The sequence below is a fragment of the Prosthecobacter sp. genome, from assembly GCF_044226605.1.
GTDB lineage: Bacteria > Verrucomicrobiota > Verrucomicrobiia > Verrucomicrobiales > Verrucomicrobiaceae > Prosthecobacter.
The window spans coordinates 287,786-345,456 of sequence record NZ_JBGAGS010000008.1; the positions used below are offsets into that span (position 1 = coordinate 287,786).

Annotated in this window: 45 protein-coding genes and 1 tRNA gene (1 of these 46 cut by a window edge); 25 read left to right on the top strand and 21 right to left on the bottom strand. The window is 60.0% G+C overall.

Annotated features, from left to right (window positions below; genetic code table 11):
• Positions 1-391: the 5' end (the start) of a hypothetical protein gene (locus tag ACILSO_RS13160; RefSeq protein ID WP_395737878.1), read on the bottom strand. The gene continues 1,157 nt to the left of window position 1, outside the view; only the first 391 of its 1,548 coding nucleotides appear in the window; it begins with the start codon at positions 389-391; its stop codon lies beyond the left edge, outside the window.
• 328 nt (positions 392-719) lie between these two features.
• Here ACILSO_RS13160 and ACILSO_RS13165 point away from each other — a divergent pair, with 328 nt between their 5' ends.
• The 3 genes from ACILSO_RS13165 to ACILSO_RS13175 all read left to right on the top strand — a co-directional run bounded on the left by ACILSO_RS13165 (position 720) and on the right by ACILSO_RS13175 (position 4,665).
• Positions 720-1,232: a hypothetical protein gene (locus tag ACILSO_RS13165; protein WP_395737879.1), complete on the top strand. Its 513-nt coding sequence runs from the start codon at positions 720-722 to the stop codon at positions 1,230-1,232.
• Positions 1,229-2,404, top strand: a complete 1,176-nt coding sequence (locus ACILSO_RS13170; protein ID WP_395737880.1) for a hypothetical protein — start codon at positions 1,229-1,231, stop codon at positions 2,402-2,404. Before ACILSO_RS13165 ends, ACILSO_RS13170 begins: the two co-directional genes overlap by 4 nt.
• A gap of 737 nt (positions 2,405-3,141) precedes the next feature.
• Positions 3,142-4,665 (top strand): hypothetical protein, encoded by a 1,524-nt coding sequence (locus ACILSO_RS13175; protein WP_395737881.1) that lies wholly within the window; start codon positions 3,142-3,144, stop codon positions 4,663-4,665.
• A 42-nt stretch (positions 4,666-4,707) separates the two neighbouring features.
• On the opposite strand, the gene ACILSO_RS13180 is transcribed toward ACILSO_RS13175, so the two are convergent.
• Complete coding sequence (locus ACILSO_RS13180) at positions 4,708-6,066, bottom strand: DUF1552 domain-containing protein (RefSeq protein WP_395737882.1); 1,359 nt, start codon at positions 6,064-6,066, stop codon at positions 4,708-4,710.
• Positions 6,067-6,218: 152 nt separating this feature from the next.
• Here ACILSO_RS13180 and ACILSO_RS13185 point away from each other — a divergent pair, with 152 nt between their 5' ends.
• From ACILSO_RS13185 to ACILSO_RS13195, 3 genes are all read left to right on the top strand, one after another.
• A complete protein-coding gene (locus ACILSO_RS13185) occupies positions 6,219-6,686 on the top strand; it encodes a plastocyanin/azurin family copper-binding protein (RefSeq protein ID WP_395737883.1) in 468 nt (155 codons plus the stop codon).
• Between the two features lie 26 nt (positions 6,687-6,712).
• Positions 6,713-7,240 carry a hypothetical protein gene (locus ACILSO_RS13190; protein ID WP_395737884.1) on the top strand — a complete coding sequence of 176 codons (528 nt, stop codon included), beginning with the start codon at positions 6,713-6,715 and terminating at the stop codon, positions 7,238-7,240.
• Positions 7,241-7,429: 189 nt separating this feature from the next.
• Positions 7,430-9,067 (top strand): ammonium transporter, encoded by a 1,638-nt coding sequence (locus ACILSO_RS13195; RefSeq protein WP_395737885.1) that lies wholly within the window; start codon positions 7,430-7,432, stop codon positions 9,065-9,067.
• 482 nt (positions 9,068-9,549) lie between these two features.
• Here the strand turns inward: ACILSO_RS13195 and ACILSO_RS13200 are convergent, their stop codons facing one another.
• Positions 9,550-10,947 carry a lysostaphin resistance A-like protein gene (locus tag ACILSO_RS13200; protein WP_395737886.1) on the bottom strand — a complete coding sequence of 466 codons (1,398 nt, stop codon included), beginning with the start codon at positions 10,945-10,947 and terminating at the stop codon, positions 9,550-9,552.
• Positions 10,948-11,027: 80 nt separating this feature from the next.
• Between ACILSO_RS13200 and ACILSO_RS13205 the strand changes: the two genes are divergently transcribed.
• The 4 genes from ACILSO_RS13205 to ppk1 all read left to right on the top strand — a co-directional run bounded on the left by ACILSO_RS13205 (position 11,028) and on the right by ppk1 (position 17,122).
• Positions 11,028-12,278 carry an acetylxylan esterase gene (locus tag ACILSO_RS13205; protein WP_395737887.1) on the top strand — a complete coding sequence of 417 codons (1,251 nt, stop codon included), beginning with the start codon at positions 11,028-11,030 and terminating at the stop codon, positions 12,276-12,278.
• A gap of 73 nt (positions 12,279-12,351) precedes the next feature.
• On the top strand, positions 12,352-13,377 hold the full coding sequence (locus ACILSO_RS13210) for an ROK family protein (RefSeq protein WP_395737888.1): 1,026 nt from the start codon (positions 12,352-12,354) through the stop codon (positions 13,375-13,377).
• A gap of 36 nt (positions 13,378-13,413) precedes the next feature.
• Positions 13,414-14,997 (top strand): hypothetical protein, encoded by a 1,584-nt coding sequence (locus ACILSO_RS13215; RefSeq protein ID WP_395737889.1) that lies wholly within the window; start codon positions 13,414-13,416, stop codon positions 14,995-14,997.
• A complete protein-coding gene (gene ppk1 / locus ACILSO_RS13220; protein ID WP_395737890.1) occupies positions 14,972-17,122 on the top strand; it encodes a polyphosphate kinase 1 in 2,151 nt (716 codons plus the stop codon). Before ACILSO_RS13215 ends, ppk1 begins: the two co-directional genes overlap by 26 nt.
• Positions 17,123-17,304: 182 nt before the next feature.
• On the opposite strand, the gene ACILSO_RS13225 is transcribed toward ppk1, so the two are convergent.
• Both ACILSO_RS13225 and ACILSO_RS13230 read right to left on the bottom strand, forming a co-directional pair.
• Positions 17,305-18,030 (bottom strand): MIP/aquaporin family protein, encoded by a 726-nt coding sequence (locus tag ACILSO_RS13225; protein WP_395737891.1) that lies wholly within the window; start codon positions 18,028-18,030, stop codon positions 17,305-17,307.
• Between the two features lie 185 nt (positions 18,031-18,215).
• Positions 18,216-19,694: a hypothetical protein gene (locus ACILSO_RS13230; RefSeq protein WP_395737892.1), complete on the bottom strand. Its 1,479-nt coding sequence runs from the start codon at positions 19,692-19,694 to the stop codon at positions 18,216-18,218.
• Between the two features lie 88 nt (positions 19,695-19,782).
• Here ACILSO_RS13230 and ACILSO_RS13235 point away from each other — a divergent pair, with 88 nt between their 5' ends.
• From ACILSO_RS13235 to ACILSO_RS13250, 4 genes are all read left to right on the top strand, one after another.
• Positions 19,783-20,574 (top strand): TatD family hydrolase, encoded by a 792-nt coding sequence (locus ACILSO_RS13235; RefSeq protein ID WP_395737893.1) that lies wholly within the window; start codon positions 19,783-19,785, stop codon positions 20,572-20,574.
• Positions 20,575-20,621: 47 nt separating this feature from the next.
• Positions 20,622-21,593: a PmoA family protein gene (locus tag ACILSO_RS13240; RefSeq protein ID WP_395737894.1), complete on the top strand. Its 972-nt coding sequence runs from the start codon at positions 20,622-20,624 to the stop codon at positions 21,591-21,593.
• Between the two features lie 74 nt (positions 21,594-21,667).
• The gene (locus ACILSO_RS13245; RefSeq protein ID WP_395737895.1) at positions 21,668-23,701 is read left to right on the top strand and encodes an FAD-dependent oxidoreductase; all 2,034 of its coding nucleotides are present in this window, start codon (positions 21,668-21,670) and stop codon (positions 23,699-23,701) included.
• Between the two features lie 128 nt (positions 23,702-23,829).
• Positions 23,830-24,150, top strand: a complete 321-nt coding sequence (locus tag ACILSO_RS13250) for a hypothetical protein (RefSeq protein ID WP_395737896.1) — start codon at positions 23,830-23,832, stop codon at positions 24,148-24,150.
• Between the two features lie 80 nt (positions 24,151-24,230).
• Here ACILSO_RS13250 and ACILSO_RS13255 read toward each other — a convergent pair whose 3' ends face one another.
• A complete protein-coding gene (locus ACILSO_RS13255; protein ID WP_395737897.1) occupies positions 24,231-25,778 on the bottom strand; it encodes a hypothetical protein in 1,548 nt (515 codons plus the stop codon).
• Positions 25,779-25,861: 83 nt separating this feature from the next.
• On the bottom strand, positions 25,862-26,635 hold the full coding sequence (locus ACILSO_RS13260) for a polysaccharide lyase (RefSeq protein ID WP_395737898.1): 774 nt from the start codon (positions 26,633-26,635) through the stop codon (positions 25,862-25,864).
• 148 nt (positions 26,636-26,783) lie between these two features.
• Between ACILSO_RS13260 and ACILSO_RS13265 the strand changes: the two genes are divergently transcribed.
• Positions 26,784-26,859: transfer RNA gene (locus tag ACILSO_RS13265), tRNA-Lys, on the top strand.
• 17 nt (positions 26,860-26,876) lie between these two features.
• Here the strand turns inward: ACILSO_RS13265 and ACILSO_RS13270 are convergent.
• Positions 26,877-27,566 carry a PIG-L deacetylase family protein gene (locus ACILSO_RS13270; protein ID WP_395737899.1) on the bottom strand — a complete coding sequence of 230 codons (690 nt, stop codon included), beginning with the start codon at positions 27,564-27,566 and terminating at the stop codon, positions 26,877-26,879.
• A gap of 627 nt (positions 27,567-28,193) precedes the next feature.
• Between ACILSO_RS13270 and ACILSO_RS13275 the strand changes: the two genes are divergently transcribed.
• The 3 genes from ACILSO_RS13275 (at position 28,194) to ACILSO_RS13285 (ending at position 33,420) form a co-directional block, all read left to right on the top strand.
• Complete coding sequence (locus ACILSO_RS13275; RefSeq protein WP_395737900.1) at positions 28,194-30,749, top strand: hypothetical protein; 2,556 nt, start codon at positions 28,194-28,196, stop codon at positions 30,747-30,749.
• 68 nt (positions 30,750-30,817) lie between these two features.
• Positions 30,818-32,323, top strand: coding sequence for a tannase/feruloyl esterase family alpha/beta hydrolase (locus ACILSO_RS13280; protein WP_395737901.1), 1,506 nt, complete (start codon positions 30,818-30,820; stop codon positions 32,321-32,323).
• Positions 32,324-32,415: 92 nt separating this feature from the next.
• Positions 32,416-33,420 carry a hypothetical protein gene (locus ACILSO_RS13285; RefSeq protein ID WP_395737902.1) on the top strand — a complete coding sequence of 335 codons (1,005 nt, stop codon included), beginning with the start codon at positions 32,416-32,418 and terminating at the stop codon, positions 33,418-33,420.
• 88 nt (positions 33,421-33,508) lie between these two features.
• Here the strand turns inward: ACILSO_RS13285 and rimO are convergent, their stop codons facing one another.
• The 3 genes from rimO to ACILSO_RS13300 form a co-directional block, all read right to left on the bottom strand.
• Positions 33,509-34,867, bottom strand: coding sequence for a 30S ribosomal protein S12 methylthiotransferase RimO (gene rimO / locus ACILSO_RS13290; RefSeq protein WP_395737903.1), 1,359 nt, complete (start codon positions 34,865-34,867; stop codon positions 33,509-33,511).
• Positions 34,868-34,956: 89 nt separating this feature from the next.
• Positions 34,957-36,903, bottom strand: coding sequence for an ATP-binding protein (locus ACILSO_RS13295; RefSeq protein ID WP_395737904.1), 1,947 nt, complete (start codon positions 36,901-36,903; stop codon positions 34,957-34,959).
• A gap of 93 nt (positions 36,904-36,996) precedes the next feature.
• The gene (locus tag ACILSO_RS13300; protein WP_395737905.1) at positions 36,997-37,503 is read right to left on the bottom strand and encodes a hypothetical protein; all 507 of its coding nucleotides are present in this window, start codon (positions 37,501-37,503) and stop codon (positions 36,997-36,999) included.
• Positions 37,504-37,896: 393 nt separating this feature from the next.
• Here ACILSO_RS13300 and ACILSO_RS13305 point away from each other — a divergent pair, with 393 nt between their 5' ends.
• Entirely contained in the window at positions 37,897-38,376 is a 480-nt protein-coding gene (locus ACILSO_RS13305; protein ID WP_395737906.1) for a Fur family transcriptional regulator, read from the top strand.
• Positions 38,377-38,385: 9 nt separating this feature from the next.
• On the opposite strand, the gene nagB is transcribed toward ACILSO_RS13305, so the two are convergent.
• From nagB to ACILSO_RS13320, 3 genes are all read right to left on the bottom strand, one after another.
• Positions 38,386-40,272: a glucosamine-6-phosphate deaminase gene (gene nagB / locus ACILSO_RS13310; protein WP_395737907.1), complete on the bottom strand. Its 1,887-nt coding sequence runs from the start codon at positions 40,270-40,272 to the stop codon at positions 38,386-38,388.
• Between the two features lie 142 nt (positions 40,273-40,414).
• Positions 40,415-41,317 carry a lipoyl synthase gene (lipA, locus tag ACILSO_RS13315; protein ID WP_395737908.1) on the bottom strand — a complete coding sequence of 301 codons (903 nt, stop codon included), beginning with the start codon at positions 41,315-41,317 and terminating at the stop codon, positions 40,415-40,417.
• A 104-nt stretch (positions 41,318-41,421) separates the two neighbouring features.
• Positions 41,422-42,075, bottom strand: a complete 654-nt coding sequence (locus ACILSO_RS13320) for an ATP-grasp domain-containing protein (RefSeq protein ID WP_395737936.1) — start codon at positions 42,073-42,075, stop codon at positions 41,422-41,424.
• On the opposite strand from ACILSO_RS13320, the gene ACILSO_RS13325 reads away from it, so the two are divergent.
• Positions 41,989-42,414: a hypothetical protein gene (locus ACILSO_RS13325; RefSeq protein ID WP_395737938.1), complete on the top strand. Its 426-nt coding sequence runs from the start codon at positions 41,989-41,991 to the stop codon at positions 42,412-42,414. The two genes, ACILSO_RS13320 and ACILSO_RS13325, sit on opposite strands and share 87 nt — an antisense overlap.
• Positions 42,415-42,451: 37 nt before the next feature.
• Positions 42,452-42,781: a cupin domain-containing protein gene (locus tag ACILSO_RS13330; RefSeq protein ID WP_395737909.1), complete on the top strand. Its 330-nt coding sequence runs from the start codon at positions 42,452-42,454 to the stop codon at positions 42,779-42,781.
• 1 nt (position 42,782) lies between these two features.
• Here ACILSO_RS13330 and ACILSO_RS13335 read toward each other — a convergent pair whose 3' ends face one another.
• The 5 genes from ACILSO_RS13335 to ACILSO_RS13355 form a co-directional block, all read right to left on the bottom strand.
• Positions 42,783-43,133, bottom strand: coding sequence for a VOC family protein (locus tag ACILSO_RS13335; protein ID WP_395737910.1), 351 nt, complete (start codon positions 43,131-43,133; stop codon positions 42,783-42,785).
• A gap of 36 nt (positions 43,134-43,169) precedes the next feature.
• Positions 43,170-45,863: a hypothetical protein gene (locus ACILSO_RS13340; RefSeq protein WP_395737911.1), complete on the bottom strand. Its 2,694-nt coding sequence runs from the start codon at positions 45,861-45,863 to the stop codon at positions 43,170-43,172.
• Positions 45,864-45,942: 79 nt separating this feature from the next.
• Complete coding sequence (locus ACILSO_RS13345; RefSeq protein ID WP_395737912.1) at positions 45,943-46,683, bottom strand: hypothetical protein; 741 nt, start codon at positions 46,681-46,683, stop codon at positions 45,943-45,945.
• A complete protein-coding gene (locus tag ACILSO_RS13350; protein WP_395737913.1) occupies positions 46,680-47,333 on the bottom strand; it encodes a helix-turn-helix transcriptional regulator in 654 nt (217 codons plus the stop codon). Before ACILSO_RS13350 ends, ACILSO_RS13345 begins: the two co-directional genes overlap by 4 nt.
• Before the next feature lie 57 nt (positions 47,334-47,390).
• Positions 47,391-48,113, bottom strand: a complete 723-nt coding sequence (locus ACILSO_RS13355; RefSeq protein WP_395737914.1) for a hypothetical protein — start codon at positions 48,111-48,113, stop codon at positions 47,391-47,393.
• A gap of 116 nt (positions 48,114-48,229) precedes the next feature.
• Between ACILSO_RS13355 and ACILSO_RS13360 the strand changes: the two genes are divergently transcribed.
• Positions 48,230-50,938 carry a carboxypeptidase regulatory-like domain-containing protein gene (locus ACILSO_RS13360; protein ID WP_395737915.1) on the top strand — a complete coding sequence of 903 codons (2,709 nt, stop codon included), beginning with the start codon at positions 48,230-48,232 and terminating at the stop codon, positions 50,936-50,938.
• A 232-nt stretch (positions 50,939-51,170) separates the two neighbouring features.
• Here the strand turns inward: ACILSO_RS13360 and ACILSO_RS13365 are convergent, their stop codons facing one another.
• Complete coding sequence (locus ACILSO_RS13365) at positions 51,171-52,703, bottom strand: DUF4080 domain-containing protein (RefSeq protein WP_395737916.1); 1,533 nt, start codon at positions 52,701-52,703, stop codon at positions 51,171-51,173.
• Between the two features lie 445 nt (positions 52,704-53,148).
• Between ACILSO_RS13365 and ACILSO_RS13370 the strand changes: the two genes are divergently transcribed.
• From ACILSO_RS13370 to ACILSO_RS13380, 3 genes are all read left to right on the top strand, one after another.
• Positions 53,149-54,309 (top strand): KamA family radical SAM protein, encoded by a 1,161-nt coding sequence (locus tag ACILSO_RS13370; RefSeq protein WP_395737917.1) that lies wholly within the window; start codon positions 53,149-53,151, stop codon positions 54,307-54,309.
• Positions 54,310-54,381: 72 nt separating this feature from the next.
• Positions 54,382-55,611 carry an AAA family ATPase gene (locus ACILSO_RS13375; protein ID WP_395737918.1) on the top strand — a complete coding sequence of 410 codons (1,230 nt, stop codon included), beginning with the start codon at positions 54,382-54,384 and terminating at the stop codon, positions 55,609-55,611.
• Positions 55,612-55,615: 4 nt separating this feature from the next.
• On the top strand, positions 55,616-56,260 hold the full coding sequence (locus ACILSO_RS13380) for a DUF4276 family protein (protein WP_395737919.1): 645 nt from the start codon (positions 55,616-55,618) through the stop codon (positions 56,258-56,260).
• 154 nt (positions 56,261-56,414) lie between these two features.
• On the opposite strand, the gene ACILSO_RS13385 is transcribed toward ACILSO_RS13380, so the two are convergent.
• Positions 56,415-57,640, bottom strand: a protein-coding gene (locus ACILSO_RS13385; RefSeq protein ID WP_395737937.1) for an IS3 family transposase whose coding sequence is annotated in 2 segments (ribosomal slippage) — positions 56,415-57,373 and positions 57,373-57,640 — 1,227 coding nt in all. Because the reading frame shifts where the segments join, the coding sequence is not laid out codon by codon here.
• Positions 57,641-57,671 lie beyond the last annotated feature (31 nt).

Here is a 57,671-nt window from a genome sequence, read left to right on the forward strand (position 1 = left end):
CAAACTTGAAATCCACATTGCGATCAGCGGCAGAGAAGACTTTTTCCTCAAGAACCGCCCAGCCGTTTTTGTCAGCGCTGGCGGAGAGGGTGGCTTTCCCTTCGATGCCGTCGTTGACAAACGTGGAGGAGGAGATGAGCACCGGCTTCCCGAGGTTCACAAGCACGAAGCTTTTTCCAGCCGACACCGTGGATGAAGCGGTGATGTCGCTGGACAGGATGGAATCAACATGACCGAATCCGGAAGAGCTGTCGAGTGATGCATTGCTGGCAGGCCCCGTGATGGTGTTGACTGGCTTTTCCTTGATGATGGGAATGCGCGACCATTTGGCATGAATGGAACCGGCAGTCAGCAGACTGCCGAGGATGACGATGGTGGGGGCGAGCTTCATGATCAGATGTGAAAAATTGAGCGTTGATTTCGATGTTGGAAAGCCAGGTAAAATCAGCGTTCGTTTTTAATTTTGTTGAATCAACTTACAGTTACACCACAAACGGCACGCAGTGTAAACATTTTTTCTGTGTCAGGAGTGAGGAAATAGAACTTGATTTGTTGTATCTTCCATATATTCTATAACAATGAAATGTCCGCGGTGCCACACTGGCGTTGTTCCTGAGCAGGTTGCCTGCTCTGCCTGTGGCTTTTCTGCTGCTTTGCTGCATCATATCCTTGGAAATCAGTGGGTTAGATTAGAAAGGATCACTGACGTAGCGCATTGTTTGAGGCTGGAAGACACTCGCCTGGTCGAAATCGTTTTGGACGATTTCGAGCGCAGCTTACCCCAAGCGTTTTTTGCCGTTTACCTAGGCGTACTCCCCAATAACTTGAGCGTTGCGGAACTTGGTTTTTGGTTGCTGAACCAAGGAGCCTTCAACACCCACTCTGTAAGCCGACGAAATGACTACGGAATGATTCTGGTGGTGGACCCCGCCGCGAAAACGGCCTGCATCTCTTTGGGATATGCGATCGAACATTGCTTCCCGCCGAAAGTCCTGCAGCCAATGATGCAAACCATCGGCGGCCACCTGCGCAAAGGAGCTTTTGGCATGGCCATCCAGGCCACATGCAAACGTGCGGGAGAGGTTTTGAAAAAGCACGCGCGAAGCAAACAGTGGAAGCCCGAAACCACCGCCACGGCCGAGAGCGTCCCTGACATGGGACTGCAGCCTCTGCGGGGCGGCCACCGCCCGGCTTCACGCCCCCTCACCGAACCCTATTCGGCGAAAACATGAGCACAGCGTCTTCCAGCCAGGCGAGAGGTGGTCACCGCGTTGGTCCGGCCGGGATGATGATCCTCTGCCTGCTGTTGTGTGCCGCCAGCCCTGCCGAGGTGCCACAGGCGGCGGAGAAAGCGGGTGAGTCTGGGCTGCCCCTGCCTCGCTGGACAGAGCAGGAGCTTAAGACATTTCGTGAAAGCCTGCCTCAGATCAACAGTCCCGGGGTACTGCTCCCTGCCAACGGCGGCAGCACCGCCGATATTAACGAACTCATCCGCACCCCTCTGCCAAGCAGCCCGCGCCTGGACCATTTTTTCAATGGCCAGGAAGGGGAGCTTTCTGCGCGGCTGAGGGCGGAGGACATGCGGCTGTTTCTGCCGGAGTCCATTCTAGGACAACCGGTGCATCCTGAACCCAGCAATGTGCAGCTGCCCACGCCCGTGGCTTCGCTGCGGGAGGTGTCGTCTGAGTTTTTAGCCGCCTGTTACCAGAGTCTGGCAAAGGAATACCTCATCGACCCGAACCAGCTCATCCCGGAAATCCAGAATCATGACATGATGCGGCTGCTGGAGTTTCATGCGCACGACGCACGCATCAAGCTGTTCGTGCTGATCCTGGGACATGACCAGACGCTGCCTGACAATGCGCAACTGGAGAAAATAGCCTCTGGAAGCCTGATGCAGACGGATGCCTGCCTCGCGGTGTACCCGCTGGGTGAGCCCTGGCGGACGAGACTCTTTGTGAGCCGTTCCATCCACAACCAGATTTCCACCGGTTTTTTGAGTGACACCATCCAGGCCTGCCTGCGGGAGGCGCTCCAGAGCAGCAATGCGCATGACCAGCTGCGGAGCTACACGGTTCAGCTTTCCACACGCCTTTTCTGGCTGCAAAAGGCGCTTGGGCCGGAAAATTCCCACGAAGGGGGCAAGGGCGAGCCTCTTGACGAATTCAATCCCATGGCGAAAGCGCCGGTCGCCCGCAGCGGCACTTTTGCCGTTTCAGGGGTCATCTGGACCGCGGCCACTTTGCTGGCGCTCTGGGTGGCTGGCATGGTCTTCCGTCGGCTGCGCCACTCCTTGAGACTGCGGAAGCAGGGGCGGGTCTGGATGCTGCCTGAGCCCGAAACGATCCCGCGATTGGGGGGAGCTTTTACCGGCGGTGGGGGTGGAATGATCCGATATGGCTGATTTTGAGCGAAAAAACGCAAGGGAATAGGGAGACTTTTGCAACTTCAATTTGTCAAAACCATTCCTTGAATGATAATTAATAAAATTGTCCATAATTGTTTGATGAAATGAACCCGGACACGATCCAGTTCCAATGCGGTTTCTGCCGCACGACACTGACGGTGCCTGCACAAATGGCAGGTGTCACCGGTCCGTGCCCCAGTTGCGGGCAGACAGTTACCTCCCCTACCCCAGCGCCGATGGCCGCCCCGGCTCCGCAGCCGCAATGGCCCCCTGCGCCGCAGGTTGCTCAGGCACCGGCCCCGTCATGGCCCCCTGCCCCCCCCTCTCCAATGATGGGTGAGTTCCCAGGAGCTGGCGGAATGCAGATGCCACAGCAGCCAGCACCCCAGCCGAACCCGGTGCTGCAGCAGAGTACCGGCCTCACAGGCCTGCCGCCGAAGCGCGCCCCAGGGCAGCCACCACTTACCTCCACGCTCGGGGGGACGAGCGGCCAGATGCCCTGGGCTTCCGGACCGTCTTCTCCTGCAGGAATGCCTTCCTTGGGTGGAGCGGACCCGCAGGCAGGTTTTTCTGGATCTGGGATGCCCAATCAGTCTCGCCTCATTCCGGGAGGCCCCACCCTGCCAAACCTGATGCCCGGTGGAAATGCCGGCGGTGGCATGATGGGCATGCCTAACTCGCTTCCGGGAACCTCGCTGCTCGGAAGAGAAGTGTCTCCCTCCCCTATTCCGGCCATGACTCAGCCGCTGCAGGGCGGCGGCACGCCTTCCCTGAGCTTGGGAACTGCACGTGGCCAGGACCTTGGCTCGTCTTCCCATGTCGGAGCGACGCCGGGAGGCAGGAGCATTGCCAGCCTGCGCGCACCACGCGGGACAAATTTTATCAGGCTGGCCTTCGCCGCGATCTTCCTGATCGGCTTCCTGGGACTGGTGGGCTTCCTCTTGAAAGACTATCTGCCGGGCATCTTCCCCAGCCTGGCAGGACATGAGGCTGCTGAGGAGATTTCCAAAGAAGAGCCAGGAGGGAAGCCGCCGGCAGGACTTGTCTCTGGGCAGGGACCTTCGGCACCCTCCGTGCCCGGGACTGAGCCGAACACTGAAAAGCCTGCGGGCATGGTTGCCGAACCCAAGCAAGGCCCCGTTGCAGTTGGTTTTGATCCACAGGAAACGGTCGCCCCAAAAGCGAAGCCCCCGGCAGCAGCTGACTCGGGCTCTACAGGCCTTGCAAGTCTTTCCTCCCCACCCGCAGCCACCAACGGGGCTGCGACCACACCTCTACCGCCTGCGGCTCCTACTGCGGGCAATCTCCTCGAAGTGCCTGCCAAAGCACCGATGGCTGCGGAATCTGCCGGCGGTCCGACTGCTGCGCCTGCAGGCCTCAATCAGCCGCTCGTGCCTGAAGAGGATGAAATGCCCTCGGGCGCCCGGCCCGCAGTCGAGGCACTCAAGAAGTTCCTGCTTGCCAAGTCTCTCGCGGAGCGCCTGCCTTACACTCTGGGAGCAGACGTCATGAAACCGCTGATGGAACGCTACTACGGGCTTTCCCCGGACGGCCCTATTGCCGTGGATCGCATCCAGTTTGTGCGCATGGACCCCAATCCCGAACTTGGCTCCGGCAAACACTGCATCTTCAGCCTGGAAAACAAAGCCTGGGAGTTTTCCGTGCCAGTCATGCTGGAGGAAAAGGACGATGGCTTCAAGGTGGACTGGGTGGCCTTTGTGGAGTTCAAAGACCGCCTGCTGGAGAAGTTTTTCAAGAACTACCAGGAAGGCGAACCGTGCTTCTTCCACGTCGGCATCATCCGGCATCATTACTTCAAGGATGATGTGCCGAACCTTGAGCACAAAGACGTGTTCCGGGTGAGCCCAGCCCCGCCAAATTCCTTCCAGGAATGCGCTTTCCTGGATAAAAATTCCGAGCTTGCGGAAAAGCTGCGCGTGCAGCTGCCCTGGGAGACGCATGTGTGGGCGGTGGTGGGCCTGCAGTGGAAGAAGCTCGGCTCCCAGCAGTGGGTGGAACTCAGCTCCGTTCCGCAGATGCACTGGTATTCTCTGCCAACGACGACTCCCAAGGCAAAGCCGCTCTCCACGGCCCAGAACACCTCTGCGGCAGATGCAATGCCCCCGGGCATCTCCAAGAATGGTGTGAGTGCCAAGTCCGGCAGCAAGCCTAGCAACAGCATGCCGCCTCCTGGCATCCGCAAATCCACGCCGGATCTGCCGACCACCATCAAGCGCCCGCTGCCCGCAGGCCGCTGAGAAACAACGCGGCTGTGCCAGGCTGGGGCGAAACGAACCCGGCTAGCTGACTTCGAGCTTGCCGGTGCTGTCTCCCACCTTCTCCGCAGGAACGCCGAGACGATCCAGCATGGAGAGATAGAGATTGGTCATGGGGGTCTCTCCAGGCAGCACGACGCGCTTGCCAGGAGTCAAGGTACCGCCCGCACGTCCTGCCAGGAGGATCGGCAGGTTGTCATGGTTGTGGCGGTTGCCATCGCCAATGCCGCCGCCGAAGACGATCATCGAATTGTCCAGAAGGGTGCTGTCCCCTTCTTTGACCGACTTCATCTTGTCCAGGAAGTAACCGAACTGACGCAGGTAGAACTGGTCAATCTTCGCGATTTTCTCCAGCTTCTGCGGGTCGTTTTGGTGATGGGAGAGAGAATGGTGGGCATCCGGCACGCCGAGCTCAGGGAAGCTGCGGTTGCTGCCGTCGTGGGCGAGCATGAAGGTTGAGAGACGGGTCGTGTCCGTCTGGAAGGCGAGCACCATGAGGTCAAACATGGTGCGGATATGCTCCTCGTAGGAATCCGGGATGCCGTCCGGAATTTTCACATCCGGAATCTGCGCCGCAAACTTTTCAGCGCGCTCGATGCGCAGTTCGATGTCCCGCACGGAGGAGAAGTATTCGTCCAGCTTGCGGCGATCACCCGAGTTCACCTTGCCCTGCAGGCTTTTCGCCTCGTCCAGCACGGTGTCGAGAATGCTTTTCTGCATGCGCTTGGCGCGGGCTGCCTCCGGCCCTTTGCCCGCCGTGGCGCCGATGCCAAACATGCGCTCGAAGACCAGGCGCGGATCCATTTCGGGAGCCATGGGCATGGTTTCGTTTTTCCAGGCCAGATTAAACTGGTAGGCGCAGGAGTAGCCGGAGTCACACTTGCCCGAGCTGCGCTGGCCGTCGGTGCTCAGCTCCAGGGAGGGCAGCCGTGTCAGATGGCCAATCTTCTGCGCGGCGATCTGATCCACGGAAATGCCCAGGTGAATGTCCGCGCCTGCCGTTTTCTTGGGCATGCAGCCGGTCAGGAAGGTGGCCGTGGCACGGGCATGGTCACCGCCGCCATTGCCATGACTGTACGCGAAATCCTGCCTCAGGCCCGAGACCACCATGAAGTCATCGCGGTGTTTTTCGATCTGCTTCAATGAATTGGACAGCTGATAACCGGTGCCTTCGCCGGTGGACATCCACTCGTTCACGTTCACGCCGTTGGGAATGTACATCCATGCAGCACGCATGGGCTTGGGTGCGGGCTTCGTCGCTGCAAAGGCACGCACGCCGAACGATTCAAGGAAAGGCAGGGAAATGAGGGAGCCCAGCCCACGCAGGACGTGGCGGCGGCTGAGAGAATGGGCGGCGAGGGAGGTTTCGCGAAACTCGTTCATACAATGGGAATACGGGAGGACTACGCCGTGGGCGAGGAGAAACTTTCGTGCCAGGCCGCCCCGTTCCAGAACCGGGTGCCACGAAAGTAGTTGAAATTCCGGGGGGAAGCGGCCCGATTATGACTCCCCGTCAAAAAACCCTTATCACACACATGAAGCATACCCGCCTTGTTCTCACCACCCTCGCAACTTTGGCTCTCTCCGGCTTTGCCCAGGACGCCAGCGTCGCCACCATCGAACTCAAGCCCGACGCCAAGAATCCCCTGGGATATGACAAGACAGAACTGAGCGTGAAGGCAGGACAGAAGGTGAAGCTGACGCTGAGCAACACAGGCAGCATCGCCCCGCAGCCGCACAATTTCCTTCTGCTGAAGCCCGGGAAGCTGGAAGCCGTGGGCCAGCTTGCCAACGCCATGCTGGCAGATCCTCAGGGCATGGCCAAGAGCTACATTCCGGACGCAGCCAAGCCTGACATCATCGCCAACACCAAGCTGGTGATGCCAAACCAGACGGAGACCATTGAGTTCACCGCTCCCGCCGAAGCCGGTGACTACCCCTACATGTGCACCTTCCCAGGCCACTGGATTCTGATGAAGGGCATCATGCACGTGACCAAGTAATCATCCCAACTCATCCCACCCACCTCATGAAATACCTTCTCATCCCCACGTTCATCGCCCTGATCTCACTGACCTCCGTCGTTCGTGGCGAGGAAGGCAAGCTCACCGTCAACGGTCTCACCTTCAAGTTCGCTTCTCCCTGGGCCGAAGTTCAAAGCACCGGCATGTTCCGTGCCGGAACTCTGGCTGCGAAAGTGGAAGGTGCTGAAAAGCCGGTGGAAACCGTGTTTTACAGCTTTCCCGGCGCAGGTGGCGGCGGTGACACTGAAGCGAACGTGAAGCGCTGGCTGGGTCAGTTCAACGGCACGCCTGAGTCCAAGCGTGAAGAACTCGACGCTGGCGGCACCAAGATCACACTGGTGACCGCCACCGGGACTTACAACGACGGCCCTCCAATGGGAGCCAAGACACCACGTGAGAATTACACCCTCATGGCGGCCATTGTGCCTGCTGGAGAGTCGAACATCTTCGTGAAGCTCACGGGCCCCAAAGAGGCGGTTGCCAAACTGGATGCCGACTTCAGAAAGATCGTTTTGAGCGCTTTTGCCAAATAGGCAGGGTGGGAGAATAATCTGGCCAAATGCGAAGCGGGTGGTTCTCCACCCGCTTTTTTTGTATAAACCAGAACAGATCGATGCTGGGGGCTTGAGTGGCTTCAAAAAGAGGCGTCTAGAAATTCAAAAGCAGACTTGGCACGCGGCGTGCTTATGGTTGGATCGGAGTTAAATTCCACACCCTGACTTATGCTGAAACTCAACCACACACGAACCTGGCGCAGCATGGCAATTGCTGCGGTAGTTGCCCTCACCACCATCGCAATCAACCCCGGCAGCGCCCGAGGCCAGACTGCAGAACCAGCACCTGCCGCTGCTCCCGCTCCGGCCCCGGCTGCTGCGCCTGCCCCGGCTCCGGCCCCTGCTCCGACGCCCGCTCCGGAACCTGCCGCTGCTCCGGCCGCCGCAGCCCCGTCGCTCGATGCTGTGGCAGCGGATGTTGCTGATATGAAGCAATACTTTAACAATCTGGCGCCCGCAGGATCGTTGAAGGGCCTCGCGGGTCCCGGTCATAACGCCTTCCTCATGATTTGCGCCGCGCTGGTGCTGTTCATGACTCTTCCCGGCCTTGCCCTGTTTTACGGCGGTCTGGTGCGCTCCAAGAACGTCCTTTCCGTCCTGGCCCAGTGCCTTGGCTGCGCGGGCTTGGTGACGATCCTGTGGTACTTCGTCGGCTTCTCGCTGATCTTTGGTGAGCACGTTGCTCCTGAAGGCGCAAAAGACTGGGTTGCCCCGACATGGGCTCCCTACCTCGGCAGCTTCAAGTATTTCTTCCTGGAAGGTGTCGGCGGCGCGCCAAACACCAACTACACCGCCTGGCCTTCCTTCGCGGTGTTCAGCATGTATCAGCTGATGTTCGCCATCATCACCCCCGGCCTTATCGTGGGCGCCATCGCCGAGCGCATGAAGTTCTCCGCGATCATGCTGTTCATCACCCTGTGGATGTTCATCGTTTACTTCCCGCTGGCTCACATGGTGTGGGGCTTTGACGGTTACATGAACGGTGTCTGGAACGGCGGCGCCAAGATCCCTGCCATCGACTTCGCTGGCGGCACGGTGGTGCACATGTCCTCGGGCTGGTCTGCTCTGGTGCTCTGCATTCTCCTGGGCAAGCGCTCCGGTTTTGGCAAAGAAAAGATGGCTCCGCACAGCATGGTGCTTTGCATGGTGGGCACGGGAATGCTCTGGGTCGGCTGGTATGGCTTCAACGCCGGTTCCGCCCTTGCTGCTGACGGGATCGCCGCTTCGGCTTTCATGACCACCACCCTCGCTGCCGCCACCGCCAGCTTCGTGTGGGCAGTTGTGGAAAAGATCCACAAAGGCAAGCCATCCATCCTTGGCTTCTGCTCGGGCGCTGTGGCCGGTCTGGTCGTCATCACTCCTGCCGCTGGTTTCGTCACTGCGAAGGGCGCCATGATCATCGGCGTTCTCGCAGGCATCGTTCCCTACCTCGGCGTGATGGTCCTCAAGCCTCTGCTGAAGTATGACGACGCGCTGGACACCTTCGGCGTGCACGGCATCGGCGGCACCCTCGGTGCCATCGTGACCGGCATCTACTGCAACAGCTCCGTGAACGGCAACCTTACCGACGTGAACCTTTTCGCCAAGGACAACGGCCTTGCCAAGCTCGTCGCAGACGCTGGTGGCCAGGGTGGCATTCTCGCTGCCCAGCTCAAAGCTTGCGGCATCACGATCGCCCTTTCCATCGTGGCCACGGTGGTGATCACCTTGGTGGTGAAGATTCTCGTGGGTCTCCGTCCGACACCGGAAGAAGAGTCCATCGGTCTTGACCTCACCGACCACGGTGAAGCAGGCTACGAACACTAATCACATCAGGGTCTAAAACCCCCTGCAAACTCCAAGGCCGGGCTGAGCAATCAGCCCGGCTTTTTTGTGCCCGGATTTGGGGACTTCCGGTGAAAGAGCCAGGTGGATTGGCCAGACAGCGGCGGAGGGTGCGTGGAGGAGGCGGCCTGCTGTTTGAATGCGGAGCCAATGCGTGACGCACAGGTGGAAGACGCTGCTGGAAACATAAGGTGAACACGAGGGAGAGAATGCCCCGGCGGGACAACGCCGAGCCTCGAGCCTCATGGAAGCAGCAATCCGCTGCATTGACGCAGACCCGTTTTAACGACTCCTTGCAGCGTCCGTCTTCCGGGAAGCGATGGCAGTTTGCCAGCCCCGCAGGTTCATGCTGCGCCGCTTCACCCCAGGTGCTATTCCCTGCCCGGTGCACAAGCCAGCGAGCAGGGAGGCACATCCATGGAAATGCCATTCTGACCGGTGATCAAGCCTTTGACGGCTTCATCCTACCGCCACAGAAACATCATCACCAAGCACATGATGCCGTTGTTCAGCGCGTGCGCGGTCATGGGCGCGATGAGGCTCTGCCGCCACATGCGAAGGAGGGAAAAGCCCCCTGCCAACGCCATGATGGGAGGCACTCCCGCCCAGCCCTGCGGATGAATGGCCGCGAAGACAAACGCCCCGACCAGCATGCCAGCGAGCCAGCGCAGCCACGCGGACAAACCAGGGAACAACAGGCCGCGAAACATGATCTCCTCCGAGACTGGCGCCCACACCACGGCGAGGAGGAAGGCGCCCAACTTTTCCCAGCCGCCGCCTGCAAAATAATCGACGATGGGATGCGTGGGCACATCGCCTGTGAGCCTCATGATCCAGGAGGAGGCGATCATGCCCGCGACCATCAAAGGCAGAGAGGCCACCCAGCCCAGAAGGCCCGCCCGCACTTCCCGCAGCAGGCCCTTCCCCCGATGCAGGCCCAGGGCCTGACGCCAGTCCGCACGCGGAATGCCCCGCAGCAGCGGCCACAGCATGCCAAGGATCAAGATCAGCAGCGCAGGCCCGTAGGCCGCCCAGGGAGGCAGGAGCACGGACATGTGACGCAGCAGCCTGGGCACAAACATGAACAGCGCCAGATAGATGGCAAAGCCCTCCAGCAAAACGCCCGCCTGGCTGCGACTGCGCAGTGCCAGAGTCAGTTTCAGGTTCCCGCTGCGCCACTGCACAATGCCCAGAATCAAAGCCACCAGGCCGCCCACGGCCAGCAGCAGCCCCAGCATGCTGAAGCAGATCAAAACCACGGCCGTCTGCGTGCTCTGCTGCACCACCGCCTGCCTTGCAGCGTCACTTTTTGGCAGAGCCCGCGCACGGGCCAGGTCAGCGAACCAGCCGTGCCGGGCGCGCAATTTCTTCATGTCATCCTCGTTCACAGCGCCATGGTTCGCGCGCATTTGCTGCAGCGACTTCACATCGGCCTGGAGGCCTTCATTTTGAGCGGCCACAGTCTCAAGCTCTGAAACAGCAGGCCAGGAACCGCTCAGCCAGCTTTTTGCGATCAGCAGCCGCAGCTTGTCCGCCTGACTGCGAGAAACCTGGGAGAGGTTCTGCACCAGCATCTCGTCAAAGTTCACCGGAAACCCTTCGAGTCCCGCCTGGCCTCCGCCGAAGAGGGCTGTGGTCGTCATCGTCTCTTTCACTCCCACGACGTAACGTGCCATCAGTTCCATGGTGCGGTTGGGGTGCACGCCGGTTTCGTCTGCCTCGCGATGGGTCGAGTGCATGGTGGCCGCGTAGGCCACGCATGCAGCGATCACGCACAGCGCCAAAGCAGCCCCCAGGCGCGAAAAACGCGGCGGCGCAGGGTGGGAGGAGGGCAGTGGCGGAGGAACGGCGGCGTCATTCATGATTGCAGGGATCAAACATCCCCTTGCCCGCAAAGGCACGCACAATTCTGCTCCGCAGCCGCGTTCATTCAGCACCCACCATGCGTACCTCCCTCTTTCTCCTTTTTGCGGCCTCCGCCCTGGCTCAAACTCCCCGCCCGGGCGTGAACTACGACGAAACCAAGGTCGGCAATGACCCGCTGCCCGATCTGAAGCTGACCACTGCGGAAGACTGGACGAACAAACGCCGCCCGGAAATTTTCAAACTCTTCGAAGAAAACGTCTATGGCAGGACGCCCACGGACGTGGGTGCAGCCAAGTTTGAAGTGACGGCGACGAAGAAGGACGCGCTCGGCGGCCTTGCCACGCGAAAATTCATCCACATCTCGGTGCCGAGCCGCCCGGCGTGGCCCGGCATGGATGTCATGCTCTACACACCGAACGCCACCAAGAACGCGGCCTGCTTTGTGGGCCTGAGCTTTGGCGGGAATCATGCCGTCAGCACGGAAGCCGATGTGCCGCTGAGCACCCGCTGGATGCGCGAGAGCAAGGAGAAGGGCGTCGTCGATCACCATGCCACTGAGGCGACGCGTGGCACGGAGAGCAGCCGCTGGCCGCTGGAAATGATCCTCAAACGCGGGTTTGCCGTGGCCACGGCCTACTATGGCGACATTGAACCAGACCGCGCCGACGGCTGGAAGGAGGGCCTGCGCGCCGCCGTGAGTCCGGAAGGTGCGAGCACCGTCTGGAAAGACGGCGAGTGGGGAGCCATCGGCGCATGGTCCTGGGGACTCAGTCGCATCGCCGACTATCTGCAAACGGATGCGCAGGTAGACGGCAAACACCTCGCCGTCATCGGGCATTCACGCCTGGGAAAGACGTCTCTCTGGGCCGGAGCGCAGGACGCACGCTTTGGCATTGTCATTTCCAATGACTCCGGCGAAGGCGGCGCAGCGCTGATGCGGCGCGACTTTGGTGAGACCACCGCTATCATCACCAAAGCCTTTCCGCATTGGTTCACTCCAAAATACGCGAGCTATGCAGGCAAGGCCGCCGCGTGCCCGGTGGATGCGCACATGCTCATTGCCCTGATGGCGCCACGCCCCGCCTACATCGCCAGCGCGGCGGAAGACCACTGGGCCGATCAAAAAGGCGAGTTCCTCTCCGGCAAATATGCGAGCCCGGTGTATGCGCTGTTTGGCAAAAAGGGTGTTGGCGTGGAAGAACCGCCTGCAATCGACCAGCCCGTGGGGAATTTCATCGGCTACCACAACCGCACCGGGAAGCATGACGTAACGGATTTTGACTGGACGCAGTACCTGAACTTTGCCGCACGGCATTGGGCCAAGTAAGAAGGCAGCAATTCACATTGTCACTTGCCCGCATACGAAAGCCCGTGTGTCTTGCGGGAGATCTTCTCACGCCATGCCCGCAAAAAAAGCGAAAACCAAACCTGCTGCCAAGAAGCCCGCCAAAAAACTCCGCAACGTGCCCTTTTGGATAGGCTTCGACCTGGGGGGCACGAAGATGCTGGCCTCGGTGCTGGACGCGAATTACAACGTGCTCGGCTCCGCGCGTAAATCGACCAATGGCTCCGATGGCGCTGCCAAAGGCCGGAGCAAGATCATCAAAGCCATCCAGGAGGCGATCGAAGAAGCCGGCGTGGACCCCAAGGGGATTCAGGGCATCGGCATTGGCTGCCCCGGCCTGGTGAATCCTGACAAAGGCATCCTCATTTTTGCCCCGAACCTGGGCTGGACGAACATGGCGCTGCGCAAGCTGCTGCAAAACCAGTTCAAATGCCCCATCATGGTGCTGAATGACGTGGATGCGGGAACGTACGGCGAGTACGTGCTGGGTGCGGGAAAAGGCGCGAGATCGCTGCTGGGAGTGTTTCCTGGAACGGGAGTGGGCGCAGGCTTTGTCTACAACGGCCAGCTTGTCATGGGCCGCGCCATTTCCGCCATGGAACTGGGCAATCTGCTGCTGCCGGGAACGCACATTGGCAGCCCGGTGTTTGGCAGCGTGATCCTGGAAGATCTCACCAGCCGGCTGGCGCTCGCGTCCCAGGCGGGACTGGCGTGTTATCGAGGTCAGCTGCCAGAGCTCGACAAAAAAACGGAAGGTTCTCTGCGAAACATCCGCAGCAAGGCGCTGGCCAATGCCTTCCGCAGCGGTGAGGACGCCGCCATGATCATGTTCCGCAACTCCATCCGGTATCTTGGCATGGGAGTGGCCACCGTCGTCAATCTGCTGGCTCCGGACCGCATCACACTCGGCGGCGGGCTGGTCGAAGAACTTCCCGACCTCTACTTGAACCTGCTCAAGGAGGAGGTGGAACGCTATGCCATACCCGAGCTTACCCGGGGCATCCGATACTCGCTGGCCAAGCTCGGCGGCCAGGCCGTGGCTGCCGGAGCAGTGGCGTGGCTGCGGAGCGCAACGAAATGACCCATCCTGCATGTCCTCCCAGCGCGAATCCAACTCATGAGTGACGTGACCCCACCCGTCTCGTTCAAGCCTTCCGCGGAACTTGCCGCCATGAAGGCGCCGCCGGAGCATGCGGTCATCTATGTCGGTGCCGCCTCCCTTTGCCTTGTGATTGGACGCAAGGACGACAAGGGGCAGTTCAGCCGCATTGAAAGCCTGGACCGGCCCCTGCCCGTGGCGCGCGACATTTTCCGGGCCCGCAGCATCTCACGCAACACCGTGGACCAGGCCGCTGCCATCCTGCGCAATTTCCTGCAGACCATGCGGGAATACGGCATTCCTTCTTCGCAGCTGCGCCTCTTCACCTCCAACATTCTGGCGGAGGCGGTCAACCACGAAATCTTCCTGAACCGCCTTCAGGTGCACAGCGGCGTGGTGCCAAGCCTGATCGATGACGGCAACATGACACGCCTCGTCTACCAGATCGCGCAGCGCATGCTTCTGAAGAATCCGCTGCTGGCCAAGGGGAACACCATTGTCTCCCACATCGGTCCGGGGAACACGCGTGCGATCTACTTCAAGGAGGGCCGGCTGGCCGCGTATACCAACTACCGTCTGGGCATCTTCCGCGCACGTGAAGCCGTGGCCACCCAGGACGATGAGGCCCACCAGCAGATGGCGCACCTGGAGGAGCACATCCGCGGTGTGGTGGACCACCTCGCGCAAGATTACTCGGATGTGAAGATCGACCACCATGTGGCCATCGGCACAGAGATTCAAAGCGTCGCGCCGCTGCTGGGCAAGGCACGCCTGGGCGCCCACCGCGTGCTGGAGAAGGATCTCGCACGGCTGACCGACAAGCTGGCGCGACTGAGCCCGGACGATCTCGTGCGCGAGCTGCACGTGCACTACACCGGCGGCGAGGGCATTGTGCCTGCTCTGCAGACGAATCTCGCTCTCGCGCGCCGGTTTGGCGATGATTCACTCTGGGTGCCTGAAGGCGACTTCCAGCTGGAGCTGATGCTGGATTTGATGACCTCGGGATCGCGCACCGCGATCTTTCAGGAGGAGATCATGCAGACCGCGGGCGAGATCGGCCTGCGCTACAAGACGGACCGCAAGCACGCGGAGCACGTGGCCAATTTTTCCCGCCAGCTTTTCCGGGAGCTGCAGCATCTGCACGGGCTGGATGCGAAATACGAGCTCGTCCTGCGCGTGGCCGCCACCCTGCACGAGGTGGGCATGTTCATCAGTCCGCGTGAGCACCACAAGCACAGCCTGTACATCCTGATGCACACGGAGATCTTCGGACTGAGCACGAACGACCGGGTGATGGTGGCGCTGCTGGCGCGGTACCACCGCCGTTACGATCCGGAGCCAAATCATCCTTACTTTTCCGATCTCTCGCGGGAGGAGCGCATGATCGTGCTCAAGCTCGCCGCCCTGCTCCGGCTGGCTGATTCGCTGGACCGCAGCCATGCGCAGCGCATCAAATCCATTCAACTCCGCCCCGAAGGCTCGCGCCTCAATGTTCTGACGCAGGGCGCGGACGACACCACGATTGAACAGATAGCCATTGATCTGAAGTGCGGACTTTTCCGCGAAATTTACGGTTATGACATCCTCCTCGCCAAATCCTGAAGCACAAACCGCACCGCCAAAGCTGCGCCTGACGGAGGAGCATTTCATCAACCGTGAGCTGAGCTGGCTGGCCTTCAACTCGCGTGTGCTGGATGAAGCAGCCCGCCCGGACCTGCCGGTGCTCGAACGCGTGAAGTTTCTCGCCATCACCGCATCCAATCTGGACGAGTTCTTCATGGTGCGCATCGGCGGACTGCAGCTGCTGCGGGAGCAAGGGCGGCGTGTGCGCGACAATGCGGGTCTCACCCCCACGCAGCAGTGGGAGCAGGTGCACCAGCAGGCCGCCGTCTTTGTGGCACGGCAGTATGACATTCTGCAGCAGCAGCTTGTGCCGCTGATGAATGAAAAGGGCATCCGCCGCCTGCTGAACTCTGAACTCACGCCGGCGCAGCGAACACTGCTGCGCGAATATTTTGACGAGCACATCTTTCCGGTGCTTTCACCAGTGGTCGTGGATGACACAGGAGCACGCGCCGCCATACCGGCGCTGAACATCGTGCTGCTCTGCACTGTGAGCAACGACGACGAACAGACGGAGAAACGGCACGTGCTGCTGCCTCTGCCCGCCAATCTGCCGCGGCATGTGCTGGTGCCTGATCCTGACGGAGGCCAGTATCTCTATGTGAACCTTGAGGACGTGGTGGCGCTGTTCATCGGCGAATTTTTTCCTGCGGAGAAAGTCTCCGCCCCTGCGCGCTTCCGCGTCAGCCGCAACACGGACATCACCGTGGATGATGAGAGCGCCTTTGACCTGGCCAGCGAGATGGAGGAAGTGCTGGAAAAGCGCCTGCAGAGCCAGGCCATCCGCATCGAGATCGAGGCAGGTGCCTCCCGCGAGCACACCCGCATCATCCGTGAGGTCTGCGGCGCCCGCACGGCTCAGATCTACGACATCCCCGGGGAGCTCGATCTGCGCGCCTTCTTCCAGATCGCCGGCATCTCCGGATTTGACGAACTCAAGGTTGACCCCTGGGACAGCCATGCCAGCACCGCGATCACACCCGGTGAAAGCATCTTTGATGCGATCAAACGCGGCGACATTCTTTTGCATCACCCGTATGAGAGCTTCGATCCCGTTCTCGCGCTGGTGGAAGAAGCTGCCGCGGACCCGAATGTCATCGCGATCAAGCAGATCCTCTACCGCACGGCAAAGAACAGCCGCATCATCTCCGCGCTGATCCGCGCCGCGCAGGCCGGCAAGCACGTGACGGTGCTGGTCGAGCTGAAGGCCCGCTTCGATGAAGCGCGCAACCTCGAACGAGCCAACGACCTCATCAATGCAGGTGCGCAGATCATTTACGGCGTGGCCGGTTTGAAGACTCATGCCAAAGTCTGTCTGGTGATGCGCCGCGAATCCGGGCACATGACGCGCTACATGCACTTTGGCACGGGGAACTACAACGAGGCCACTTCCAAGCTCTACACTGACATCAGCGTCCTGACATGCCGCGCTGATTTCGGGGCGGATGCATCGGCGTTCTTCAACACGGTCACGGGACGTTCGCGCTTTGTTCATTTCACCAAGCTCAGCATGGCGCCCTACGGGCTGCGCGAGCGCCTGGTGTCCCTGATCCACAGTGAAACGGCGCGTGCGCGCCAGGGCGAAGCCGCGGAAATCATGCTGAAGATGAACGCCCTCGAAGACCGCCAGATGATCGAGGCGCTGTATGAAGCCTCCCAGGCTGGCGTGAAGATCCGCCTCAACGTGCGCGGCATCTGCTGCCTGCGCCCCGGCATCAAGGGCATCAGTGAAAACATCAGCGTCGTCAGCATCATCGACCGCTATCTGGAGCACGCCCGCATCTTCTGGTTCCGCCAGGGAGGCAAGCCCGCCGTCTTCATCGCCAGTGCGGACTTCATGAACCGTAATCTCTCGAAGCGCGTGGAACTCCTCACGCCGGTGGAAGACAAGGAGGCGCGCAAACGCCTGCTGCGCATCTTGGAAATTCACTTTGCCGACACCGCCCGCGGCCGCGTCCTGAAATCCGACGGCACCTGGCATCTGCCCCAGGTGACCGCAGCGAAAAAGGTCCGCTCGCAGGAGCAGTTCGCCCGAGAAATGGCCAAGCGCGCGCGTCAGGCCAATGAGTCACCAGACGTGCTGGTGCCGCATACGCCGAAGTGAGGCCAGCGCCAGTGCGCACGCCGCCTCCATGACAGTCATCAACACTAGCCCGGCCATTCATCTGAATGCCGTTCTCCCAGTCGGCAACGCCATACGGGCGCTCCAACAACGCGGGATATGGCTGGATGAGAAAGTGATTGCGACTGCATTGAGCCAGGCCGACGAGGCCCCCTAACACGGGCTTACCACACCGCCTTGTAAATCATAGCGCCGACGACAGCTCCGATGATCGGGCCGACGACGGGGATCCAGGAGTAGCCCCAGTCGGAGCCACCTTTGCCGGGAATGGGCAGGACGAAATGGGCGAGGCGCGGGCCAAGGTCGCGGGCTGGATTGAGCGAGTAGCCGGTGGGACCGCCGAGGGAGAGGCCGATGGAACCCACGAGCATGCCGACGATGGCGGGGGCAAAGCCTTTGTCCCAACCGGAGTTGGGCACCAAGTTGGCGGGAGACAGAATCGCCAGAAGGCCAAACATCAGCATGGCGGTGCCGATGATTTCGCAAATCAGGTTTCCCACGGTGTGGCGGATCGCGGGGCCGGTGCTGAATACGCCGAGTTTGGCACCTGCGTCCGTGGTCACCGACCAATGAGGGAGATAGGCCAGCCAGACCAGAATGCCGCCGAGAAATCCACCCGCCACCTGTGCGCCAATGTAGCCGGGAACGAGCGCCCAGTCGAATTTACCGATGGCCGCCAGGCCCAGGGTCACGGCGGGATTCAGATGCGCGCCGCTGATGGCATTGGTGCAATAGACCGCGATGGCCACGGCAAGCCCCCAGCCCGCAGTGATCACAATCCAGCCGGCATTGTTGCCCTTGGTTTGCTTGAGAAGCACATTGGCGACGACCCCGTCGCCGAGGAGAACCAGGATCATGGTGCCGAAGAGTTCTGCGAGAGTTGCGGACATGGCGGTGCTGAATTTTGGTTGAATTTCAGCGCAGGCTATCGGGCTGCGCGAAAAAGAGCAAGCATGTAGATCAGCCACCGGTGACACAAAATAACAGCAAAGGTCAGAAAGAAATAGGAGAGCAACTTCGTCAGCGAACACAATGTGATCAGACTCAGCGAGCAGTCCTGATGGAGCGCGTTCGATCAGTCCACACGCGCTGCCTTGAGCCGCTCGTCATCCAGATCGAGGCGGTACATGAGCTGGTTGTAATCGTAACGTGGCGTGGCGATGGGATTGCCGGAAAAGGTTTCGGTGTAGGTGCCTTGGAAATAAATCAAGCGCCCGTCCTGCTGATCAAAAAAGGCGTGATGGCTGGGATTGTAGAAACTGTACTTTGGATGAGTGGCTATCTTCACCGCCTTTCGCCACGGGCCTTCGATCTGCTTTGCCTCGGCATACCACACCTCTCCAAGATAGGAAACACCGCCGCTTTCCTGAACCGCGATCATGACCCAGCGCTCGCGATGTTTGTTCCAATGCACGCTGCCGGCATGCAGATGCACTGGCTTGCCCGTCTGAGCGTCCACCACCTGCATGCGCGCCTTCTCCTTCGGCATCTTCTTTTCCGCGATGAGTTTTTCCTCGTCCTTCTGCGTCGTGGGCCCCGTGGCATTCTGCCAGACGTAGTCGCCATGCTCCGTGGACCAGGCCAGGGCCTCGTAGGAGGAGGTGTTCTGCACGGAATCATAATCTGCTTTCACCCGTGTGCGGCAGAAGGGGGTGGAAAAGTAGATCCAGTCGCCACCTTCACCTTTGGTGCGCACGGCGTTGCCCTGCGGATGCTGCCAGGTGAATTCATCTCCGAGCACCGCGATGCGACGGAAACGCCCGGTCGATTCATCCAGCTCCGCCAGACCGTGCTCCAGGCGTGTGCCCACATCTTTCCAGCGTGAGTAGTGCGCCATGAGATGATCCTTGCTTTGCGAATCCATAACGGTGTGCATGCCGAAGATCCAGACCGCGCCGGATTCCTCGACCGGCAGCATTTTGGCCACAGCATTGTTTTCATCCGTGATGTATTCAAAGTGAATGCCGTGCTCGGGATCGAGGCCGCCTTTGTCCGGCGCGTCGCTCCAGGCGGCTGTGGAGTGGTAATTTCCCAGCGGATAATTCGGGCGATTGGTGTCGCCAAAGATCCAGAAGTAGCGTCCTTTCCACGACACCACCTGCACCGAGTCCTGGCCCATCACATCCGCAAACAAATTGGGGCTGGGCAAAGGCGGCTCATGGCCCAGCAGGGTGCTGTCCCGGTAAATCCCCTGCCCCGTGAGCCGGCACATGCGCTCGGCCACATTGGTGCGCAGCACCTTCACCTCCACCGATTTTCCCGCCACAGGCGTCAGGCGCACGCCCACAAAGCCGAAGCCATCCTTCGGCAGCGCATACCCGGGGCCTTCGATGTTGAAATACACCGGCCGGTTCATGAGACCTGGCTCGTTAAAAGCGATCCAGCCCGCGCTGTCTGACGTCAGCGCGATGTGATTCGTGGTTTTCAGCGTGATCAAAGGCACTCCGCGGCCCGTGTTTTCATCGATCACATGAATGCCAAAATAATCCTCCGGCGCAGCGGTCAAAAGCGGTGGCAGGCAGAGCAACGCCAGAAGCAATCGGGAGAAAAGCATGGCGATGTTTTAGCATGACTTCGCCGCAGGAGAAAACGACTAATTCACCGCTCTTGACACCCGGAATCCAGATGCGAAGGCGCAGGAAATGTTTTTCGACACCCACACCCATCTCGGCAGCAAGCAGTTCGACGGCGACCTGCCCGCAGTGCTGGCGCGCGCGCGCGCTGCAGGCGTCACGCGCATGGTGGCACCGGCCACCGATCTTGAAAACGCCCGCAAGCTTCTGGCCATGGCGGAGCACGAGCCGGATGTGCGTGTGGCGGTGGGCATTCACCCCACCGATGTCGACTCAGTGAGAGGAGACGCCTGGATCCAAGAACTGCGGGAACTGGCGCTGCACCCCAAGGTGTGCGCCATCGGCGAGATCGGGCTCGATTACTTCCATGCACCTGCGGAAGGCTTCACCCCTGCCGAATGGCGCTCCCACCAGGCCCGGGTGCTCGCCGCACAGCTCGACCTCGCAGTGGAGCTGAAGTTGAATGTGATCCTGCACAATCGCGAGAGCTGGGAAGACCTCACCGCCCAGGTCCTGCCTTACAGCGACCGCCTGCGCGGAGTGTTTCACTGTTTTACCGGAACGCTCGAGCAGGCACAGCCGCTGCTGGAGCGCGGACACCTCATTTCCTTCACCGGCATCGTCAGCTTTAAAAACGCCGGCCTCATCGCTGAAACCGCACGCACTGTACCTGCGGGCAGCTACATGATCGAAACAGACGCCCCTTACCTCGCCCCGGTGCCAAATCGTGGCAAGCGCTGCGAACCCGCCTACGTGGCGGACACCGCCCGTGCCATCGCCGCCCTGCGCGGGGAGACGGTGGAAAAAGTGGCGGCGGACACCACGCGCGCCGCTCTCGAATTCTTCCGCGGCTGGGATTGATCTCCGCCGAAAGCATTCCAATCTCACCCACGTTCACTGCCACCACCATGAAACTCTTCCTCGCCTCCCTCCTCCTTGCATCGCTTGCCAGCGCCGCTCAGTTCACTGTTGAAAAAACCGCCACGGGCGGCGCCATCGTGAAGGTGGACGGCCAGGTCTTTGCTGAATACGTCGTCGATCAGGCGAACAAGCCCTACCTTGCTCCCGTCTTCGGCCCCACGGGCAAGCAGATGACACGCAACTACCCGATGAAAACCGTCGAAGGCGAACAGCATGACCACCCGCACCACCGCGGCATCTGCTTCGGCCTTGAAGGCATCAACGGCGTGCAGTCATGGGCTGAGGCGAGCACCTTTGGTGACCCGGTCAAATCCGCGGCCCGCCTCGCCAGCCTGGGCAGCGAGAAACACCGTGAGTTCAAAACTTTGGAAGCCAAAGCAGACTCCGCCACTCTCGTCTCCATCATCGACTACCTCGACCACGACGGCAAAAAATACCTCGAAGAAGAGCGCACCATGATCTTCCGTGCTGGCGATGGCACCCGCAGCATCGAGCTGAAGCAGATCCTGACAGCCACCGATGGGACCGCCACCTTTGAAGACAAAAAGGACGCCGGACTCAGCATCCGCGTACCCACCGAGATGGCGGTGGAAATTGAAAAGAACAAAAAGGGCAGCGGCCACATCATCAACAGCGAAGGTCTCACCGATGCCGAGGCCTGGGGCAAACGCGCCAAGTGGTGCGACTACTACGGCACCGTGGGCGGTGAGAAGCTCGGTGTGGCCATGCTGAACCACCCCTCCAGCTTCCGCTACCCAACTCCCTGGCACGTGCGCACCTACGGCCTTTTCACCGCCAACCCCTTCGGCACCAAGGCGCTCGACAAAAACGCCCCTGACGGCACCTACGATCTGAAGAAAGGCGAGCACACCCTGCTGCGCCACCTCTTCTACTTCCACAAGGGCGATGAGAAGGAAGGCAAGGTCGCCGAAGCCTACGAGGCCTTCGCCAAAGAATAAAACACATCGTCAAAGGTTCACCCGTCGGGGCGAAAAAGGATGCAAGGCGGCACTGCCTGCTCTTTTTTCGCCCCATGTTTTTTCAGCGCTTCTTACTTCTTTTCGGCCTCTCCTCCTCCCTTGCTGCGGCTGATTTTGATCTGGTCGTCTATGGCGGCACTCCGGCCGGACTGAGCGCCGGCGTCGTGGCCGCGCGGGAAGGTGCATCCGTGGTGATCATCGAGCCCACGAAGTGGATCGGCGGCATGGTCACCGGTGGCCTCTGCCACACGGATGTGGGAAAGCAGGAGACCATTGGCGGGTTTCCGCGGGACTTTTTCTTCGCTGCCGCCCGCAAGACAATGACACCCAGCCTGTGGTACGAGGCGCCTAAAACAAACATGGCCGTCTTCAATGACATGCTCGCGAGAGCAGGCGTCAAAGTAGTGACGGCGCAGGCGCTTAAATCTGTCGCCAAAGAAGGCGTGCGCATCACCAGCCTGACCACGGACGACGGCACAACCTACGCCGGCAAGCAATTCATCGACGCCTCTTATGAAGGAGATCTCATGGCCGCAGCCAAGGTGAGCTACATCGTCGGCCGGGAGAGCACCGCGCAGTATGGCGAGCCATTGGCGGGCTACCATCCGATGCCGATCCGGCCGCGCACGGTAGAGGTGATGGAGAGCGACTGCCCCAGCCTCGGTGGCAAAGGCCCCGCGTACATCCACGGCACGCCAAGCAGCATTTCCGGACTCGATGCCCGGGGCAGCCCGATCTACGGCGTCTTTCCAGATCCCAAGCTCGCCCCTGGCAGCGCGGACAAACGTACTCAGAGCTACAACTTCCGCATCTGCGTCACGCAGCGCAAAGAAAACCAGGTCCCCTTCCCCAAGCCCGCGAACTACGACCCCACCAAATACGAACTGCTGCTGCGTCTGATCCAAGCTTTCCCCGGCCTCCGCTTTGGCCGTTTGTTTCACCTTGGCAATGTGGCCCATAACAAATACGACCTCAATGCGCAGGGGCTTTTCTCCACCGACTATCCTGGTGCCAACTTCGACTATCCCGATGGCGATGCCGCCACGCGCGCACGCATCTGGCAGGACCACACGGACTTCATCCAGGGCATGCTGTGGTTTCTAGGTCACGACGAGCGCGTGCCGCAGAGCCTGCGCGAGCAGACCAACTCATGGGGCCTGTGCAAAGACGAGTTTGCCGACAACAACCACTGGCCCTACGCGCTGTATGTGCGCGAAGGCCGCCGCATGATCGGCGAGTATGTCATGGTGCAGAAGGATCTGCAGACAGACATTTTCAAGGACGACTCCGTCGGCATGGGCAGCTTCCTCATCGACTGCCACATCGTGCAGCGCATCCTCGCGGATGACGGCACCGTGCGGGATGAAGGAAGCTTTCAGGACACGCCGGCGCTGCCCTATCAGATCCCATACCGCAGCCTGATCCCCAAACGTGCGGAATGCGAAAACCTGCTCGTTCCTGTCTGCCTCTCCGCCAGCCACATCGCCTACTGCTCTCTGCGCATGGAGCCCGTGTATATGGCACTGGGCCAGGCTTCAGGCCTCGCCGCTGTCATGTCCATGAAGGACGGCACGCCGGTGCAATCCATCGATGTAGCGGCGCTGCGCAAAAAACTGCTCGAACAAAAGGCGGTGCTCGAACTCCCCTCGCTAGCAAACATGGTCCGCTCCGCAAAGCTGCCGGGCATCGTCATGGGCGAGCAGGAAGCCGAACAGACGGGGCACTGGACCGGCAGTTCCTACGGCAACCCGGTGGATGGCACGAGCATCCACGATGCGAACTCGGAGAAGGGCTCCAAAAGCGTCACCTATCGCCTGAAAATTCCGGCAGCCGGCAGGTACGAAGTACGCATGTCGTATGCCTCCGCTCCAAACCGCGTGCGCTCTTTGCCAGTGAGCATCGAGCATGCCGATGGAACGCAAACCGTGATCGTGGATCAGCGCAAAACGCCACCCATTGACAAGCTCTTCATCAGCCTTGGCACTTACAGATTCACGCCAGAGAAGCCGGCGGTGATCGTCATCAGCAACAAGGACACGGATGGCATCGTGGGCGCCGATGCGGTGCAGTTGCTCGAAGTGAAGTGATCTTCCACGACGTCTCGGAGAGCAGAAGTCCGACCAAGCCGCCGCTCCTTTTCCGGCAGAATTTTTTGCGCACCGCACAACCGCAAAACAAAATCAAAACGAAGTGTTAGGTGAAACTAACTGATCCTATGAAAACAACACTTCAACTTCTCGGCCTTGGTTTGTTCATGATGACCCTGTCCAGCTGCGACACCTACGTCGGCGCTGGCGGTTACGCCGGAACACGCCCTGGCTATTACCGTCCGGCACCCGCCCCACGTCCCTACTATCACCCAGGTTATAACAACGGATATCACAACGGCTACTACGGGCACAACCACCCGTCTTACTACAACCGTCCGTCCTACTACTCCAGGCCCGGCTACCGTCCCGCTGGCGTCAATGCCAACGTGAACGCCCGCGTGCTGCCGCTGAATGTGAATAGCAACACACGTCTCGGCCTGTTCTAAAAATCTCCAGCGCTCCCCTTGGAGCCGTGGCGGATGAGAAATCATCCGCCACGTACTTTTTTTATACGGGCGTCTTTTTTTCAAACGCCCAGCAGTTCACGCGCTTCCGCCTGACCTGGGGCAGGCCGTCCAAACTCACTTGCGGTCACTCGCGCAAGGGACGTGAGCTGGCGCCAGCGGAATGCAGCACGGGTGCGATGAAACTCGTCCCAGGTGGTCTGGAAATATTTCTCCGCATGCAGCGCACCGTCCTCGCTGACCGCATAGCGCAGCAAGGTTTTAAACACGACCTCAGGATCGATGCCCTGCATGCCGCAGCGATGCACCACACCTGCGGCATGGCCTTGGAGGTTTTGCCGGATGTTGTCATCCAGTTCGGCAAGCAGCTTTGTCTGATCGGTGCTCTGGCTGATGTGCCGATTCAGCGGCATCGGCTCCCACTCCAGAAAATGCTGACCCGTGGCCGTGCCCCGATCGTGCGCCACCTGCCATGCTCCCAGAATGAGGCAGGCGAAAACATTTCTTCCCCGGCTGACTTGGGAGAGATTGCGCCAGGCATGCACGGAGTCACTCGCATGCACGCCCACGGAGTCTCCATGCACGCTGCCGGGTGGCTTGCCGGGAGACTCCCAGTCTGGCGGACGACCATGATCCCTCAGCACGATCTGATTGGCCGCCAGCGAGATCGCCTCGCCGATTTCATGCGGATCAAATCCCTCCGCCAGTGCCGCAGCCACCGCTCCTGCGGCGTCTTCCGGAGTGCCGCTGAAGATGGTTATGCTGAGCTTTTCGACCGAACCATCCTCCATCGAACGTGTGCCGGGATCGCGCCCCATGAGCTTGTGCTCATCCATCAGCTTTGTCAGCGCCTTGCTGTTCTCGTCCCACTCAGGGCGGCGATATTTTTCTGAGTTCAGGCAGTAGCGCAAAGACATGCGCAGCAGCGTCGTCGCATGCTCATGCCCCACGATATCGCGCAGATCCCAGGCGCGATACGGCAGCACAGTGCGGTGCACTTCTGGATTGTCCTGCACGCATTCGAGCAGCGCATTGAAGCCGTCGTCCGCGCTGTTTTGCATCATCGTGGCGAAGATGCCTTCCGCGCCTGCGGTGTCCTTGCGCTTCACGGCCTCGTGCAGCTGCTGTGAGTTCGGATGCTCCGTGCCCACAGCCACGGGATGCAGCACCTCATCCTTGCGCCCGCCATTTTGCTGCATGCGGTTGGTGTTGCGATAGAGCACTTTGAAAACCGGCAGCGCCTGCTGCTTCTCCGGCATGGAGCCAGACATCTTCAGCGAAGGCCCCAGCGCCATCAACGTGTGAAAGCCGATGTAATCCTCTCCGCCAAAGGTGCGCGCGTTTGCCAGCACGCCTGCGGCCACGAGTTTTTTCAGGGGCACTCCTTCCTTGAGCTTCGCTGCCAGCGCAGGCTGCAGCTTTGACACGGGCGTCTCCTGCATGAAGCAGACGAGAGACTCCATGTCTCCAAAGTTCAGGACGGCGGGTGTTTCCGCGGCGGAGGCGGAAGAGATGCCGAACTCAGCTGCGAGCGCGGGACCGATGGTGGCGAGAAGCGTTCCCTTGCTCACATCGGCAAGGAAAGCACGGCGGGATTGCGGTTCATTCATGATGACCTCCGGGTTGGGATTGGCCAAGAGTGTCCTGAATGCCGGGAATGGGGTCAATCCCCAATTTGGCCGCTTTTGAAAGATCAGTTACTCGTGACCTTCATCTCCGCGAACTCCGCCCAGCAGACGCGCGTGGGCGCCCATGAGGCATCTCCGCCGCCATGGAAAGTCTCAAAGTACAGGCCGTCCACGCCGAAGCTGTCCACGCTGCGCCACTCCATGTCCATGCGTTCCACCACGGCCTTTTGATCGATCCACACGCGCAGCGTGCCATCGCGTTTGCCCAGCGTATTCATCGTGACGGCGATGCGGACTTTGACCGGCGTGTCTGTGGGAAAGCGGAAGTCAGCAGGAAAGGCAAGGCTGTCGCCATAGTCCCCCTTTTGGTTCTTGTGGTACACGTAGGCCTCACCACGCCCATCTTTCCGCCACATCAGACGAGCTGAGAACCCATTCGTGCCATTGGCGCGGCGTCCCCCACTGACATTCTCCGGTCCGCCGCAGAGCCCGGGCAGCTTGCCACCTTTGACAAAGTCGAAATCTTTGCTGAAGCGCAGGGTGTAGGTCAGTTCCGCCGCCTCATGCCTGCCGAAAGGCATGCGCCACCCGGCTCCGCCCTTCTCCGGACCAATCTGCCCCACGGCAAAATTTACCCGCAGCCATTTCGACCCGGCGTCCTCCACCAAAGCGACACGGCCCTGGGCGATGCCACCTTCAAATTCACAGCCTGGCCAGTCCGTTTTCCACTGCCTAACCGTGTAAGGTCCTGCGTGGCCAGCCAGAACCACTTTCAAAGGCAGCTCTGCCGCCAAAACAGCCTGCATCGACAAAAGCACGGTAAAAGCTAGAAGGCGCATGGGGCCGTGTTACCACCAGACCCGGGAAATGGCACCCACAAAACCGCGGGCATTTCCAAAAGTTTCTCATCGAAACCAAAACTCACTTGCACAGTTCCCGGACCCGATTAAGACTCCCCTCCCTCCAACGCTGTTTGGTTTCAAACATGCCTCCGTAGCTCAGTTGGTAGAGCAGTTGACTCTTAATCAATTTGTCGTAGGTTCGAATCCTACCGGGGGTACCACTCTCAAGAGTGGTTTTTCACAACTCGGCATTGACCACCGGGCGCACGCTTTTGAGAGCTTCCGCATATCTGGCACCACAAGCCAGGCCACGATAGCGCGAGAGCACGCTTTTTGTCTCCATGGCGGCATCTGCCTTGGTGGGATCGTAGTCCTCCTTGCGTACGTAGGCCATCAGACGGCCCAGCCACTCGCTCGCAGCGGGCCACTCGGCTGAAACATCGACGTAAGTGTCCGGCTCGTAGCCGATGGTGTGGCCCGGGCCATTATCATACCAATACACCCGCGAGGGAGACTTCACCTCATCCCGGCCCAGCAGGCGTGCGGGCTGATACAACGCCGCATGACAGATGGCGCTGGCGGCCTCGTGGTCCGGATGGCGGTCCCGCGGCCAGAGCATGAAGGCGGTGTCCGGCTTTACGTCGGCCACGACTTCCGCCACGGCACGTTTGGTTTCCAGGGTGGGCTCAAATCCCAGGCTTTTGTAAGGGAGAAAGCGCATCTCGATGCCCCGCTCGGCGGCAAGTTGCTTTGAAAGATCCAGCAACCCCTGCTCCCGGCCTTTGACCGGCGGCCAGTTCGTGTAGTCACCGATCAGGCTGAGGATCACCACCCGCTGATGTTTCTGAACCGCGCGTAACAGGGTCCCAGGGATGCCAAAGGGACAGTCGTCATAGTGCGCGCCGATGGCCAGAATGGTGCGGGTCATAGGCTTAGCATGCCAAAGGGCCTTGGAGAGAGCAAGCGGCAATCCCCTACCCGGTCGCACGCTCGTTTTTAGAGGCAGCGGGCGAACAGCAAGAGCCTCTTGGCCCGAACGCTGCGCCTAGAAAAAGCCACAGGTTAATTCGAATCCAACTTTAACCATATCGAGTCAATTAGTAAAATTTACCTGAATCATACATAATTTCCATTGCATGAGTGAGTCGCAATGATCATATTCGATAAACGCGCCTAGATTCACATGGCCACTGCATTTTCCATATAGAACCATTGAGTCATGACAGAGAGTTCACAGCCTTTCGAAGCATTGGCCTTTGCGAGCCATCGCAATGGCTCCCCCATCAAATTGCCCCGCTCCAAGGGTGAAGTGGTGATGCTTGCCTTTGACCGGCGGGAAAGCCGCCTGGTGGAGCTTCACATTCTCACCGGAGAGACCGAGCCTGAGGAGGCTGCCGCACCGGCCTCGCGCATTTTCAAGGTCAAGCCTGCGAGCTTGCTTCCTCGTCGCCAATCGGGCTCCTCAAGAACCAACTCCCGGCTGAAACCAAGTCCGCACCGTCTCCGGCCCCACCGAAACGCAGCGAAAAGGAGAAACAACCTTCAGAGGTTTTATGTGGAGAAGAGTCCCCCGGTGCAGCCGGAAGTGATGACCGAGGAGGATCAGGACGCAGTGCGGGATGCGAATTGTGAACTCCTGCGAGAAGCCGCAGGCCTGCAGGGCCCGTCCCTCATGACCATCCATGAGACCGGCATTGATGATGGCATGGCTTACTACGTCACGAGCCTCAATGATGGAGAGTTCGTTCAAGATTACGTGAGCCGTCGTGGGGCCATGCCCACGGTGACAGCCCTCGCGTTGGTCAAGCAGCTGCTCCAAGACTTGGAGAAGGCCTCGGAACAGGCGCTTCTGGTTCACCACATGCGGCTCGACCGCGTGCTGGTAGCCTCCCCGGAAGAAGAACATTTGCAGCTTCGTGTGTTTGACTACGGACTCTCTCAGAGGCGGGCTGCAGCCGCCGGGCAGAACGGCGGCCGGCTCGTGGCGGAAGCCTGTCGTCTGCTGTTCCTTTTGCTGACCGGCCAGGTCTATGCAGGCGGGAATCCTGACACCTTCGGCGTCATTGCAGAGCTCCCGGCCAACCTCCGTTTCGTCATCAAAACGGTCCTTGCCGGCCCGAAAGCTCACTCCATCTCCCTCAAGACTCTGCGGGATGAAGTGCGTGAGGCCCTCTGCCTGAACGTCAATCTGGTGCAGGCACGCAATCCCAAGATGCTCCTGGGAGCGGACAGCACCACGCTGCCCATCTCCCACCTGCAAAAGCTGCTGCTGGGAGACATTCCGCTGAAGACGCTGTTTGGAGCAAGTTTCCGGATCGAAAATCCGGGGACAGCAGGCTGCCGCCCCTTTGCCATTCCTGCCGTCATTGTGTCCACGGACCAGCCGGTGACCCTGCATCTTTTGCCGCCGGAGCGCATCGTCAATCAGCCCGATTTCATGGCCCTCCCGCCCCAGGCCTGGCGCTATGATCCCACCAGACAAACCAACATTCTGAACATGCTCAGCCTGTGGAACGGGCCAGACTGGTCGTTCGTCTCCGAAGTGCGGGAACCGGGCATGACGCTCAGCGGCCTGATGGCGAGACGCGGCACGCTCAATCCAGGAGAAGTCATCACACTGCTGCGGCAGATCCAGGCTGGAGTGGAACAGGCGTTGGAAACCGGCGTGCAGCGGGCGGATCTGGACCCTGCCAGCATTCACCTGTGCGTGGGCTATGACGGCCCCGTTTTGCCGCGAGATCTGGAACGCCTGCACCAAAAGCGGCTGGATGCCTGGCCCAAGTTTGTGGTGAAGCTCCGCCTGCACAAGACGATGCGCAGCCTGTGCAAAGCCCGGCTGATCGATCTCAGCCCCTGGCAATGCCAGCCGCCGGAAGCAAGCGATGGTTTCACCGTGCGGGATGAACGCCACCGCACCTTCATCGGACTGGCGGCCTATCTGCTGACGGGAGAGGGACAAATCCAGAGAATCGAAGAATTCCCCGCCTGTGTGCCCGAAGCTGCGGCAGGCTACCTGCGTGAATGCATGCACGCGGCGCTGAGCGGCAGCCCAGTCCCTTCGCCTGCGGACTTCACCGAAAAACTCAGTCTGCTGGTGACTCCCGTAAGCGCCGACAGCGAAGAGGGTGAAGCAGCCCCCATCGACCGGAGCCAGATGGAGAGCGCCGGGTTTGTCTCTGATTTTGAAGAAGACTGGGCAACCTTGGACGCCTCCGCGGAGCGCTCCAAGGATGAGCTTCTTACTCCCGTCAGCGACGACATCAGAACACTGGATTTCAATCAGCCGCTGCCACCCAAGCCCCGCACTTCGTGGCTGGCACTCGCCGCCACGTTTGCCATCCTGGGTTTGACCGCATGGATGGTTCTGGGGGACCTGCCAGCATCCCATTCCGAGAAACTCACTGCGGTTCCGTCTCCGAGGACTCGGGATTCCACCAGCGAGCCAAAAATTGCGGAATCTGCTTCAAAGCCCGAAGCCCTGCCTGCCACTCCGCCCCAGCCCATCATCCACCAACTTCCCACCGTGTTGGCGGAAGATACTCCTGTCCCGCCCCCCGCCCCCGCTCCTGCAGCGCCAGTCCTTGATGCCACGGCACCACTTCCGGCACCTGTGATTGTCCAGGCTGCGCCACCGCCTGCCGCTCCGGCTTCGGCAGGTATTGAAAACGCGGTCTCAAAAGAAAAACGGCCTCTGGACACAGCACCACCCGTCGAAGCACCGAAACCGCGGCTTGTTGCATCTGCGAGCCCGTCCAGCAACGGTGGCCAGCAAGACACCGAGCCCGTGGTCATCCGTCGGGCTATCGCCACCACGAGTCCTGCCGCTCCGACGCCGCAAAAAACATTGTCAAAACGGCTGCCCATGCCCAAGACGTCCTCACGTCTGCATCCTGCCAATGCGCCCATCCCATTGACAGTGGAAGAACTGCATCAAAAACCACCCGTCCCGGTTTCCACAGCAGCCCCCACCTTGCAAAGCTCGCCACCAGCGGATGCGAAAGCCGCGGATTCCGTCACGATCCGCCATGCGCTCGTTCCCTCCGCTGAAGAGATCAAGCAGGCCATACGGCCGCAGGGCAAATCCCGGACCAAAAAGACCACCCGCCGGTGATCGGAGAATAAAGTCGCATCCACACACGCTGCAATTCGTGTGTGCGCAGTCCGTTTAGTGAGTGCTTTATGAAACATCACCTCACAGGAATTTCCTGGCAGCTTGGCAGGCATTTTTTACTCGCAGCAGTCGCATCGGTCACAGCACAGGCCGCCACGCCTGAGGCTCTCAAGCAACTGCCCATCGAAGCAGGGAAAGTCCTGGAGGTGAATTCCTTTTCTGCATCCGCCAAGGATGCCGCAGGCAGGAATGAAGTGCCGCGAACGGTCGTGAAGATCGTTCTCAATCCCGGCAAGGATTCCAACATCAACGTCGAAATCTCTCTGCCTGAGCCGGAAAAATGGAACAAACGTTTCATCGGTCTCGGCAATGGAGGCTCCGCAGGTCGCATCAGTTCGGGCAGCCTGGTCGGCTACACGGCTCGTGGCTATGCTGTGGCCACCACAGACATGGGCACGGCGCCAAACTCGGATTCAGGCATCGGCAAACCGGATGTCTGGAAAGACTTCGGCTACCGCGCCACCCACCTCATGACCACTGTTTCCAAGCAGGTCATTCAGGCCTGTTACGGCCAGGCCCCCGAGTACTCCTATTTCAACGGCGGATCAACTGGAGGACAGCAGGCGCTGCAGGAAGCGCAGCGCTATCCGGAAGATTACGACGGCATCATCGCCAACGTGCCCGCTCACTGCCGCACGCCGCTGCATGCTTACTTTCTTTGGAACGAGCAGATCTTTCACCACTGCCCGTTCACCCCCGAGCAGGAAGCAAACATCATCGCCGCCGGCAACGAATACATGGCCTCACGCGAAATGCCGCAGACCGCCGGCAAGCTCGTCTCGGATCCTCGCTGCAATGAAAAAGACATCGCGGCCGTGATCGCGCTGGCCCGCAAAAAAGATCCCACGCTCACGGACAAACACGCCGCAGCTCTGCAAAAACTCTTCGAAGGCCCGAAACACGCCATCACTGGCGAGCGGATTTTTGATGGCATCCCCTTTGGCAGCAGCTTCAAAATCGCCCACGGCCATCTCTATCTCTTCCAATGGGTGTTCGGCAAGGACAAGGACCTCATGAGCCTCGACTTCGGCAAGGACATCGACACCTACACCGAAAAGCTCGGCCCGTATCTCAACGCCGAAAACGCGGACCTCAGCGCTTTCGAAAAGCGCGGCGGCAGACTGATCATGGTCTCCGGCTCCGCCGACTCCTGCGTGCCTTACCACGCCACGCTCGACTACTACGAGCGCGTCATCCAGCATTTCGGCTCCTTGGAGAAAGCCGCATCGTTCTGCAAATTCTACGTCGTCCCCGGCTTGAGCCACGGCCCCGGCCCCGGCATCAACAATCTGCCCGACATGCTCGGCCTCGTGATGACCTGGCGTGAAAAAGGCGAAGCTCCCCACACCCTCAAAGCCAAACGCGTGGTGGATGGCAAAACCGAACTCGACTTCCCGCTGTATCCTTATCCAGAAAAAACGGTCTGGGAAGGCGGCGCCTTTAAGGCCGTGAATGGCCCGCGCGGTGGCGTGGACCGTGTGGCTGAGAAGTTCAGACCAAAGGCGGCGGAGTGAGGTCAACGTCCTAGTTTCGAGCCTTGATGCTCCTTTGACCATCATCCCATTTCACGCTCGACTTCAATCTCCCGATTGAATAGCCTTTGCGCATGATCGCACCAGGCATCCTTCGCGTTTCCCTGCTTGCCATAGTGTCAGGGGCATCTGTTTTATCAATGCACGCCGGTGTCCCGGAAGTGCCGCCCGCGGAAGACCCGTCGATCCGCATCATCGATGATCCGATGAATCCCGTGCTGTTCCACCACGAGCGGCAGGTGAATGGCATGCTGGGCGAAGAGGATTTTGGTCGCTTTCGAGCGATGAGATATATTCACGGTGCAATGATGATCCCAGCGGGCTTTGGAATGTCATGGACAGACGACGACGGCAAATACGAAGTTCCCTTGGTTGATCTGGTGGGCTCACTAGATGCCCCTGAAGTCCATCATCTGAGCAGCCTCGAAAGTTACGATGAAAGATACGTCTCCTACTGGCCGGCAATCCAGCGGATGAAGGCACTGGAGGCCTTCAAGCAACGTGACGAATCCTTTCTTCAGGCCGGGAAGTTGTATGTGAGCCGCCTTAGCGAATCTGAACGCAAGGAGTATGAGCCCGCACTCAAAGACGGCAGAGGTGTGATTGGCCCACGAGCTCTCAATGAATTTGAAACCGCGGCATTTCGCCTGCTGCAGGCGGGACATGCCATGGTGGTGAAACAAGAGGGCGAAGTGTTCCGCGCCTTGGGGGCCATCCGCATGCAGGAGAGTTGTCGCCGCTGCCACGACGACAAAAAGAACGGCGACCTGCTCGGAGCCTTTACCTACCTGGGTTTGCGTGAACGAGAAGCCACGGACGATGAGCGCAAACGACGTGCACAACTGCGCCTTGATGCCCAAGGCGACATCAAAGACACCAAATTTATGAGCTCCTATATGGGAGCGAAGGCGCTTAACTACGATGATGAATCGAAAGCCTTCTTGCTGGACCGCAAATTACGTGGGGAGGGAGTCATCACTCAGCACATGGTGGATCGCATGCGCGCACTGCGGGCCAAGCTGCCGGACCGTAAGAATGAGAAAGTTTCTGAGAGGATGCGAAAGTCCGACTCGAAGTAGGCATGACCGGCAGTTGGGCAAGATGGCCAGGACTCGATCCTTGACCTCTTGCCCCCTCCTTGACGATCACTTGACCGTCATCCGATTATCACGCTGCCACCAAGTCATACCCGCGCCACTCCTTCACCGTCACGTCCGCAAAGCTGCCCACGGGCAGCTTTTTGTTCACGAAGACAGTGGTGTCGATGTCTGGCGCGTCCATCTCACTGCGGGCCACGCCAGGTTCTTCCACGAGCACGCGCATCTTGCGGCCGACCTGCGTGGTGTTGAAGCCTTCGATGCTGCGCTGGATGGCGCGCATGGCCTCGTTCCAGCGGGCCTTGCGGGTCATGTGATGGATCTGGTCTTCCATCTTCGCGGCACGCGTGTCTTCCTCACGGGAGTAGTTGAAGACGCCGGCACGCTCAAACTTGGTGTCCTGGATGAACTGCAGCAGCTCGTTGAAGTCCGCTTCCGTTTCGCCAGGGAAGCCGACGATGAAGGTGGTGCGGATGGCGATGCCAGGGATGCCGGTGCGGATGCGTTTGATCAGGTCACGAATGTAGGCGCCGTCCGTCTCGCGCTTCATGAGGCCGAGCATGCGGTCGCTGATGTGCTGCAGCGGCATGTCGATGTAGCGGGCCACCTTGGGGCTTTCGGCAATGGCCTGGATGAGGTCGTCGCTCCAATGCGCGGGATGCGTGTAGAGAAGGCGGATCCAGAAGTCGCCCTCGATTTTGTTCAGCTCACGAATGAGGGAGGAAAGGGATTCGCCCTTGGTGGAGTCCACGCCGCTGCGGGGCTTCGGACGCTCTTCCGTCCACTTGTCCATGCCGAAGTAGGTCGTGTCCTGGGAGATGAGATTGATCTCCTTCACGCCGCTGGCGATGAGATCCCGCGCCTCTTTGACGATGCTCTCCTGCGTGCGGCTGCGGTGGCGGCCACGGATGCGCGGGATGATGCAGAAGGAGCAGGGATGATTGCAGCCTTCGGCGATCTTGATGTACGCCATGTGCTGCGGCGTGAGGCGGAAGCGCGGCGTGTCGTAGTCTGGAATGTACTGCGGCTGGCGCGTCACCAGATTTTCCTGCTCGTGCTCCTTGGTGCCGACGAGCTTCTGAATGATGGGAGCCACCTGCGTGATCTGGTCCAGTCCGATGAAGGCGTCCACCTCGGGCATGAGGCCGGGCAGGTCCTGGGAAAAGCGCTGAGAGAGGCAGCCCGCGACGATGATCTTCTGCTTCGCGCGCTTCTTCGATCCGGCGCGGCCGTCCACGGCGTCATGCACCGCTCCGACGCTCTCCTTTTTGGCCATGTCGATGAACGAGCAGGTGTTCACGATGAGAACATCCGCGAGCTCCGCCTCGGGCGTCATGACCATGCCAGCCTGCTGCAGGTGGCCGATCATGATTTCCGAGTCGATGAGATTCTTCGCGCAACCGAGGGAGACGAGGCCGACTTTGATCATGGGGGCGCACAGTTTAACGCCTTTACGGCCTGCGGAAAGGAGAAAGATGGGTGATGAAAGACTGCAAGAGCCTCAGATTCCACTTGCTCTCAAGAAACGAGCATCGGCGCCTGCTGGGTTGCGCGGCTGGAGGTCAGGTCAAAGCTGCGCTCTTCGCCCTTGGGCTTTTGCACGGCCTTGGCCAGCGCCTTGCTCAATCCGTCCAGGGAATAGGGCTTGAGCATGATGTCCACCGGCGGCGTGCGGCCCTGGCTGAGGATGGTAAATTCGTCCGGATCGATCACAAAGCCGCTGCAGACCACCACGGGCACGTCATTGCCCACGGCGCGCAGTTCCTTGAAGGTGTCACGACCGGAAAGCTTGGGCATGTAGATGTCCAGCAGGACGGCATCCACCTTCTCCTTGGTGCGGAGCAGGATGTCGAGCGCCTGCTGACCATCGCAGGCCTCAATCACACGATAGCCCAGGAAACCGAGCATGTTTGTGGCGATGGAGCGCACCGGTGCTTCGTCATCCACCACCAGGATGGTGGTCTGCGCTCCCACAGGCGCATTGATGGCCGGGCCGTTGTCGATCGGAGTCTCCTCTTCGATCTGCTCAGGGTTGTGCAGCCGCGGCAGGAACACACGGAACTCGCTTCCGCGTCCGACTTCGCTGTCAAACTCGATCCAGCCCCCGTGCTCACGCACGATGTCCTGCGCGGTGGAAAGGCCAAGCCCCGTGCCTTTGCTGCCCGCCTTGGTGGTGAAGAAGGGTTCAAAGATGCGGTGACGATGCTCCTCGGAAATGCCGTGACCATTGTCACGCACCACCAGCATGACGAAGTCTCCCGCGTCAGCATCGCCCGATTTCCCGGGCATGCGATGGGTGACGTTTTCGACGGCGATCTCGATCACGCCTTTGTCAGCAGGCAGCGCATCGCGGGCGTTCAGGCAGAGATTCAGCATGACCTGCTCGATCTGCGTGGCGTCTCCCGTGGCGTAGGAGGCATCCATGCCGCCGCGCATCTGAATGGTCACACGCGGGTCCACGCTGTGCTTCAGAAGGTTCTGTACATCCGCGAGGAGGCGCTTGAGATTCGTGGCCTTGCGCACGGTGATGCCGCCGCTGCGGCGTGAGTAGCCGAGGAGGGACTTGACCAGCTCCGCCGCACGCGTGGTGGCGTGGTTCGCATTCTGCAGCTTGTCGCGCACGCCCGCCTGGTTGGACGCAGGAGTCAGTTCAGCGAGGGTCAGGTTGCCGCGGATGGCCGTGAGGAGGTTGTTGAAGTCGTGGGCGATGCCCCCTGCCAGCTGGCCGATCGTGCCCATTTTCTGCGACTCGCGCAGCTGATTTTCCAGCACCCGCATTTCGGAGCGGTCTTTGACGATCCAGATGCGGCCGATCACCTCGCCGGCATCCGTGCGCATGGGGCTTGAGCGCAGGGAGAAGACGCGGTTGTCATTGGAGACCAGCGGCGGCGTCTCATTCTGACCTTCAAGGGAGGAGGCGCTCTTCTCGATCCACGCCGAAATCACGGCCTTCTCCTGGAAGCGTTCGACGAGTGCGTTCAGAATGCGGGAGGCATCGCGTCCGGCGATTTCTTCGACGGGCTTCCCGAGGAAGTCGTCCAGCTTCACGTTTGAGGCAATGATGGAGCCCTGGGCGTCCACCACCAGCACGCCTTCATCACTGGCGGCAAAGAGGCCCTGCAAAGCCGTGAAGGCCTCGCGCAGCAGGCGCTCCGCATTCAGCAGGCGCTGGGCCGTCTGGCAGGCATGCTGCTCGGCCGCATTGAGCGCCTGGCGCTGCTTGGCAAAGATCATGTTGATGTCGCAGCGCAGCTTCCAGAAGTCAGCGGGCAGCCATTCGGCGGACTGGGCATCAGGCGGCACGCCGCGCAGCACCGCCGTGGTGCCCTTCATGACCGCCGTCGTGGGCTTGAGCAGCCAGCCGGAAATCAGATAAGCAGCCAGGAAAACACCGCCGCCGAGAAGCACTCCTGTAATGCCGAAAAACCATTCCAACGGCTGCCCCATCATTCGGGTGGCTCCCATGGCTGGCAAAAAGCCAAACAACCAAAGCGGGAACAAGATGCGGAGTCTCAGTGAGTTCATGGGAGTGAGATCGAGTGGGTGGTAAAGCGAAGGTCAGTTGGCGGTTTGGGAGAGGGCGGTATTCTGGCGGCTGATGATCTGATGCATGCAGTGCTCGACAGCGGCATTGAGGTGTTTTTCCAGCCAGACTTCGATCTCGCCACGCAGTGTGGCGATACCTGCCTGCGCGGACTGTCCGGCCGGAGGAACCCGTTGTTCCAGACGGTCCAGCCGGTCGTTTAAAGCGCTCACATTCATGGCGATCCCGAAAATGTCGTTCCTCAGCTGCTCGATCTGAGCCGGCAGGTCCAGCCCCGTGGCTGCCGCTTTGGCGGCGGGTTGCAACGGAGAAGGAGCAGGGTGCAGCACCGTGGCCTGCAACTCAGCGGGGAGTGCCGCTTCCTGCTCGCTGGAGAAATACGGATTTGGCGGGGAAACCGGGGCGTGACGGGGGCTTCCAGAGATGGCACGCGGCACGATTTCCAGTGCGATCGGCGAAAACGGACTTCCCAGAGCACCGGGCAGCGGCTCCGTGCTGACTATTCCCGGAGCATGGTTCATGACCTTCTCAGAAACAGGGGGCCCTTGAGTATCTGCGGCGCTTTCGGCCTCAGAACTTTGGCGTTGTGTAGAGAATGAGAATGGTAAAGGCATGCTTGGAATCAGGCAGTCCGAGTAATTCTATCAATATTAACAATAAAATCCATAATTATTTTAAACTAAATCGAACACGGTGCTTGTTTATCTTGTAAATTTCCCCTTAGACTCGTGCCCTTCCCTTGAAATCGCGATTCCACGCAATTCATTCTTTTTCAATCATTTGCACCAAAATCCGCGATTGCTTTTTGCGACTTTATCCCAGAGTCACCTCCTAAAATGTCCAAGGATCACCTGTCTTCTTCAAAAAAAGCGCTTCCTTGCACGATGATCCGCAGTGGCTACCCTCTCTGAAACATGGACGAACGTATCACTCAACGCTTGGAAAAACATCTGGCCAGCCAGGGGCTGCGCCGCACCAAGCAGCGGGATGTCATCGTCGAGGCCGCCTTTGCCACCGATGACCACTTCAAAGCGGAGGAACTGCTGGAAAAGGCGCGCAAGCTCGACAGCACGGTGTCACGAGCCACGGTTTACCGCACCCTGACACTTCTGGTGGAATGCGGCCTGCTGCGGGAGGTGGATCTCGGCCGCGATCAGACTTACTACGATCCCAATTTCCTCGACAAGCCCCAGCACAATCATTTGATCTGCCTCGATTGTGATCGCGTGGTGGAGTTTGAGGACGACCACACCGCCCTGCTGCATGACTGCATCACGCGCCGGCTGGGTTTCCAGCCGAGCCTGAAGAGCATGCGCATCGAGGCCCACTGCGAGCAGCTCCAGCGCCTGGGCAAATGCAGCTACCGCGATGCCAAGCTCGCGGCAGCAGGCTAAAGAAGAGGATTAGACCCGGCGCCAGCGCTGGAAGGTTTCGATCGCCTCGTACTCGGCCAGACCGAGTGAGTCGTAAAGACGCGCATTTTCTCGATTCGTCTCCGGCGCCTCTTTTTCCAGGGAGGAGAGCGCTCCGTAACGGGAAATGGCATTCGCCTTGCGCTCGATCTGCAGCGGGCTCATCGGGATGGCCATGTCGATTTCATGCGGCTCCAGCGGACGTTCCTTGCCGCGATACAGCCACACGCTGCAGGAACCCGCGAACTCTTCCCCGCCGCAGGACTGCAGCGCAGCCACCAGCAGGCGGAAGCAGATGCCCGCCACGCTCGAAGGGTCGGCCGCATCGCCCGTGACGTAGATCTGGTGGGGCTTGTGCTCCTGCAGCAGGCGCACCAGCGCCTTGTGGTCGTCTTCGGTGCTCTTGAAGCGGCGGTAACGGCCATGCTCGTAGAAAGGCAGATCGAGAAAGGTCACGCGGTCATTGGCCAGGCCGACCGTGTGGGCCGCATCGCGCAGCTCTCCGCGCAGGATCAGGCCCTTGAGCTGACGCAGCAGCGGCGGGTCCTCGCCAAATTCGCCCTTGGCCTCCAGCAGGCCCAGCGCCTCCCGGGCATAAGCCACCTGCGGCGCCCATGTGCCGGGATTGGCCGCATTGGAGGCCAGCTCCAGCAAAGTTTCGGCAAACTTGTCTGCCTCGCTGTCCGGCACACGCAGGCTGCCAGAGGTCAGGGCGATCAGGCGCACGTCGTGCCCCTGCTCCACCATTCGGTCGATCGTTCCCCCCATGCCGGTGATGGCATCCTGCGGCTCCGGGCTGAAAACCAGGCAGCGCTTGGGGTAAGGCCGCGCACGTTCGGGGCGGTAGGTGTCGTCTTCATCGGGCTTGCCGCCAGGCCAGCCCGTGATGGTGTGCTGGAGCTGATTGAAAATGCGGATGTTGAGCTGGTAGGCCGGTCCCTGCTCGGAGAGCAGGTCGGATAAACCGTTCTCATTATAGTGTTCGTCCACCAGCTTCAGGATCGGGCGCTTGATCTTGAAGGCCTGCCACACCATCGCACGGCGGGTTTCACGCGGCGTCCAGGAGGCCGGGCCGACCAGCCATGGCAGCTTGATGCGGGTGAGTTCGCGGGAGGCACCAGTGTCGATGAAGAAACGCGCATCCGGGTGATCCTGCAGGAAGGAGGCTGAGATGACTTCCGTCATGGGCCCTTCCACGGCCTTGGCCACCATCACGGCCTTGTTTTCTCCCCAGGCCATCAGCACCAGTTTCTTGGCCCGAAGAATCGTGCCCACCCCCATCGTGATCGCGAAGTGCGGCACGTTCTGCTCCCCGCGGAAATCACTCGCCGCGTCCTGACGCGTCACGCGGTCCAGGGTGATGCGGCGTGTCAGCGAGTCGCGGCTGGAGCCGGGTTCGTTGAAGCCGATGTGACCGGTTCGGCCAATGCCGAGGATCTGCAGGTCAATGCCGCCCGAGGCTTCGATCTTCTCCTCATACTGCCGGCAGTGATTGAAGACCTGATCCCCCGGCACGGTGCCGCTGGGCAGATTGATGTTCGCCTTCGGGATGTCGATGTGGTCAAACAGCTGCTCCGCCATGAACATCGAGTAGCTTTCAGGATGGTCCGAGCTGAGGCCGTAGTACTCGTCGAGATTGAAGGTGATGACATTCTTGAAGCTCAACCCCTCTTCCTTGTGCAGACGAATCAGCTCACGGTAAAACGGCACCGGCGTTGAACCGGTGGCCATGCCAAGCACCGCCGGCTTTCCGGCCTTGTTCTTGGTCTCGATGAGCTGCTTCACCTCCTGCGCCAGCGTCTTGGCGGCCTTGGCGGAATCAGGGAAAATAACGGTTGGGACTTTCTCGTAAGCTTCGGCAGGAGGACGAATGGACATGGCAGTAGGTTGGGGATGCTACGAACAGAACTCGGATTGCCTCACACGCAACCCGCTTTCCGTTGTGCCCTGCCTAATGGGACGCGTGATCGTACGCGTCCCCAGCACCAAAGTACCACTTTCCTTCGATCGAGCTAACCGTCTACTCCAGATCCAGCTCCGGCTTGAAGTCGGACGCGTGATACGAACTGCGCACCAGCGGAGCACTCGCCACATGGCGGAAGCCCTTCTTCAGCGCGATCTGCTTGTAGTTTTCAAATGTGTCCGGGTGGATGTACTCGATCACCGGCAGATGCTGAGGCGAGGGGCGCAGATACTGGCCCAGCGTCAGCACGGTCACGTCGTGCTCGCGCAGATCGTCCATCGCCTGAAAAAGCTCTGTCTCCGTCTCGCCGAGGCCGAGCATGAGGCCGCTCTTGGTGGCACACTGGGTGCCAAGCTCCGCCGCCATGGATTTCGCGCGCTTCAGCACATGCAGGCTGCGGTGATACATCGCGCGACTGCGCACCAGCGGCGTCAGACGCTCCACGGTTTCCAGGTTGTGATTGAAGATGTGCGGCTTCGCCTTCATCACGACTTCGAGCGCGTCGTCTTTGCCGTTGAAATCCGGCACCAAAATCTCGATCGTGATCGTCGGCACGGCTTCGCGCACGGCCTCGATGGTGCGGGCGAAATGGTCCGCGCCGCCGTCCTTCACATCGTCACGCGCCACGGCGGTGATCACGATGTGGTTCAGCCCCATGCGCTTTGTCGCTTCGGCCACGCGCTGGGGTTCGTCTGCTTCCAAAGCGAAAGGTTTGGCCGTTTTGACCGCACAGAAGCCGCAGGCACGGGTGCAGCGGTCCCCGGCGATCATGAAGGTGGCCGAGCCCTGGCTCCAGCACTCCCAGCGGTTTGGGCACTGCGCCTCTTCACACACCGTGTGCAGCTTCAGGTCCGTGATCAGCCCCTTCGTGCTCCAGAACTTCGGGTCACGTGGCAGCGTCACACGAATCCAGTCCGGTTTCTTGTCACGGTGCAGGGCGGGGTCGATTTTTGGGGTCATTGGCGGGGGGATGCATGGCCCAAAAAAGGGGGGATTGCAACGCGTTTGGACCTCCGAGGCTCAAGTCAGTGCTCCCGGCGCCCGTTTTCGTCCCCCTGCCCTCTTCACGGCGATTTCCGGCCCTGAAGAAGCTCCTGCCAGCGGACAAAAAGCAGCCGGGTGTATATTTCTGCATCCACTGAGTAGGCTCCCAGAGCATAACCGTCATTGGCCTCCACCAGGGCGGTCTCCCCCGTTTCCAGCACGCCAAAATCGATGCCGTAGGCCGCCGGAGCTTCGCCAGACGCCGAAAAGAGGCCGATGGCGTCTGCAATCACCGTCAATGACGGCACCACCGCCGGATCTCCCCCATAGTGCCTCAGGGCCACAATCTCCGTCCCTATGACGTATGTCCGAAACTCCGACCTCCAGTTCACGATGTCGGAGCACCACACTGGCTCCTGCCGGCTCACCCCGTAGAGGAATCCCAGGTCTGCGTGCGAATCGAACACACGCCCGTTGAAGAACTTTTGACGCCCCGCCGGCTTCGCAAACATTTCCCGCCCCAATTCGACCGCCGCAGCCAGCGCTTTCACGGAGCTTTTCCAGATCTTGCGGTGGAAGAACGGTTCCAACGGCTGCGGAAAGTCATTCGGCGCAGGCACCTCGATCCCGAGCTGCTTCATGGCGCCATGCATGAGGTCGATGCTCCCGCAGATGAAACTTTCCCCGTCCAGCGGGAGCTGCCTCCTTTGCACCTGCTTGAGGAAACAAGGCACGACCTCTATTCCCAGGCGTTCGCACTCCCGGCGCACGAGTGCCTCCTCATGGCGAAATTTCCCCGGTTCCTTCTGTTCCAAATAAGCGCGTTTAAACATGATCAATCGCGCGCCTTCATACGCGTGTCCCACGAAATTTGTTTGATCAATGTGTCCACCAGCTCAGTCGCCACCGCCCCTGGAAGAAAATCCGTCTCCAAGGTCACTTCTGGTGCTAGCTCGATGGGAGGCATGATTTTATACGTGTGCTTCGAACCCTATGATTCACAAACCGTACAAGTTGTCATCCGCTTTGCACAAGCTGCGGAAACAGGAAGAACGGAAGCCGCTCAGCACTGAACTTTGACCATTTTCAAAATCACAGCACACTCCCCGCATGTTCCAATACATCGCCCAAGCCGAAGACAAGCCCTGGCAGCCCGGCCCCTATGAGGGCGTCGAGCTGAAGATCCTTCACAAAAACGAAGCCACCGGCGGAGTGGTGGTGCTGCGAAAATTTCACGCAGGCAAAACCATTCCCGCGCACACGCACCCCGTGGCGAACGAATGGGCCTGGATTCTCTCCGGCGAATGGGAGGAAAGCGGTGTGACCTACACCGCAGGCACACTGTTCCATGCTCCCAAGGGCGAGCAGCACGGTCCACACGTGGCAAAGACGGAGGTCATCAGCCTGACGATGTTCGATGGTCCGCTGACCATCGCATGAATCAATGAACGCGCTTGCGCGTCAGCATGATCTCATTGCCCTCCGTGTCCACGCACATGGCCAGGTGCGGCGGCTCGCCATTTTCAGGCTGCGGCTCCCGCGTGAGCTGCCCGCCTGCGGCCACGATTTCACGCGCGCCTTCGATGACATCGGGCACCTGAAAGCTCAGCCCCGTCCAGGTGCGTGAGCCTTCGCCTCCGCCATGGATGCCAATGATGCCGTCGCAGATGGACACTTCGCTGATGATCTCGTTCTGCTTGAGGATCTTGCCCCCAAAGACGGAGACATAGAATTGCACCGCGCGGTTCATGTCCGTCGCCCAGATGACGTATTTGAGTCGTTCCACTTTCATGTGCGCCTCCCTGCCACAGTCACGCAGCCGGTGCACTCAATTTCCAAACAAAGCCCTCTGTCTCGGCTGCGGAGCAGGAGTGGTGGCTTTCGGACTGGCGGGACTGCCCCGGATGCGCTGCGCTTCCTGCAGTTCTTTTTCAGTGGGTGGTTTTCGTTCGTCCTTGTTGCCACCGCCAAAGATGCGCGGCGACCACTTGGTGTCCCCAATGGTGCCTGATCCTTTGTAGGCCAGCAGCTGCGTTACGGGAAACAGCAGAATGCCCAGCCCGCGCAGGCGCACCTCCGCATTGAAGTCAATGTCATCGCGGATGAAGTCCACATTTCCCCGGCTGAAGATGCGGAAGGCGCTGGACTCTGCCTCGACATTTTCAGAGACGATGAAACCGTCCGCCACTTCAAAGGTGCAGTCTGCCCTCTTTGCCACATTGTAGCCCTTGATCTTGGTGGGAAGAAACGCCCCGATGATCGGGGTCAGCGGCCCGAGCACGGGCAGGGCAAGAAGGTTTCCATTCACGATGATCAGCGCACCGCCGCCCTTCAGCGCCTTCCAGTCGTTCATCCGTCCGGTGAATTTGAAATGACCGCTGATGTCTCCCACGCTCTCATTCCCCGGTGAATACACCTGTGCAAACCGCTGGAAGCTCAGCGCATTCATGCGCAGTTCGCCGTCATAGGTGCTAGGCTCACGGTTGTCATTCAGATTGCCTCTCAATGTCATGTCTCCGCCGAGCACATCCGCTGCGACGTCGATCCTCGCAATCCCCTCACGGTTTCGCACCTCCGCCCGGACATCCTCAAACGGCAGCTTGCGGCCAAACACGCTGTATGGGAAACGCCCCGCACGCACCTCCACATCGTACCCCCTCACCCCCGGCGTGAGGTTGACCGCCCCCTTTGCGTTCAAGGTGTCGCCAAACAGACGCCCGCTGAAATCAAAGTTCAGCATGCTGCCGACAATGTGAACCTCACCGTTCGGCGCGTTGATCGGATAGTCCTCGTTCCACAGCACGTAATGCGCGCCGCCCACCGGATTTTTAAAAGTGACCCTGTAATCGTTGCGCTGGGGATTGTTTTTAAAGCCGATCGTGCCATTGGCCACCACATCGGTCCCGGCGGAAAAGCGATACTGCGCGATCTGGTCCGCCACCTTCGGAGCGAAGGCCCGCACGACTCCCGATGCATCCGCGCTGGCGTGCACATTCACCAGCCGCAGCCACTTTTCGTCGTCGTCATCGTTCACAAACACCAGGTCCGCCCGCACCGGGCCATCCGGGCGCTGCACCCGCACATTGGCGTAGTTTTGGATGTCCCCAAACAGCGCCAGATCCATCTCGGCGGACTCAAACGCCACATCCTTGTAACGAAAACGACGCAGCACACCATGCCCGGAGCTGGGGCATTCACGCAGATTGGTGGACGGTCCGGCACACGCCAGATGAACGTCAATCTGTGACGTATCGTCAAAACGGAAGCGCTGGATGATCTCGCGCGTCTTCGGCCCGGCGATGAACGGCAGAAAAACATTCGGGTCCATGCGCAGCGCCAGGTTGCATTTAAAGCCCTGCGTGCGGTGCTTCATCACGTCCGCTCCCAGCGTGCCCGTCTTATGCTTCAGCAGCGCATCACGCACAAACAGGCCTTCACGCGTGGCGCCCAGGGTCAGGCTCAGCGAGTTGAAAACCTCGCCCCGGCTGCCAAACCGTCCGCAGTCCAGCCTGCCGGTCACCTCCGCAGGCAGAAAATCCTCGGCCGCCGGCTTGTTCAGAAAGATGCTGCCTTCCAGCGCCAGATGCGGCGCCTCATAAAACACCACCTCGCGCAGCTGCTCGCTGCTGAAGAACGCCCTTGCCAGCCCCGGCAGGTCTGCGCTCGAAGTCAGCCGGAAGCGCAGGTGTTCCGCGCCAAACCGCCAGGTGGCGGTCGCATCCATCGTGCCCAGATGGTCCCGCAGGTGCAGGCGCTTGAGGTCAATGAACCCGCCGTCATACTCCGCCTCTGCTACCAGCTCCTTCCACACATAGTCTTCAAACACCAGGCCGTCCGCCTGAAACAGCAGCTCCGCCTTCAGTTCATCCAGGCGTTCCAGCGCGCCGGAGACTTTCACATTCAGCGTGGGCACATGCGGCGCACGAAACCGCGCCAGCCAGTCCAGCCCCTGCTGGATCTTCACGCGGTGCTCGCGCATGGCGTTGAGACGGTCCTGGGCGCTCATGCTCTGCTGGCTTTCATCCGGCCTTGGCAGTTCCACCACGCCGCTGACGATGATTTGCAGCCCGTCGGACAGCAGTCCCTCCGCATGGCGGATGTCCAGCCGCCGCCCTTCCAGCATGGCCCTCGCGCTGAGGTCCTTCAACTTGATCACCGTCCGTTCAGGATTGTCTGGATCCACCGGCAGCGCCACGCTGGCATGCAGCAGCTCCATGCCGTCGATTTTGACTCTTCCTTCCACCAAACTGGCAAAATCCACGTCCAAGTTCAGCCGGTCCACCGCCGCCACCACATGCTGTTTCCTGGCATCGTCAAACACCTTCACGCCTTCCGCCACCAGCCCGCCAAACGGGTTGATCGTCAGGTGCTCAAAATTCAAATGCACCCCGTGCTGCGCCAGCTCTCCCGTCACAAACCCGTGCCAGCGTTCATGAAACGATGCCGTGGTCAAATAAACGCTGCCCGCCAGCAAAAAACTGGCGGCCGAAAACAGCAAAAGTCGGCGCAGAAAGCGGAGCATGAACGCGGAAACCTACCCACAGCCTCCGGATAAACAACCGTCAACCATCGTCAACAACCGTCAACCAATGTAAACTTTCCTACCGGTACTGCTCCGGCCTGCCGATCGGGAACAGTCCCAAAGGCGCGATCTGGCTGGCCCGCAGTCTTTCCGGCCCCACGCTCGGTGCATCGGCGGCCAGAAACACCGCCAGCTGGATCAGCCCCACGCGACCCTGCGGACTGCTGTCAAACAGCACCGCATCGCTTCGCACTGGCTTGAACAAGAATGGCCCCCGCGCGCCATGGTCCAGAGTCAGCGAGCCCTTCGGCTCCACCCTCAGAGTACCACGCCCAAGTGAGGCCGTTCCGCCCGTCTCCATGTTTTTGCCATCGACTCCCACGTTCAGCTCCAGGGCCATTGGCGAGCGGTTTTTCAACACAACGCGGTACGCTTGGTTCGGCAGCCCGGTGACAAAAAGAATGCCGCCGCAGAGATACGACTCGATCCATTTCCCCGTCGCCACATCCTGCACCGCGAGGTCCAGCGTGCCGTCCCCCATGCGCGCCAATCCACCCTGCCTGTCAGGCACATCCCCCTGCCGCTCGATCATGGCCGCGACCTGTTCAGGCGTGCCATACACCACCCGCGCGACCATGTGCGGGGTCGTTGTCGTCTGCGCCTCCCGGGCGGGAAATCCTTGCTGAAAGAGGTTTGAGTCCTGCTGCCAGGCCGGCCGCAGGGGGGCAATGCTGCTGCCGCAGGATGTCAGCAGGCCGGTGCCCGCCATTGCCACTGTTTTGATCCATGCCGATGTCCTGCCTGCTTTCCCTGATGTCATGCTGAATGCGCTGTTGTCTTGATTAGAAAAGTAACACGCACCAAGCCCGACACTTCTTCCACCGAACGACGCACCTCGCAGCCCAGGAGCTTCTCGATCATTTCGCATTCCAGTTCATCCACCATGTCATACCGCGCTGCCAGCTCCCGCAGCGGCCGGTGGTGCTCCACCAGTACAAGCCGGCCCTGCGCATCGGTTTCGCACGCGCTCAGGCAGCCGTCACCACTGCGCAGCCGTGCCAGCTGCCTGGCCCGCTCCTCCAGCGTGGTGGCTTTGGCCAGCTTGGCGCTCCAGGCTTCCGTCTTGGCCAGAAAATAGGAATACAGCAGCTTCGGCGGTGCGCTTTCGCCATAGACCTTCTCCGCCGTGGTCAGCAGGTCCAGAGTGAGCGTCGGCCCGCAATTCGTGAAAAGCACATCCGCCTTGGGCGTGAGGCGGTACAGCTTCTCAGGCCGCCCGGCCGCCTTCGGCCGGCGCCAGGTGTCCAGAAACCCCGCCTTCTCCAGCTCCACACAGTGCTGCTTCACTCCCATGTAGCTCATCTTCATGGCCGTGCACAGCTCCGTCACCGTCAGTCCGGTGGAATGCTTCAGCCGCTGGACGATGTCCAGCGCTGGCGAGTGCAGCATTTCTCGAAGCAGGTTCAGCATGGTTGGTTTGCCGCGAGACTAGCGCCGCTGACTGCCCCGCGCAATGCTCCGCCTCCCTCAACTGATCAACAGCATGCGTGGCGGCTCCCCGGGCAGCGTGGCGGGAGCACGGTGGACGCACGGCGGTACCGGGCTGCCCGGAAACTCCGTGGCGATGCGCCACAGCGGGCCCCGGCCAAAGGAAAACGGCTCCGCGTGCCGCAGCGGGATGTAGTGCAGGTCCAGATAATGCTCATGCAGAAACTCCCGAAAACCCTCGTCATCGCCCTCGCCGTAGATTGTCCGCAGTTCTGCACGGAACTCCGGCACATCCACCCGCCGCACCGCATCTTCATTGCGCAGTCCTTCAGAGCAGGCGCCAAAGTAAGTGCATAAATATGTGTCCGCCTCCACCGTTGCGCTGTCCACATGCCAGCTTTGCACGTCCGTGCGCAGCAGTTCAGGCTCGATCTCGTTCAGATAGCCATGGATGCAGTCCAGGCTGGGCTGAAGTTCGCGCCCACGCAGCAGTTCCTGATCCTGCAGCAAAATCTCCCGCGCCACACAGCCCTCAGCGCTCAGGTCCAGCGCACGCAGACGCGCTTCATCAATGCTCGTGATCCCCTTCCCCACCGCCAGTTTCTCCACGATCTCGCCAAAATCTCCCTCCAGCCTGCGCGGCCAGCACAAGGCATTGATGCCATCACGCATTGGCGTCTCCACCAGCTCCTCAAAGCTGCCCACGATTTTGACGCGCGGGTAGTCTTGGAGAGAGTCGAGAAGCTCAGAGAACGAAGTCATGGATGAAAACACCATGGCTCCATAGCGTCAGTTCGCCGCCCGGACCATGAATTCTTCGGCATTCTCACCACCTGCGGCATTGCATTTACCCCTAACGTCTGATCCAATTCCGCATCGTGAATAAAATAACTTTTTATGCAGGCTTCACACTTTGCCTCATCACCACGGCGCTCTTTGCCGCCACCCCACCCGCGAAGACCGTTCCCATCGACATCGAAGTGATGCGTGCGGACGGCACACCCGCAGCAGACGTGGCGGTTTATGTTAGCTGCACCAATCCCCGCGCCCTCGAAAATCCCATCCTCGCCACCGGCCACACAGATGCGAAGGGCAGATTCCTCAGCCAGTGCCAGCATCCAAACCCTTCCGGCATCTTAGGCGCTCAGGTGCTGGCAGTCGCTCCGGACGGCCAGGTCGGCACGGAACTGGTTGGCCTAGTCGGTCACTCCGGCGAACCCAACGCCGTCAAAATCACCCTTGGCCCTTCAGCCGATGCACAAGTGCAGGTGCTGCAGTCAGACGGCCAGCCCGCGGCCAACCTCGAAGTCTGGGTCACCAGTTTCACCGGCAAGCAACTGCGCACCGAACGAATTCCCAAAATGGGCAGCATTTCCAAACTCCCCGGTGATTTGTGGAAAGCCACCACCGATCAGGAAGGGCGCTGCACGATCACCCGTCTGCCAAAAGACATCGGCATCTATTTCCGCCATGCCGACAGCCGTTTTGCCCAGCCATACGGCAAATACACTTCATACACCGGGTCATCCGCAAAAAACGACGGCGCCGTGCACAAGATCACCCTGACAAAGCCGGGCGCGTTGCGCGGTCGCATCGTGGATGGCAACAACGCTCCCGCCGCGGGAGTGCTGGTCACTACCATCGAAACCATGCCCTACAAAACGGCCTATGGAGATGACGTCCGCACGCAGGAGGACGGCACCTTCACCCTGACCCAAATCCCGCCTTCGACCTACAGGCTGCGGCTCACGCTTTACCCGCCGCTGAGCGATGTGTGGGTCAGCCCGGAACTGAAGCCAAGCGCGGTGCGCGAAGGCGAGACCACGGACGTGGGAGACATCCATCTCGAACAGGCCGCTGTCGTGACCGCGGAAGTCGTGGATGAGGACACGGGCAAGAAAGTGGACGAGCCCATCACCTTCCAGCTTCCCGCAGGCAGGCACCTGCTGCGGTACCGCATGGAACGCTTCCCTCCCAAAGGCTACCACGTCAGTGGCGATCACCTGGAAGTCACCGTGAATGTGCAGAACGGCGAACGAAAGACCATCCAGTTCAAGCTGCGGCCGGTGAAGCCCTCGGACATGGTCACCGGCACCGTCCTGGGCCTGGATGGCAAGCCAGCCCCCAATGTCTCCGTCATGCTCACCACCGAGCATTCCTGGGCAGCAGCCGAGCGAGTCAAAACCAAAGACGATGGCACCTTTACCATCATGGTGCCCGCCGAGGCCAAGGGTGTCGCCGCCATCGCTTGGGATGGTGCCAGATCGATGTCGGACATCACCGCCGCCGAGCGAGGCCACTCGGTCACGGTCCAGCTTAAAAACGACGGCTTCGCTCGCGTCGAAGGCCGTGTCACCGACGACAGCGGCTTTCCCATCAAAGGCGCCAAGGTGAAGTGGTCAGCCTCCAAGCTGCGGGTCAGCCTGATGGAAAATTTCGATCACATCCCCGACCTCGTGCCGGAGACCATCGAAACCGATGCCGATGGCCGCTACGTCATTCCCCGTCTGTGGACGACCCTGGACCCGTTCATCGTTTGCAGTGCGGAAGGCTACAATCGGGAAGCGCTGCGTGAGGTCAAACTGCTGCCAAACAAGACGAAGCAGCTTTCGTTCAAGCTCACCCAGCCAGGGCACAAAGTCACAGGCATCGTGGTGGACGGCTCTGGCCATCCCATCGAGGGAGCGGAGATTCGTTTTCAGGGCGACAACCAGCCTGGTCTTTACAACAACACCAAGACCGACGCGAAGGGAGCGTTCCAAATCGGACCGCTGATTGCAGGCCAGCTCTATATCAGCGCCACGCAGATCACGCCAGACTTCAGTCGCGAAATCGACCAGTTCATCACCGTCCCCTCCAATGAAGTGCGTCTGGTGCTGCCCGATGCCGAGGGAACGGTCAGCGGCACCGTCCTGGACCACACCGGCAAGCCCGTGGCCGATGCCGATATCACCGCAGACCTGCTCTCCCGCAAAACCCACACCGATGCTCAGGGCCGTTTCCAGCTCACCGGCTTGGTCAAAGGCTGGTTTCACATCACCGCTTCCGCTCGCAATGCCCAGTCCAAAAAAATTGAGCGCGGCACACGCGTCAAAACCGGCACCACCACGCTGGAACTGCGCCTGCCAGAGCATCCTCGCGAAGCCCCTTCCCGGCCCGAGCAGCCGCTCAATATGATCGGTCAGGTCGCGCCTCCATTGGAGGTCGCCACCTGGATCAACTCGCCAGCTCTCGCGGCCAAAGCCGGCCCCAAGGTTCGCATCATCGACTTCTGGGGTCTCCAGTGCGGCCCCTGCCTGGCCAAGCTGCCCAAGGTCGCAGAATTCTGGCAGGCGCATCAGCGCGAAGATCTGGAGATCATCGCCCACTGCGGCTATCCCGCCGATGAAGTCCGCGAGTTCCTCGCCAAACATTCCGACTACACCTTTCCCATCTCCATCGGCGTCGAAGACTCTTCCACCTGGCGCGACTACGACATCCGCGGCATCCCCACCTACGTCGTGATTGACCGCACCGGAAAAATCATTTCCCACAGCCACGACTGGCAGGCCGCCACCCTCGCAGCACTGGCTGCGATGAAGAAGTGATTCATCCGGCTTTGCTGGAGCATTCTAATGATGTGCAGCCAATAGATGCAGGGGAAAACTCACAGAGTGTCGCGAGTGCGCCAGCAAAGTGGTTCGCTCAGTCCTCTGAGCGATGTCTGGGCTTTCGACCACGCTGGAAGCCGCACAGAGGACTGTGCGGACCACTATGTGCGCCAGCCTTCCACCTTCGAACTCAGCGCACTTTCATGCGAACATAAACAATTTAAACGCCCTACCCCACCCCCACATGCCGCGCCTGCCGGCTCCCCGCCGTGCTCTTCTTCGGCCCTTCACGCTCCCCTGCTTTCGTCCCGCTCAGCCGCAGCCCTTCACGCCCCGGCACACGATTCCAGTCCTGCATCATCGTTGAAGCCGCGAGTTCAACCGGCACCGCACACTCCTGCACCAGATAATCAAACAGCGACTGCGCCAGCACCGGCAGCGCGATCTGGTGCGTGCGTTTCAGCTTCTTATACAAGCTCTCCGCAAAGGCCATGAAAGCAACAAACGGCGACTCATTCTGCTGCCACAGCAGATCCAGCACAGCGGTGAAGTTGCCACTGTTCGCCACCATGTCCCAATACCTCGCAAAGCGCCGCATGCGCTGCATCTCCACGAACGGGATGTCGCGATTCTCCAGCATCTCATAGGGCGGCACCGGCGAGTACTTCATCTCATACTCCGCATCATGCCGCACGATCGGCGTGCCGCGCAGTCGTTTGAGAATGCCCACCTGAATCTCCTGCGGCCCCATCTTCACCAGCCGGTCAAAGCCACGCCCAAAGCTCGCCACATCCTCGCCCGGCAGTCCCACGATGAGATCCGCATGCACATGAATGCCCGTCTGCTCGCGCAGAAAGTGCAGGTTGTCCTCCAGCCGCGTCAGATTCTGCCGCCGGCTGATGTTCTTGGAAGTCGCTTCATCAAACGTCTGAATCCCCACCTCAAACTGCACCGCGCCTGCGGGAAACTCGCGGATGATGCCGCGTAGCTGCTCCGGCAGCCGGTCCGGCACCATCTCAAAGTGCAGGAACATTCCATCCCGCCAGCGATCCAGAAAGAAGCGCAGGATCGCCATGCTCGTCGGCAGATGCAGATTAAACGTGCGATCCACAAATTTAAACGTCAGCGCCCCGCGATCCAGAAGCCCCTGCATCGCTTGCAAAAACGCCTCCAGCGCAAACGCCCGCACCGGCACATCCAGCGAGGACAAACAGAACTCGCAGGTGAAAGGGCAGCCGCGCGAAGCCTCCACATACAGGATGCGGTTTGCCAGATCGTCTTTCGTGTAGAGCTCATACGGCAGTGCCACTTTCTCCAGCGTCGGCAGTCCGGCCGCCATCACCTTCGGCAGCGCCACCTTTGCCGCCTCATCCTCCCCAAGCAGCACGCCGCACACCTCGGCAAATTTCAGGTCCGCCTCGCCGGTGATCACATGATCCGCCAGCGCCACGATCGGCTGCCCGTCCCATTCATAGGACACCTCCGGCCCGCCGAGCACGATGCGGATCTCCGGCCTCAATTTCCGCAGCATCCCCAGCACCTCCGTCGTCTCCACCACATTCCAGATGTAAATGCCAAAGCCCACGATGCTCGGCTCCTGCGCCAGCACCGCCTCCACGATCTCCAGCGGTGCCTGATTGATCTGAAACTCCATCATGCACGCCCGCTCCCGCAGCGGTCCCAAATTCGCCATCAGGTAGCGCAGCCCGAAGGAGCTGTGGATGTATTTGGCGTTGAGCGTGGCGAGGACGATTTCGGGCATCTCCCCCAGTGTGGCGGATGTGTGCCCGCGCGGCAAACGCCTTTGCAGCACCCCGCCAAGTAGCCTGCAGCCCCTATTTCCGCAGTCCCGGGCACTGGATTACCCCCCGAAAATGGCACACCCCCTGCTGGATGAATCTCGTCATTCATGAAACAACTGCATCCCAGTCACTTCTTTCTCTTCACCGCCCTGCTCCTGTGCATCTACATCGTGGCCGCTCACCTCGATTAGGACATGGCTAGGAGATCAAATACCAAGGCCACAGACGAAGGCCTTTCCACTTCCCGTTAGGATTGGCCGATTTCTGGCACGAGGCCTCTTTCAGGCTGCCCCCCTCGTCCACGGTCGCGCCGGGCGATCAGGAATGCACCCAAACGACCGCAGGGGACGTTTGACATTGCAACACTCCCGCGCCTAACCTCCGCGCCCACCGATCCCGCAGTACATGCAAGACACCCTCCCGCAGCCTGAGAAGGAGTTCCGCTCCTTCGGTCATGGCTTTTGGTCCGACAAAAACGTCGCCCCTTCCGACTGGAACAGCGCCACCTGGCAGCTCAAAAACCGGATCACCACGCTCAAGCAGCTCGAAGAGCACCTGACGCTCACTGAGGAGGAACGCGCAGGCGTCATCCTCTCCGGCAACAAGCTGGCCATGGCCATCACGCCGCATTACTTCAATCTCATCGATCCCGAAGACCCCGGCTGCCCCATCCGCCGCCAGGTCATCCCCCGCATCGAAGAGACCTGGGAAGACCCGGATGAAATGTCCGATCCCTGTGGCGAAGACAGCCACATGCCCGTCCCCGGCCTCGTCCACCGCTACCCGGACCGCGTGCTCTTCCTCGTCACCGACCGCTGCGCCAGCTACTGCCGCTACTGCACCCGCAGCCGCGTCGTGTCCGGCGTGGGCGAGCAGGAACTGCACACCGAATTTGAAGCCGCCTTCCGCTACCTCGAGCGCCACACCGAAGTCCGCGACGTCCTCCTCTCCGGCGGCGATCCCCTGCTCTTCTCCGACGCCAAGCTCGACGCCCTGCTCACCCGCCTGCGCTCCATCAAGCACATCGAGTTCGTCCGCATCGGCAGCCGCGTGCCCATCTTCGTGCCGCAGCGCATCACGCCGGAGCTTTGCAAAATGCTGCAAAAGCACCACCCGCTCTGGCTCAGCATCCACACCAATCACCCCCGCGAACTCACCACCGAAGTCCGCGACGCCCTCGCCCTGCTGGCCAACCACGGCGTGCCCCTCGGCAATCAAAGCGTCCTCCTCCGCGGCGTGAACGACAACGCCGAAGTCATGAAGAGCCTCGTGCAAAAGCTCCTCATGTGCCGCGTCCGCCCCTACTACCTCTATCAGTGCGATCTGATCCAGGGCAGTTCCCACCTGCGCACCAGCGTCGCTGACGGCATCGACATCATCGAGCAGCTCCGCGGCCACACCACCGGCTACGCCGTCCCCCAGTTCGTCATCGACGCCCCCGGCGGCGGCGGCAAAGTCCCCCTCAACCCCGACTACGTCCTCGTCCGCGACGAACAACGCGTCGTCATCCGCAACTACGAAGGCAAAACCTTTGAGTATCCGGAGCCTGCGTTGGTGCGGAGGTAAGGAGCTTTAAGTCTGGCTAAACTTGAATACGTCGGTTCATCGTCTATAGCCCCTGTTTGAAGGAGAAAAACCATGGCACTTATTGAAGGATTCCGGGTCCAAAACTATCGATCATTGAGGGATGTGACGCTTGGCAAGCTCTCCGCGCAGCAAAAAGGTGATCCTCTAACCCCCCTCACAGTTGTCATCGGCAAGAATGGTGTTGGCAAGAGCACGCTGTTTGATGCTTTCGGTTTTGTGGCCGATTGCCTTTCTTCCGACGTAGAGATCGCGTGTGATATGAAACAGAGAGGAGGCTTCGAACGAATGCTCTCACGAGGAAGTTCAGAATCAATACGTTTTGAGATTTACTATAGAGAAGAGAAGCAGGAGCGACCGATTACATATGAGCTTTCAATCGCTAGAGACGAGTCGGGGCGTCCATTCGTTGAATACGAAACCTTGAAGCAACGCCGCAAAGGCCAGAAGCATGGCCGGCCATTTCCTTTTCTACGATTGAGTCATGGCAAGGGAACAGTATGGGCTGGGGAGGAAGCAGTTGAGCTCGAAGGGGAAGAAGATCGGACACAACAAAATGTGGAGTTGACTGATCTACGGCAACTGGGCATTGCGACCTTGGGAACTCTCAAAGAGCACCCGCGCATCAAAAGATTTCGAGACTTCCTAAAAGGATGGTATCTCTCGTATTTCCATCCGGATGCGGCACGCAGTTTGCCAAGTGCAGGCCCGCAAAAGCACCTGAATATTCACGGCGATAACATTGGCAACGTGGTCCAGTTCCTCGAGCGTGAATACAAAGACCGCTTCAAGGCAATCCTGAACCGAATTGCTGCAAAGATTCCAGGAGTTCAAAAGATCGACACTAAAATAACAGACGATAAACGGGTGTTGTTGAGGTTTAATGACGGATCGTTCGGCGATCCTTTCTTCGCGCAGCAGATGTCAGATGGGACGCTGAAGGTGTTCGCTTATTTGCTAATGATGGAAGACCCTGATCCCCCGCCTTTTATCTGCATTGAAGAGCCTGAAAATGGTCTTTATCATAAGTTACTTGATGCCCTTGCAAGGGAGTTTCGTTCCCATGCAACGGGCAAAAAAGGAGCACCTCAGATCTTTGTGACTACCCACCAGCCTTATTTCGTAGATGCACTGACACCGAAGGAAGTTTGGATACTTGAGAAAGGCAGCGATGGATTCTCGTCACTGCGCCGGGCGGCAGATATCCAAATCGTTCAGAACCTCGTGAATGAGGGCCTTCCTTTAGGCGGCTTGTGGTACAGTGACTATCTTGATGCTCGATAAGACCATGCACCTTGAATTTCTTATCGAGGATAGCTCTGGAGAAAAACTGCTCCAGACGTTGTTGCCTAAGCTGCTGGGCAGCCAGGGTGATCCACATTCTTGGAGAATTCATGGTTACAAGGGTATTGGCCGTGTGCCCAAGGGCCTAAAAACAACAGGAGATCCATCAAAAAGGATATTGCTTGATCAGCTTCCTCGACTGTTGCGTGGATATGGGCAAACGGCAGGTATCGATGCAGTGGTCGTCATCCTTGATTCGGATCAGCGCAACTGCCGGACATTTCTCTCTGAGTTGCAAGCTCTGTGTAGTGAATGCGATCCCGCACCCAACACCTTGTTTCGTATTGCCATTGAAGAAATGGAAGCGTGGTACTTTGGGGATCGAACGGCACTTCTACAAGCATATCCACGCGCTAAGAGAGACATTTTGGACCGCTACCAACAGGACAGTGTGTGTGGCACTTGGGAAATGTTGGCGGATGCACTGTACCCCGGTGGAGCCGAAGCTATCAAGAAAACTGGATGGCCCCTCCCAGGGCAGATAAAGAGCGAATGGGCGGAAAAAATTGGGCCGCTGATGGATCCGCATCGAAATCTCTCTCCGAGCTTCGGGAAATTGTGCGATGGCGTGCATCGCTTGATCTCCTAACCACAATATAAAATGCCATTCATGCGGCCGTTCATGCCGGGCATATTTGGAATCATTGGCAGACTATTTTCTGATATTTAACGCCTTCTCACTGCTTTCTTAAACCTCTCTGCTGTGCACGATCTTGATCTGCCCCCGGAGCTTGAGCCAGTTTCTATGAGAGTCTGACGGTGGCTAACGGCTTGGTTTGGGTGTTGTCTTTGTTCTTGGTTGTTGCGGGAACTGCGTTGCCTTTCGGTTGACGCAGCGTAGCGGTGTGGGCCGAACGCCAACGCAGCGCGAACTCCGCCGGGGGCTCATACCCCAGAGCTGAATGCAGCCGCTGTTCATTGTAGCTGCGCCGATATTCTTTGCCCAGCACTTTTGCTTCTGCCAATGTGGCAAAGACCTCGCGGTTGAGCAGTTCATCTCTGAGGCGGCTGTTGAAGCTCTCGCTGTAAGCGTTCTGCCATGGGCTGCCCGGCTCGATGTAGAGCGTCTGGAAGCCCTGCTGCGCTATCCACTCCCTCACGGCTTTGGCGATGAACTCCGGACCGTTGTCGCTGCGGATGAACTGCGGCGCACGGCCGCGCTGGGCGATGGCGGCTTCCAGCACCCGCACCACATCTCTGGCATCCATCCGCCGCTCCACTTCCAACGCCACGCTCTCTCGCGTGAACTCGTCGCAGATCGGCAGCCATTTGAGCCTTTTGCCATCCACGGTCTGGTCAAACACGAAGTCATAACTCCACACTTCGTTGATGCGCGTGGCGCTGCGTCGTTGCGTGCTGTTGCCGCCGTGGCCCAGCCTGCGGCGCTTGTGCTGGCGTTGCGGCACTCGCAGCCCCTCCTGCCTCCAGAGGCGGGCCACGCGCTTACCGTTGACCTTCATGCCCTGCCTGCGCAGGTGTGCTGCGGCCATGCGATAACCACGTCGCGGATGCGCCGTGGCATAGCGGCGCAGCTCCGCCACGAGCTTCGCATCCCTCGCCGGGCGCGTGCATGCGTAACGCTGGGTCGAACGTGGCTGGCCAATGACCTGGCAGGCCCGGCGCTGCGACACCTGGAGCTTGCGCTCCAGGTGCGCGACTGCCTCGCGTTTGCGCGCCGGGCTCACCACTTTCCCTCCACCAGTTCCTTGAGCATCGCGTTGTCCAGCGCCTGGTCGGCCACAAGCTTCTTGAGCCTGCTGTTCTCCTGCTCAAGTTCCTTGAGCCGTTTGACGGTGCTTCGATCAGCGCCTCCATACTGCTCCTTCCACCGGTGGTAGGTCGGCACGCTCACTCCAATCTGCCGCGCCGCCTCCTCGGCGGTCTTGCCTCCGGCGATAAGCCCTGCGGCATCGCGCAGCTTCTTGATGATTTCCTCTGCTGTTGTCTCTTGCGTTTCATGTCGTCTGATGATGCGCTTCGCGCACCTCAGACTCTCATAA

What these genes read in the sequence shown, in the direction of transcription:
- ACILSO_RS13170 (WP_395737880.1), top strand. Translation starts at nt 1,229, where the DNA reads ATGAGCACAGCGTCTTCCAGCCAGGCGAGAGGTGGTCACCGCGTTGGT.
- ACILSO_RS13175 (WP_395737881.1), top strand. Translation starts at nt 3,142, where the DNA reads ATGACTCAGCCGCTGCAGGGCGGCGGCACGCCTTCCCTGAGCTTGGGA.
- ACILSO_RS13180 (WP_395737882.1), bottom strand. Translation starts at nt 6,066, where the DNA reads ATGAACGAGTTTCGCGAAACCTCCCTCGCCGCCCATTCTCTCAGCCGC.
- ACILSO_RS13185 (WP_395737883.1), top strand. Translation starts at nt 6,219, where the DNA reads ATGAAGCATACCCGCCTTGTTCTCACCACCCTCGCAACTTTGGCTCTC.
- ACILSO_RS13190 (WP_395737884.1), top strand. Translation starts at nt 6,713, where the DNA reads ATGAAATACCTTCTCATCCCCACGTTCATCGCCCTGATCTCACTGACC.
- ACILSO_RS13195 (WP_395737885.1), top strand. Translation starts at nt 7,430, where the DNA reads ATGCTGAAACTCAACCACACACGAACCTGGCGCAGCATGGCAATTGCT.
- ACILSO_RS13200 (WP_395737886.1), bottom strand. Translation starts at nt 10,947, where the DNA reads ATGAATGACGCCGCCGTTCCTCCGCCACTGCCCTCCTCCCACCCTGCG.
- ACILSO_RS13205 (WP_395737887.1), top strand. Translation starts at nt 11,028, where the DNA reads ATGCGTACCTCCCTCTTTCTCCTTTTTGCGGCCTCCGCCCTGGCTCAA.
- ACILSO_RS13210 (WP_395737888.1), top strand. Translation starts at nt 12,352, where the DNA reads ATGCCCGCAAAAAAAGCGAAAACCAAACCTGCTGCCAAGAAGCCCGCC.
- ACILSO_RS13215 (WP_395737889.1), top strand. Translation starts at nt 13,414, where the DNA reads ATGAGTGACGTGACCCCACCCGTCTCGTTCAAGCCTTCCGCGGAACTT.
- ppk1 (WP_395737890.1), top strand. Translation starts at nt 14,972, where the DNA reads ATGACATCCTCCTCGCCAAATCCTGAAGCACAAACCGCACCGCCAAAG.
- ACILSO_RS13225 (WP_395737891.1), bottom strand. Translation starts at nt 18,030, where the DNA reads ATGTCCGCAACTCTCGCAGAACTCTTCGGCACCATGATCCTGGTTCTC.
- ACILSO_RS13230 (WP_395737892.1), bottom strand. Translation starts at nt 19,694, where the DNA reads ATGCTTTTCTCCCGATTGCTTCTGGCGTTGCTCTGCCTGCCACCGCTT.
- ACILSO_RS13235 (WP_395737893.1), top strand. Translation starts at nt 19,783, where the DNA reads ATGTTTTTCGACACCCACACCCATCTCGGCAGCAAGCAGTTCGACGGC.
- ACILSO_RS13240 (WP_395737894.1), top strand. Translation starts at nt 20,622, where the DNA reads ATGAAACTCTTCCTCGCCTCCCTCCTCCTTGCATCGCTTGCCAGCGCC.
- ACILSO_RS13245 (WP_395737895.1), top strand. Translation starts at nt 21,668, where the DNA reads ATGTTTTTTCAGCGCTTCTTACTTCTTTTCGGCCTCTCCTCCTCCCTT.
- ACILSO_RS13250 (WP_395737896.1), top strand. Translation starts at nt 23,830, where the DNA reads ATGAAAACAACACTTCAACTTCTCGGCCTTGGTTTGTTCATGATGACC.
- ACILSO_RS13255 (WP_395737897.1), bottom strand. Translation starts at nt 25,778, where the DNA reads ATGAATGAACCGCAATCCCGCCGTGCTTTCCTTGCCGATGTGAGCAAG.
- ACILSO_RS13260 (WP_395737898.1), bottom strand. Translation starts at nt 26,635, where the DNA reads ATGCGCCTTCTAGCTTTTACCGTGCTTTTGTCGATGCAGGCTGTTTTG.
- ACILSO_RS13270 (WP_395737899.1), bottom strand. Translation starts at nt 27,566, where the DNA reads ATGACCCGCACCATTCTGGCCATCGGCGCGCACTATGACGACTGTCCC.
- ACILSO_RS13280 (WP_395737901.1), top strand. Translation starts at nt 30,818, where the DNA reads ATGAAACATCACCTCACAGGAATTTCCTGGCAGCTTGGCAGGCATTTT.
- ACILSO_RS13285 (WP_395737902.1), top strand. Translation starts at nt 32,416, where the DNA reads ATGATCGCACCAGGCATCCTTCGCGTTTCCCTGCTTGCCATAGTGTCA.
- rimO (WP_395737903.1), bottom strand. Translation starts at nt 34,867, where the DNA reads ATGATCAAAGTCGGCCTCGTCTCCCTCGGTTGCGCGAAGAATCTCATC.
- ACILSO_RS13295 (WP_395737904.1), bottom strand. Translation starts at nt 36,903, where the DNA reads ATGGGAGCCACCCGAATGATGGGGCAGCCGTTGGAATGGTTTTTCGGC.
- ACILSO_RS13300 (WP_395737905.1), bottom strand. Translation starts at nt 37,503, where the DNA reads ATGAACCATGCTCCGGGAATAGTCAGCACGGAGCCGCTGCCCGGTGCT.
- ACILSO_RS13305 (WP_395737906.1), top strand. Translation starts at nt 37,897, where the DNA reads ATGGACGAACGTATCACTCAACGCTTGGAAAAACATCTGGCCAGCCAG.
- nagB (WP_395737907.1), bottom strand. Translation starts at nt 40,272, where the DNA reads ATGTCCATTCGTCCTCCTGCCGAAGCTTACGAGAAAGTCCCAACCGTT.
- lipA (WP_395737908.1), bottom strand. Translation starts at nt 41,317, where the DNA reads ATGACCCCAAAAATCGACCCCGCCCTGCACCGTGACAAGAAACCGGAC.
- ACILSO_RS13325 (WP_395737938.1), top strand. Translation starts at nt 41,989, where the DNA reads ATGCATGAGGTCGATGCTCCCGCAGATGAAACTTTCCCCGTCCAGCGG.
- ACILSO_RS13330 (WP_395737909.1), top strand. Translation starts at nt 42,452, where the DNA reads ATGTTCCAATACATCGCCCAAGCCGAAGACAAGCCCTGGCAGCCCGGC.
- ACILSO_RS13335 (WP_395737910.1), bottom strand. Translation starts at nt 43,133, where the DNA reads ATGAAAGTGGAACGACTCAAATACGTCATCTGGGCGACGGACATGAAC.
- ACILSO_RS13340 (WP_395737911.1), bottom strand. Translation starts at nt 45,863, where the DNA reads ATGCTCCGCTTTCTGCGCCGACTTTTGCTGTTTTCGGCCGCCAGTTTT.
- ACILSO_RS13345 (WP_395737912.1), bottom strand. Translation starts at nt 46,683, where the DNA reads ATGACATCAGGGAAAGCAGGCAGGACATCGGCATGGATCAAAACAGTG.
- ACILSO_RS13350 (WP_395737913.1), bottom strand. Translation starts at nt 47,333, where the DNA reads ATGCTGAACCTGCTTCGAGAAATGCTGCACTCGCCAGCGCTGGACATC.
- ACILSO_RS13355 (WP_395737914.1), bottom strand. Translation starts at nt 48,113, where the DNA reads ATGACTTCGTTCTCTGAGCTTCTCGACTCTCTCCAAGACTACCCGCGC.
- ACILSO_RS13365 (WP_395737916.1), bottom strand. Translation starts at nt 52,703, where the DNA reads ATGCCCGAAATCGTCCTCGCCACGCTCAACGCCAAATACATCCACAGC.
- ACILSO_RS13370 (WP_395737917.1), top strand. Translation starts at nt 53,149, where the DNA reads ATGCAAGACACCCTCCCGCAGCCTGAGAAGGAGTTCCGCTCCTTCGGT.
- ACILSO_RS13375 (WP_395737918.1), top strand. Translation starts at nt 54,382, where the DNA reads ATGGCACTTATTGAAGGATTCCGGGTCCAAAACTATCGATCATTGAGG.
- ACILSO_RS13380 (WP_395737919.1), top strand. Translation starts at nt 55,616, where the DNA reads ATGCACCTTGAATTTCTTATCGAGGATAGCTCTGGAGAAAAACTGCTC.